Origin of the sequence: Aeromonas sp. s4 (genome assembly GCF_040907855.1) — a bacterium.
Taxonomy (GTDB): Bacteria; Pseudomonadota; Gammaproteobacteria; order Enterobacterales; family Aeromonadaceae; genus Aeromonas; species Aeromonas caviae.
In genome coordinates this window covers 1-56,467 of sequence record NZ_JBFOCP010000027.1, presented here as the reverse complement: position 1 = coordinate 56,467, position 56,467 = coordinate 1, and the positions used below count along the sequence as shown (strand labels likewise).

Sequence of the window (56,467 nt, the reverse complement as noted above, 5' to 3'; positions counted from 1 at the left end):
CAGCGTGACCGTCGGCGAGATGCTGGAGGCCCTCGCCCGGGCCGGTGGCCAGGCGGCCCGGGATCGGGTGCAGTTTGCCGCCGATCCGGCCATCGAGCGCATCGTGGCGAGCTGGCCGGGACGCATCGACAACCAGCGGGCCAGCGCCCTCGGCTTCGCGGCAGACAGGACGTTTGCCGACATCATCGACAGTTTCATCACCCATGACATGCAGGAGGCATCATGAGCGACATCCCAACCCCCATCATCGGTCTCATCATCGCGGTCTTCGTGCTGGTGTTCCTGGTCATCCGCACCCGGGTGCACGCCCTGATCGCCATGCTGGCGGCGGCCTGCATCGCCGGGATCACCGGCGGCATGAGCATCGACAAGACCCTCACCGTGATCACCCAGGGCTTTGGCTCCACCCTCGGCAGCATCGGCATCGTCATCGGCCTAGGGGTCATGATGGGTCGCCTGCTTGAGGTCTCCGGCGCCGCCGAACAGATCGCCTACAGCTTCATCAAGTGGCTCGGCAAGCGCCGCGAGGAGTGGGCCCTGGCCATCACGGGCTACATCGTCAGCATCCCCATCTTCGTGGATTCCGCCTTCGTCATCCTCTACCCGGTGGCCAAGGCGCTGGCGAAAAGCGGCAAGCGCTCCCTGCTCACCCTGGGGGTGGCGCTGGCGGGCGGCCTGGTGGTGACTCACCATACCGTGCCGCCCACCCCGGGCCCGCTGGGGGTTGCCGGCCTGTTTGGCGTGGACATCGGCGCCATGCTGCTGACCGGCATGGCCCTGGCCATCCCCTGCGTGCTCGGCATCGTCTTCTACGCCCAGTGGCTCGACAAGAAGTACCCCGAGTTCGGTGCCCAGGCCTCCCAGACCCCGGACGAGCTGCAAGCCACCTATGAGCAGTACCTCAAGGAGAAGGAGGGCAAGACCCTGCCGAGCCTGACCCTGTCGCTGCTGCCGATCCTGGTGCCCATAGTGCTCATCTTCGTCAAGGCCATCTTCACCACCCTGGCCACCCTGGAGGGCATGGACGGCCTGATAGCGAACCCCCTGGTGCAGGGCATCAACTTCATCGGCACCCCCATCATCGCGCTGGCCATCAGCGTGCTGCTGGCGGTCTATACCCTGGTCCCGCACATGGACAGGCACGCCACCGCCGCCCGCCTGGAAGAGGGGCTGCAGTCGGCCGGCATCATCCTGCTGGTGACCGGTGCCGGCGGGGCGCTGGGGGCCGTGCTGCGCGACAGTGGCGCGGGTCAGCAACTGGCCGAGCAGATCGCCCAATTGCCCATCTCCCCCATCCTGATCCCCTTCATCGTGGCGACCCTGGTGCGCCTCATCCAGGGGTCCGGCACCGTGGCCATGGTGACGGCGGCCTCCATCTCCGCCCCCATCCTGGCGCAGATCCCCGGGGTCAACATGCTGCTGGCCGCCCAGGCCGCCACCATGGGGTCGCTCTTCTTCGGTTACTTCAACGACAGCCTGTTCTGGGTGGTCAACCGCATGATGGGGATCTCCGACGTCAAGCAGCAGATGATCGTCTGGTCCATCCCGACCACCATCGCCTGGGCCATCGGCGGCACCGGCGTCGCCCTGCTGAACCTGCTGTTCGGCTCCGGCGGCACCTGGTTCGACCCCGTGCTGCCGCTGCTGGTGCTGGCCCTCATCGTCTGGTACGTCAAGGGGCAGTCCCTGGCCCCGGCGGCAGGGGCCGTCCCGAGCCGGGAGTCATAACCCGCACCGTCACGGCAACGCTGTGTGACGAGGGCCAGTCTGCTAGACTGGCCCTCTTTTTCGTTCATTCATCTTGCAAAGGAGTGTTGGATGCCTGCGTCTTCCTGGTGGGACAAGTCCACCGGTTTTGCCCTGCTCACCATCTTGTTGTGGGCCTCCCTCGCCGCGCTCACCTCCCGGATCACCAGCGTCTCGCCGCTCGTGCTGGTGGGGCTGGTGCTGCTGTTCTGCGGGGCGGGCACCCTGCCATTCTGGCGCCAGTGGCGCGCCAGCCCCCTCACCTGGCTGGTGACCATCACCGCCCTGCTGCTCTATCACCTGCTGCTGTTCACAAGCTTTCGCCACGCCCCCGTGCTGGAGGCAAACCTCATCAACTACCTCTGGCCGCTGTGCATCATCCTGTTCACCCCCTTGCTGCTACCGGGTCATCCCCTGAGCCTGCACCATCTGCTGGCCGGGGCCCTGGGTCTCGCGGGGTCGGTGCTGGTGATGGTCGATGGTCATCTGCAGTTGCAACAGGCCCATCTGCCCGGCTACCTGCTGGCCCTTGGCGCCGCCATCGTCTGGGGCGCCTATTCCGTGCTCTCCCGCCGCCTGCCTCCCGCTCCCGCCGTAGTCACGGCCGCCGCCTGCCTGCCCGCCGGGCTCCTGGCCCTGCTGCTGGCATGGATGCTGGAAGGCCCCTTGCCATTCGCCCGGATCCCCCAGGGGGACTGGCTGCTCATCGCCGGGCTTGCCCTCGGCCCCATGGGGGCGGCCTTCGTCACCTGGTATCTGGCGCTGCGGGACGGAGATCCGCGCCGCATCGGCGCGCTCGCCTACCTCACTCCCTTGCTGAGCACCCTGCTGCTGGTCTGGCTCAACGGCGAGGCGCTCACCCCGCGCCATCTGCTGGCGGGGGGGCTCATCATGGGCGGCGCCCTGCTCGGCCTGCTGGTGAAGAACCCAAGTCAACGGGAGCTGGCACGGCCACTGTCATAAAAACGCCATCAGACCTGATTAAGCTCGCGCCCATTGCGTGATTCAAGCAGGAATCTGATGTGAAAATTGCCCATTTTGCCTCCCTCTCTTCCCTCGTCTTGCTGCTGGTGGCCGGTGTTCAGGCCACCGCGCTCTATCATGGCTGGCAACAATTCAACCACTCGGCCCAGGACCAGCGTTTGCAGGAGCGCCTGCAACAGCAACTGAGCGGTCCGCTGCAGGGGGCGCTTCGCGACTATCTCGGCAGCGGGGATCCCCTGCTGCTGGCCCAGGCACAGGGGGTACGCCAGCAGGCGCTGGCGCTGCTGTCCCGCCTGGAGGATCCCCAGACCCAGCCGCTAAACGCCCGGCTTGAGCAGATGAAAACCCGCATTGACGGCGACTATCTGGCGGCGGGCAAGCTCTCTGGCAACAGCCAGTGGTTGCTGCAAAATGCCGAGAACGAGTTGACCACCCAGGCCAAAGCATTGCTCCGTTACGGCCAGCAGGGGGCAACCGCCGGGCGGGATCCTGCCCTTGCCGAGCAGTATCGCCAGGGGGCGGCCGACATCCTGACCGCCCTCCCCTCCCTCGCCCACCAGCGCCAGAACTACATGGAGCAGGCGAGTGCCAAGCGTTTCGAAGGGCTGCAATTCGAACTGGCTGCCCTGCAAAAGCAGGCCGACTTCCTGGCCGCCCTGCCGAGCATGGAGCTTTTCGAGGAGGCACCGGCCGACGAATTCACCCTGGGAGAGCCGATACGCAAGGAGCTCGGGGATCAGCCCAAAGCCGAGCTGACCTCCCTGCTCAAGCGCTATCCCCAGGAGCTGGAAAACAGCCGCAAGGCGCTGCAGCAGCAGCAGGCCGCTCGTCAGATGGTGCAGCAGGACATCACCCAGCTGCTGCAAGCGGGGGAGCAATTGGGTGAACAACTCGCCGCCGCCCGTCAGACCATGAACCGGGAGCTGGCCACCGTGCTCGGCGTGCTGGCGCTCTGCCTGGTCGTGGTGGCCCTGCTGTTCGCCCTGGTGCAGCGTCGCTGGCTGGTCAGGCCCCTGCTGCAACTGCGGGCAGCCTTCCTGCAGCTCGACGCCACGGGTCAGGCCCAGCTGCTGACCCCGGGGCGCGAGCGCAACGAGCTGGCGGACATCGTCGCGAGCTACAACCGCCTGATACAGCGCCTGCAACAGGATCAGCAGCAGAAAGAGGGCCAGCTATCGGCGGTGTCGCAAAGTCTGCAAGGGATGGTCAACCAGGTGCAGGAGATCCATCACAGCACCCGCACCACGGAGCAGGCGGTGGATGAGAGCGACACCATGATGCAGGAGCTCAACCAGCTCGCCAGCGAGGTGCACCAGGTCGCCGCCGAAATCGCCCAGCACGCCCAGCACAATGAACACTCCATGAGCCAGAGCGAGCGGCTGGTCGGGGGCATGCTGACGGCTACCGCCCAGACCGGGCTCGCCATCGACGAGAGCAGCGGCGCCCTGGCCCAGCTGACCCGCTCGGTGGAGGACGTGACCGCCATCGTCGACGTCATCGGCCACATCTCCCAGCAGACCAACCTGCTGGCCCTCAACGCCGCCATCGAGGCGGCCAGGGCCGGGGAGCAGGGACGCGGCTTCGCGGTGGTAGCCGACGAGGTGCGCCACCTCTCCGCCGACACCCAGCGCTCCCTCGGCCAGATCACCGAGATCCTGGCCAGCCTCACCCAGGCGGGGGATCAGCTCGCCACCGTGCTGGCCCGCATCACCGCAGAGGCCGCCGAGCAGCGCCAGCAGGCGGAGCAGCTGCGCAAGACCACTCTGACGGTGCGGGAGATGGCGCGCAGCACCGCCGTCATCGCCCTGCAAGGGGCCGACAATGCCAAGAGTCAGGAGCACAGGCTGGCGAGCTTCGCCGCCCTCATCGGTCGCATCAGCCAGCACGCCCGCCAGGGCAGCCGCCTCTCGGTACAGGTCTCGGAGCATATCCACCACCAGGCCCAGCAGATCCCCCGTATCCTGAGCCAGACCTGATAACCCCCGGGCCTGGTTCGCACCAGACCCGGGGCGCGCTCCCTGTCAATCTCCCCGCGGCCCGGCCTTGCCGCAACCCTTCTCTTGATGCTCCCGTCACGTCTTCACGGGCGATGACGGGTTGCCTCATCCATTCTGTCACAGACTCCCTCACCCCTTTCACATCTCTGGTCCCCCTGTCTGTCGGGGCGACGGCTCACGCTCACGACAGTGAGCATCCGGCCGGCTCCATCTTTTTTTGTGATACAAAATTATATGTTGCCACCGGGTTAACAAAGAAAGTTCTGCCTTGATGGCAAGATCTGCGCAGGAGAACGGTGAAATCACCATGAAAGCGCTGTCATTGCCGACATGAGTGGCCTGGGAGTGCCCACACCAAGAATCATGATTATTTGCACTCGGTCATATTTTTGAAACTTGCCGGGAACTTTACATTGATATTTCGCACCGCGAACGTACTCTTGGTGATGTCAGATCGCCAAGGATCGACAGCCAAAAAATAACGACTGTAACGATGCAGATAGCCCCGACCGATGCGCCAAGGCATCAGGCACAAGGGCACGACAGAGAACCATTTTTTTGCCCTTCGGGGTGTTGATTGCAATGCCAATACCGAGCGGCGGGTGCCTACCCGGCTGCCGGATAAAAAAGCTAAGTCCATAAAATCAGGAGCAATAACAAATGGAAAAAGTGATCTTCAAGCGCGCCGCGTTGAGTGCTGCCGTGGTCGCGGCACTGGTCGCACCCGGCATGGCGTTCGCCGCTCAAGACATGATGAGCCCGGAATACGGCAAGTCCTACAGCGCCTTCATCGACGAAGGCAAGCTCACCGGTGGCCTGTTCTACTTCCAGCGTGAGCGTGATCGCGTCCAGGCCGGTCCGGGTCAGGATGGCAAATACCACTCCAACCTGAGCCATGCCACTACCCAGGCAGCCCTGAACTTCAACTCCGGCTATGCATGGGGTGTGGTCGGCGTCGACGTGGGCGGCTTCGGTGCCTACGATCTGGCCGTTGACGAGAGCAATGGCGTCAACGAAGAGAACGAGTTCTCCTTCTGGGGCGACAAGTGGGGTTCAGGTGGTGACGGCGTTCCCGAGAACGGCTTCAGCCTCTCCAACGCCGCCCTGAAATTCAAGTTCGGTGACGCCGTCACCGCCAAGGGTGGTTACACCCAGCTCTATGTACCCGGCATCCTCGGCGTCAACTGGTCCTATCAACCCGGTACCTACCGTGGTGGCCAGATCGAAGGCACCTTCGGCGGCCTCTACCTGACCTACGCCATCGCCGACGAGTACAAAGCTCCCTGGTTCAAGAACACCACCGGCTTCTCCAAGAGCAGCCCCTATGCCAGCGATCCCTTCACCGATGCGAACAAGATCGACTACATCCACGGTCTGGCCGCTCGCTACACCTTCGAGAACGGCACTGCCGTCACCGCCGGCTTCGGTCAGTCCGAAGGCTACATGGACAGCTACCACTTCAAGCTGGCCCACAAGTTCGACGTACTGGGTGGCCTGAACACCAGCTACCAGTTCTACGGTTCCGACACCGAGAACAGCGACTATGACGGCCTGGCCTGGCAACAAGCCCTGACCGCCAGCTGGGCAGCCGGCCCCTATGGCTTCCGTCTGGAAGGACTGTGGACCAAGGCTGAAGGGGATCTGGGCAACTACCTGCCCCGTCTGACCCGCGGCTACGGCAACTCCCAGGGCGCGAACGAAATCTGGTGGGATTCCCGCTCCGACTGGAACCACAACGACGAGAAAGCCCTGTTCTTCGGCGTGACTCGTTCCCTGGATGATCTGGTGGGTGCACCGGGCTGGGGCGTGGGTGTCTCCGGTGCCTACGGCTGGGATGCCAACAACGGCGACAAGTCCCTGGAAGGCGGCAAAGAGTGGGCAGCCAACTTCGACGTCATGTACACAGTGCAGGACGGCAAGCTGAAGGGCACCCTGTTCAAGCTGCACTACACCGACTACAACAACGAACAGGACGACAAGGGCAGCTGGTACTACCCGAACATGTTCAGCTCCGAGCATGACGTCAAGTTCCACATCATCATGCCGTTCACCATCATGTAATCAGGCATCTGACGTGACCGAAAACCGGGCCTCTGGCCCGGTTTTGTTTTTGGTGGCACCACGCTACCATGCCAGCTTCGGGCCACCTGCCGGCCGTCAATCAGGACCATGCTCATGCCCCATCCCTTCGTGCTCGTCACCGGCTGCTCCAGCGGCATCGGCCTCGCCGCCGCAAGAAAGCTCGGCGCCCGGGGCTTCACCGTCATCGCTTCCGCCCGCAAGGCCGAGGATGTGGCCCTGCTGCAGCAGCAGGGTCTGTTGGCGGTGCAACTGGATCTGGCGGACAGCGCCAGCATAGAGCGAGGGGCGGCAGAGGCGCTGGCCCTGGCAGAAGGGCACCTCTACGGCCTCTTCAACAACGGCGCCTACGGCCAGCCCGGTGCGCTGGAAGATCTGCCCACCCAGGCGCTGCGCGAGCAGTTCGAGACCAACCTCTTTGGCTGGCATCACCTCATTCGCCAGGTATTGCCCCCCATGCTGGCGGCAGGCGAGGGGCGCATCGTGCAGAACAGCTCGGTGCTTGGCCTGGTGGCCATGAAGTATCGTGGCGCCTACAACGCCAGCAAGTTCGCGCTGGAAGGCTATACCGACACCCTGCGCCTGGAACTCGCGGGCAGCGGCGTGCACATCAGCCTGATCGAACCCGGCCCCATCGACACCCGGTTTCGCGCCAATGCCCGGGAGGCCTTCCTGCGCCACATAGACCCCGCCACCAGCCGCCACCAGGACGCCTATGCCCAGACACTGGCCAGGCTGGAGCGTGAAGGGGGTGCCCGGGGCTTTACCCTGCCAAGCGAGGCCTGCATCCCGCCGTTACTGCATGCGCTCACGAGCAAGCGTCCCAGGCACCGCTACCCGGTCACCTTCCCGACCAAATTGTTTACCGTGCTGCGCCGCCTGCTGCCAAGCCGCTGGCTTGACAAGCTGCTGATCAAATCAGCCTGATAAAGGGGCCCTCGGCGGGCTTCCTCTTGACATGCACCTGTCTTAGCAACGATGCCTGCTCAATAGTGCTGGCCGTTGCTGTAGTAGTGACTCTTGACGATGGGCAGCACCTGCACCACCACATAGGTCTGCTCCCCCAGCACCCCTTTCAGGTGGCGGGTGATGAGGGCGGCGGCGGCATCCTGCATCTCCTGCGGTCGCTCGAACCAGACCAGCTCCACGAAGGGGAAACCGGCTTCGGGCTGGCCATCTCGTACCCACTGGCTCGGCACGCACTCCAGGGTGACGAACTCCGGCTTGCCACCGGTCAGGGCGCAGAGATCCGTCATCAGGGGGGCGCTTATCCGCTGCAGGGTGTCGACAGAAACTGCCCGAAAACGAAGGTGGGGCATGGGAAACCTCTTGGCTGTGACAAATGAGGACTTATCATAGAGCACTCATCCCGCTCACATAAGGTGCCTCATGAGATTCCATCCCACGCTGCTCTCCTTCCTGCTCTGCCTGCTGCTGCCGCTCCATGCCATGGCCGATCCGGCCTTTTACCGCATCAACAAGGGCAACGAACAGCACTGGCTGCTGGGGTCCATCCACGCGGGCAAACCCTCTCTCTATCCCCTGCCGGACCTGGTGGAGCGCGCCTGGCAGCAGAGCCGCGCCCTGGTGATGGAGGTGGACATGACCCACATCAGCCAGGAGCAGTGGCAGGAGATGGGCGCCATCACCCGGCTCGTCGACGGCAAGACCCTCAAGGATCACCTGCCCATCGACCTCTACCGTCGCACCCTCATCGCTGCGGGCCAGAATGGTCTGAACGAGAGCATGCTGGCCCCGCTGCGTCCCTGGTTTGCGGCCATTACCCTGACCCAGGCGGCCCTGGAGCGCACCGGCTATCGCGGTGAATACGGTGTCGACCAGCACTTCGCCAAGCGGGCGAACGACGGCGGCAAGCCCATCGTCGGGCTGGAGACCCTGCTGGAGCAGCTCGGCTATCTCGCGAGCGTCGGCGACAACCAGACCCTGATGCTGGAGAGCACCCTGGACGAGCTGCCCGACATCCAGCAGGGGTTCGACGCCGTGATGACCGCCTGGCAGAACGGGGATCAGGACACCCTCATCAATCTGCTCAGGGAGGAGATGGCGCCGCCCAAGCTGCAAGCCTGGCTGGAACAGACCCTGCTGGCAGAGCGCAACCGCAACTGGGTCAAGAAGTGGCCCAGCCTGCCGAACGAGAGCTTTATCGTGGTAGGGGCCCTGCATCTTTACGGCGAGCATGGGCTGCTCGCCCTGCTGGAGCAGCAGGGCTGGCGCATCACGCCCCTCACCGAACCGACCCTAGAGAAAGCAAAATAGCGTCCAGTCCGGCGACCTGACGCGCCGGATGCGCGTCGGCTCACAGAATTTGCTGCCGATTAAATAACCAGAGAGGGAGTTGATCGAGATCATCCCCTCCCTCCTGAAGAGGTATCTATCATACCTGTCACCGCCCAGTGACAGGAGTGAACGAGATGGAATTCTGGATGAACCTGATGTTCGGCAACAGCGTGGGGCTGATGTCCATGCTGGTGATTTTCGGCACCTTCCTGCTCATCAGCGCCTATGCGGTCTATTTCATCTACAAGGTGATGCACGCAGAGCCGCCCAAAGAGGGGCAATAACCAGGCTCGCTCAGACCGCCCTCCCCGGCAGGGCCGGGGCCCGCGAGCGTTGCCATTCTAAGGCCCACCAAGGCCCGCTATACTGGCTCCCTCATTTTCATGCGGGGAGCCTGCCGTGTCTCATAACGACGAACTCTCACTGTTCCTGCAGGAAGTGGCCGACGTGCGGCCCCTTCGCAGCGACCATATCGCCCCCGTTGCGGGCAACAGCCAGCCCACCGAGGCGCAACTCGCGCGCCGGGAAGCCGCCACCGCCGAACAACTCACCCTGGATCACCTCGGCACGGAAGCAGTCGAGATGCTGGACCCCCACGCCATCGTCGGCTTCAAGCGTGACGGCGTGCAGGAGGGGGTCTACAAGAAGCTGCGCCTTGGCAAGTACGAGCTGCAAGGCTCCCTCGACCTGCACCACAAGACGCTCAACGAGGCCCGTATCGCCCTGGTGCAGTTCATTGCCGAATGCGAAGTGCGGGATATCCGCTGCCTGCTGATCCTGCACGGCAAGGGGGAGCGCAGCACCTCGCGTGCCCTGCTCAAGAGCCATGTCAGCGCCTGGCTGCCACAACTGCCTTCGGTGATGGCCATGCACAGCGCCGAGCGCCGCCACGGCGGCAGCGGTGCGCTCTACGTATTGCTGCGCAAGAGCGAGCGCAAGAAGGCGGAAAACCGCGAACGGCACCAGAAGCGCCTCGGCTGACTGCCTGAGGGTGGCACCAGGGTGGATGGCAGTGCTAGCATCGGGCGGCCCCGATCATGCCAGGTACGGGGTGCATACCATCAGGGACGATAACAAGGACAATCCCATGTCATACCAGAAACTCGAACAACATCAGCAACAACTGCACCGCCTCTCCCACCTCTCCGCCATCTGCGGCTGGGATCAGGCCGCCATGATGCCGGAGGGAGGCAACGAGGCCCGCGCCGAGGCGATGGCGGAGCTCGGCGTGCTGATCCACGGCAAGCGCACCGCCCCCGAGCTTGGGGAGTGGATAGCCAAGGCAGAGAGCGAACCGCTGGACGAGCACCAGCGTGCGAACCTGCGGGAGATCAAGCGCCAGTGGCAGGATGCAAGCCTGCTGCCGGGGGCGCTGGTGGAGGCGCTGTCGCTCGCCGGCAGCAAATGCGAGCACGCCTGGCGTCGCCAGCGCAAGGAGAACGACTGGGCAGGTTTTGCCCCGAACCTCGAGGAGGTGGTGCGCCTGTCGCGGGAGGTGGCTCGCCTGCGCGCCGACGCGCTCGGGGTGCGCCCCTATGATGCCATGCTGGCGCTGTACGAGCCCGGCATGACGAGCGCGAGGCTGGATCAGATCTTCGGCGATCTGACGAGCTGGCTGCCCGGCCTCATCCAGACCGTGAGCGAGCGGCAGAAAATCGAGACCATCCTCACCCCGCAAGGCCCCTTCCCGATCACAACGCAGCAGGCGCTCGGTCAGGAGGTGATGGGACTGCTCGGCTTTGATTTTGCGCACGGCAGGCTAGACGTGAGCAGCCACCCGTTCTGCGGCGGCGTGCCGACGGACGTGCGCATCACCACGCGCTACAACGAGCAGGAGTTCGTCTCCAGCCTGATGGGCATCGTCCACGAGACGGGCCACGCACGCTACGAGCAGGGGCTGCCGCGCGCACTGCTCGGCCAGCCGGTGGCCGAGGCGCGTTCCATGGGCATTCACGAGAGCCAGAGCCTGTTCTGCGAGATGCAGCTCGGCCATCACCCCGCGTTCCTTGCACAGATTGCACCGCGCATCCGCGCACACTTCGGCGAGCAGGCCGCGCTCGCACCGGCGAACCTCGAGAAGCTGTACAACAGGGTCGAGCCCGGCTTTATCCGCGTCGATGCGGACGAAGTCACCTACCCTGCCCACGTCATCCTGCGCTACGAGCTGGAGCGGGACCTGATGGAAGGGCGCATCGAGGTCGCGGACATCCCCGAGCTGTGGGACGCGAAGATGCAGCAGTGGCTCGGCTTGTCCACGAAGGGCAATTACCAGAACGGCTGCATGCAGGACATCCACTGGACGGACGGCTCGTTTGGCTACTTCCCGAGCTACACGCTCGGCGCCATGTACGCGGCGCAGCTGCGTTTTGCACTCGAGCGTGAGCTCGGCGACATGGGCACGCTCGTAGAGTCCGGCCGCCTGCCGGAGATCTTCGGCTGGCTCGGTCGCCATATCTGGTCCCAGGGCAGCCTGCACGGCACGGACGAGCTCATTCGCCGCGCGACCGGTGAGGCGCTCAATCCCCAGTGGCTGCGCAAACACCTCGAACAGCGCTATCTGAAATAAGCGAGGTTGAACCCCCTCCCAGCCTCCCCCTTCACAAGGGGGAGGAGCTAACCCCGCCCCCGTTCACAGAGGGGAGCTGTTTGTCCCCTCCCCTTACGAAGGGGAGGGTTAGGGTGGGGTCCTGCCCCCCTAACCTTACAAAGGGAGGACTGGGATTCCTCGGATCGCACTATTTTTGCTATTCCTGTCCGTTTTTGGCTAGTCACCCCTCTCGCCCCCGCTTAGTCTCTGGGACATGCCCACAGCAACCCGAGCCATGCCATGACCACAGCGCCCCCGCATTCATCCCAACGGGACGAGATCATCCCGGGTCTCACCCGGGAGCAGTGCCACGCCGCACGCCTCGCGCGAGACGCGCGTTTCGATGGCCGCTTCTTCACCGGGGTGCTCTCCACCGGCATCTATTGCCGCCCCGTGTGTCCGGCGCGGGCACCGCACGAGCACAATGTGCGCTATTTTCGCTTCGCGGCGGCGGCAGAGCAGCACGGGCTGCGCCCCTGCCTGCGCTGTCGCCCCGAGCTCGCACCGGCCCAGAGCGGCGATCTGCCACCGCTCGTCGCCCAGGTGCTGGCGCGCATCGAGCGCGGCGAGCTGGCGGAGCACAGCCTGGGCTCCCTTGCAACGCAGGCCGGGATCACGGAGCGCACCCTGAGGCGCCAGTTCGAGCAACACCTCGGCGCCTCGCCGAAACAGGTGGAGAAGACGCGCCGCCTGCTGCTTGCGAAACGGCTGCTGACGGAGACGCGCCTGCCCATCACGGACGTGGCGTTTGCCGCAGGCTTTGCAAGCATTCGCCGCTTCAACGACGCCTGGCTGCAGGCGTATGGCATGACACCGGGCGCCCTGCGCAAGCAGGAAGGGGGGACTGGCGAGGCGGCGCCGCAATCGAGCCTGCAACTGCACCTGCTGTATCGCCCGCCGTTCGACGTCCAGGCCATGCTCGCGTTCTACCGGTTGCGCGCCATTCCGGGGCTGGAGCGGGTGGATGAGCACGGTTACGAGCGCCGTCACCGGGTCGGCGAGCAGGAGGGGCTCATCCGCATCGAGCCCGTCGAGGGGGAGAGGCTCAGACTCACGGTGCGGGATCTGCCGCCGGGTGCGCTGCCGGACATCCTGTACCGCGTGCGCCGCATGTGGGATCTCGACGCCGACATGAGCCGCATCGGCGAACACCTGGGGCAGGATCCGCTGCTCGCCGGCATCCAGGGACGATGGCCCGGGGTGCGGCTGCCGGGGGGGTGGGATGAATACGAGGTGATGCTGCGCGCCATCGTCGGCCAGCAGGTGTCGGTCAAGGGTGCCATCACCATCATGGGGCGCCTGGTGGCGCGCACCCTGGCGCAGTTCGGCACCGCGCAGCTGCCCACCCCGACCCAGCTGTGCGAGCTGGATCTCGACGGCATCGGCATGCCGGGCAGCCGCATCCGCACCCTGCAAGGGCTCGCCTCGGCGCTAGCAAGCGGCGCACTCACCCTCGCCACGGCAAGCGACGAGCAACTGCTCGCGCTGCCGGGCATAGGTCCCTGGACGGTCGCTTACTGGCGGCTGCGCTGCGGGCTCGATACGGATGCCTTCCCCACCTCGGATCTCGTGCTGCAAAAGGCGCTGGGGGGCGGTGACAAGCTGCCGGTGAAAGAGGTGACAGCGCGCAGCGCCCCCTGGCAGCCGTGGCGCGCCTATGCCGCGAGCTGGCTGTGGCACGCCATGAGTGAACAACCGGCGCTGCTCACCCGGCCAACACAGACACAAGACGAGGAGAAGAGCCCATGATCCGCTATGACATGATGCCCACCGACCAGGGCGAACTGCTGGTCGCCATCGACGAACGCGGTCTGGTCCATGTGGACTTCCTGGCCGGACTGCGGCCGCTCCCCGACATGCAGGACTGGCTACAGGACGGCGAGGCGCTCGCCCCCTTCCTCGCCGAGTTTCGGGACTACTTCGCGGGCAGGTTGCAGCGCTTCACCCTGCCGCTCGCCCCCAGGGGCACGGCGTTTCAGCAAGCGGTGTGGCAGGCGCTGTGCGACATCCCCTACGGGGAGACCCGCAGCTACGGCGACATCGCCCGCGCCATCGGCAAGCCAAACGCGGTGCGGGCGGTGGGTGCCGCGAACGGTCGCAATCCGCTCTCCATCATCATCCCCTGCCACCGGGTGATTGGCCAGAATGGCAGCCTCACCGGCTATGCGGGAGGCCTGCCCATCAAGCAGGCACTGCTGACGCTGGAGAGGGCCTCTCGTTGATCCGGCGCAGCCCGGCCAGGGCTCACTGCCGCTGCGCCAGCCAGCCGTGAAACCCCAGCGCCTGAAAGAAGCGGTGCGCCGCCGCGAAACCGGCCCCTTGCAAGAGGCGGCGGGTCTGTCCCTCGTCCAGGGAGGTGAAATCCTCCCCGAGGCGGCGCACCATCTGCTCGCAGGCAGGAAGCGGCAAACCGGCGAGGGCGGCTTGCAACCCCATCGCCTTGCGCTCAAGCGGGTCCGTGGGCGCCATCAGATCCGCCAGCAGCAGGGGAGCGCCAGGATTGAGCTGGCGATAAATATCACCCAATAGCGCGGCTTTGGCATCTTGCGCCAGAAAATGCAGAACCAGCAGACAGAGTGCACCATCGCAAGGCTTATCCACCACAGGCAATGCGCCCAGGTGCCAGCACACCCTCTCCCCCATGCCCACCTGCTCGGCCCGCATCCTGGCATGGGCCAGCATGTCCGCCGAGATATCCTGGGCCACAAAGGTCCAGCGGGGGCAGAGACGGCCAAGCAGCAGCAGCTCGCTGCCCGTGCCCACCCCTACCAGCAGCACCCTAGCCTGCTGGCCCAACGCGGCCATCAGCCGGGAGGCACAAAGCTGGTGCAGCAGCTCGTAGCCTGGCACCAGCAGGGGGATGCGGCTGTCATAGGCCTTCGCCCCTTCTCCTTCGAATCGCTCCGTCATCTTTTGCTCCTTTGGTGTGAGCCCCCTTGATAGGGGCTGCCGCCGGGAGAAGGTCAAGAGCCACAGGGACGAGCCAGTTGCCAGCCCAGCCCTTCCCATGAAGGGAGGGCCCTAGCCCCCCTTGCCCAGCGCCGCTTTCAGAGCCGGATTGAAGACGCGCTGGAGGGAGGCGGGATTGTTCACCAGCTTGGCCGCCGGGCGGCGCGGGCGCCTGACCAGCTCGCCGCCACAGTTGGGGCAGGTCAGGTGCAGATACTGATCGTTGCACTCGGCGCAGAAGGTGCACTCGAAGGAGCAGATGTAGGCCGTCGCCGTGTCGGCGGGCAGATCCCGGTCACAGCACTCGCAGTTGGGTCTGAGTTCAAGCATGGCAAGTTCCTGATGTACAAGGGGAAGCGGGAAAGAGAGCGGCTCAGTCGACGATAAAGAGGCGAGCGCCCAGTTCGGTATAGGAGCGATGGGGTTCGGCGTTGTCCGCCACCTGGTAGCTCATGCCCGGCGTCAGGGTGAAGACGCGGCCATCCTGCAACTCGGTGTGCAGCTCCCCTTCGAGGCAGAGCAGCACATGGCCCTTGCTGCACCAGTGATCCGCCAGATACCCGGGGGAGTACTCCACCATTCGCACCCGCAGATCCCCGAACTGCCGGGTGTGCCAGCGGGCGACGCCGCGTTCTCCCTTGTGTTCGGTCGGCGGGACCTCGGCCCAGTTCGTGGTGCAAAACGGCAGTGCATGGATGTTCATGACGGATCCTTTGTCAGAAGAAGGCTGGGGGAAGGTGCCTCACCACGGGATATCCGTGACAAGGCCGCGCCCCATACTGCCATCAAATCCGCTCCAGCCCCATGCCCACACGGGTAATCATCCCCTCTTCAGGCTGCCCATCACCTGCATCTCGCAGCGATGGCAGTCAAAGCGCAGGCGGAAACTCTCCTTGCCCATCTTGAGCTCCAGGGGCTCGGCCTTGAGACCGGGCACCTCCTTGGGGCAGAGCTGCTGGCTGTATCGGATGCAGTGCTTCGTTGTCATCAGCACCACTTCCCGCTCCTCCTTGTTCGCCTCATACGCGGGGGCGATGCTCCCCACCCCGTGTTCGCGAAAGAACTGCTCCGCCGCGCTGTTCAGCACGTTGCCGAGGTAGGAGAGCCGATGCTGGGGATAAACGGCGCCTCGCAGGGGAATGCGCCGCTCGGGTCGCCGGTAGGCAGCCAGACGGGCCGCCTCCAGGGCGGCAATGCCGTCCCGGCGCAATCCGTTAAGCTGTGAAGCCGCAATAAACAGCGGGCGAGTGAATGCCAACTCAATCTGGCGAGCCACAAACAGGGTGTTGCCGAGTTTGCCGAGCTGATCCCTGGCCTGTTGCAGCGCCCGTTCCGGGTTGTCCGCCGGCTGCTGGTCGCAGGGGAGCGTAACGGCGGCGCCAATGCCCTGCTCGTCGGTAAGCGTGAGCCGCAGTCCCTCGTCGCACTCCGATAGCCGCATATCGACCCGGATGCGGCGATCCGCGCTCCCCTTTTCGAGCTGCTTGCTGAAGGCCTGATCGTGGTTGCGAAAGATCTCGGTGCCCACCTTGAGACCGGGCATGGGTTCCGACAGGAGTAACCGCTTGCTCTGTGCCTTCTCTTCCACTTTATTGAGGCGCATCCCCACCAGCTCGCCCCCCGGCTTGAAGAAGCCGAGGCCATCGCCGTTGTTGAGGGCAACGGCCTGGCCGTCGATCTCTATGCCATCGCGGGTCACGCTGGTGACGCGCCCGAGCGGCTCCCCGACGTATTTCGGGCTGCGCGGCGAGTCGATGCCTGGCTGTCGGCCATGGAGGAAGTAGTCGGTGCTGCCCCGGTTGAAACTCTTCTTGGGATCCGGCGTAAAGGTGTAGCTGCAACGACCGGCGGAAGCGGCCACCAGGTCGGGGCGGCGCTCCAGGATGGTGTCCAGCTTCTGGCGATACCAGGCGGTGACGTTCTTGACGTAGTCGAGCCCCTTGAGGCGCCCTTCAATCTTGAAGGAGCGGATCCCTGCGGCGATCAGCGCCTCCAGGTTGTCGGTCTGATCCATGTCTTTCAAGGAGAGCAGGTGGCTGTTTTCCACCAGCACCTCCCCCGCCGGCGTTTGCAGGGAACAGGGCAGTCGACAGAGCTGGGCGCACTCGCCGCGGTTCGCGCTGCGCCCGGTGCGGGCGTGGCTGATGTTGCACTGGCCGCTGTAGGAGACGCACAGGGCACCGTGGATGAAGAACTCCAGCTGCACGCTCGTAGCGGCGCTTATCTCGCGGATCTGCGCAAGGGAGAGCTCGCGGGCCAGCACCACCTGGGAGAAGCCCACGTCCTGCAGAAACGTCACCTTTTCCGGGGTGCGGTTGTCGGTCTGGGTGCTGGCGTGCAGCGCGATGGGGGGTAAATCGAGCGCCAGCAGCCCCATGTCCTGCACGATCAGCGCATCGGCGCCCGCCTGGTAGATCTGGTGGGTCAGGCGCCGGGCCTGCTCCAGCTCGTGGTCGTGCAGCAGGGTATTGAAGGCGACGAAGACCTGGGCGCCGAAGCGGTGGGCATGGCGCGCCAGCGCCTCGATGTCCTCGAGGCTGTTGCCCGCTGCGCTGCGGGCACCGAAGGCGGGGCCCCCCATGTAGACGGCATCGGCGCCGTGGTTGATGGCCTCGATGCCATAGGCGAGGTTCTTGGCCGGGGCCAGCAACTCCAGGCGGTTGTGATGGTTCTGATCGCGCATAACGTCCGGTTCGAAGGGCTGCAAATGGCCGCCACTCTAGCCAGACTCCCCGCCCCCCGCCTTGATCCCGCTTAAGATCACCGCAGAATGCAGGATTGACCCGGTACAAGGACATCTGGCGGCCCCCTCATCCCCCGGCCCTGAGAGAGTGCCGACTACGCTGGCACCCGACGCGGAGCTAGATCACGACCTTGAGGGCCAGCCCCAGCAGCACCAGGCCGCTCACCTTGTCGATCACGGTGGATTTGGCCTTGAGCCAGGCGAGTACGGGCCCGCGAGAGAGCACCAGGGCCACCAGCACATACCAGAGCGCATCGATGCCGCCTGCGGTCAGCATCATGATGCCCCCCTCACGCCAGCCGGTGTCGGCATGCACGAACTGGCTGAACAGGGCGATAAAGAAGATGGCGAGCTGGGGGTTCAAGAAGGCCACCATAAAGCCCTCGAACGCCCCTTGACGTCCCCGTGGCGGGTGCCCCTCTTCCTTGCCTGCCTCCCCCCCAGCGGGCCTGGCCAGCAACGCCTTGATCCCGAGCCAGGCGAGAAACGCCGCGCCGCCGTAGCGGATGAGATCGAACAGCAGCGGGGTCTGGGTGATCAGGATGGCGAGGCCGAGGGCCGTGATCAGCGCATAGATGCCAACTCCCAGGCCGTGTCCCAGCGCCGTGGCAACCCCGTGGCCCTGCCCTCCCTGTACCGTATTGCGGATGATCAGTGCCAGGCTCGGCCCCGGGCTGATGGCCCCCATCACGCAAATGGCGGCCAGCGCCAGCCAACTCGTCAGCTCCATACCTTCTCTTCCTTCGTGTCGATTGTTGTCACCCGGGATCAGGGTAGGGGGTGGCTCGCTATGCCAGAAGTGAAAGTTATGAATAGAGTCCATAGCCAGTGGCTATAGAGTGGCACAACCCGCTGCCATCAGCGGCTCACCTGCGGCCCTCGGGCCAACTGCTTGCGACTCTCCCCCAGGGTGAATTGCAGGTGATCCCGCAGGAAGGGATAGGCCAGCTCGCGAAACCAGCGGTGAGCCGGATCCAGGTGGTGGCGCTGGTGCCACAGCAGATGATACTGCTGGACCCGGGTGGCGAAGGGGAGATCGCAAAAACTCAGGGCATGTTCCCGGGAGAGCTGCCAGGCGATATGGGCCGGGGTGGTCATCAGACAGTCTGTGCGCAGCAGCACCTCCACCGCCGCCTGGAAGAAGGGCACCCGGGCAAACCAGCGGCGGGAGAGCCCGCGGGGGGCCAGCACCTGCTCCACCGGGCTGTCCTTGTCCCCGCCCCCGCTCACCTGCAGGTGAGGCCAGGCAAGGTAATCCTCCAGACTGGGCGCCATGCCAGAGAGCGGGTGATGGCGCCCCATCAGCACCACCAGCCTGTCCTCCCCCTGATGCAGGCCGCGGATCTGGTCCGGCACCAGCTCCGTGATGGTGGAGACCATGTCCAGCTCCGATTGCCAGAGCTGGGGCAACTGGCGCTTGTCCCACAGGCTGTACTCCAGCGCCGCCCGGGGGGCGGCCCTCGCCAGGGCCGCACAGATGTCCGGCAGGATGTGCTGGGCCACGTAGTCGGAGGAGGCGAGCCGAAACACCCGCTCGCAGCGCTCGGGTGCAAATTCCGGCGCCTCGTAGAGCCGCTCCAGGGCACCGAGGGAATCGGCAAGCTGGGCCGCCAGGGCCTCGGCCCGCGGGGTCAGCAGCCAGCGCTGCCCTTCCCGCACCAGCAGCTCGTCACCAAACTCGCTGCGAAGCTGGCCGAGCTGCTTGCTGATGGAGGGCTGGCTCAGGTTCAGCAGCTCCGCCGCCCGGCTGATGTTGCGGGTCTCCAGCAGCACCTTGAGGGTGGGCAAGAGATTGAGATTCGCTTTGTGCACAGGAGTCACCTCGGGAAGGGGTCGCCGGGATCGGGCCTTCATCTTACGGCAAGGAGAAGCGGAAATTTAAGCAAAATCACGGTCTTGCTCCCGCCACTCCCCTTACACTGGGGGGACCGCAGGATGACAGTGAACGCCCCGTGCGGCATAATTTCGCCACTTTCCGCCCCAGGGCGGCCATCACGACAAGCGACGACAAGATGACATACGCCACTATCACCGGGTGGGGAAAATGCCTGCCCCCCGCCTCGCTGACCAACGATGACCTCGGCACCATCATGGATACCTCGGACGAGTGGATCTACCCGCGCACCGGCATCAAGGCCCGCCGGGTCTCCCATGTCAGCACCCAGGCGCTCGCCACCCTGGCCGCCCGTCGCGCCCTGGCGTGCGCAGGTCTGGACGCCGCCGCCCTCGATGGCATCATCCTGGCGACCGCCACACCGGGCACGCTGGTCCCCAATGGCGCCTCCGCCGTGCAGCAGGCCCTCGGCGCCCACAAGGCGGCGGTGTTCGACCTCAACGCCGCCTGCACCGGCTTCGTCTATGCCCTCTCGGTCGCCACCTCCCTGGTGCAGACCGGCATGATGCAAAGGGTGCTGGTGATCGGTGCCGAGCGGCTGACCCAGTTGCTGGACTGGGCCAAGCGCGACACCGCCGTGCTGTTCGGGGATGGCGCAGGCGCCGTCATCATCGAGGCGAGCGAGCAGGAGAGCGGCCTGATTGCCAGCAAGCTCGGTTGTGACAGCGAAGCGCGGGAGATACTGCACGTGCCGAACTTCGGTACGGATCGGGTGCGTTTCGCCGACATTGACGGCCTCTTCACCTTCAACTTCGAGGGGCAGGAGATCTTCAAGCGCGCCGTACGCGGCATGGGCGAAGCCACCGGCACCGTACTGGCCCAGGCCGGCATCGCCCCCGAGCAGATCGACCTCATCGTGCCGCACCAGGCGAACGTGCGCATCATCGAGACCCTGGCCAAGCGGATGAACGCCCCCATGGAGAAGGTGATGGTCAACATAGAGCAGTACGGCAACACCTCCGCCGCCACCGTGCCCATCGCCCTGTGCGAGGCGCTGGAGCAGGGTCGGGTCAAGCCGAACAGCTACCTGCTGACCGCCGCCTTCGGGGCCGGGCTGACCTGGGGCGCCGCCCTCATCAAGTGGGGGGATCGCGTCACCCCGATCGCGAGTTGCGACGAGGTGCTGCCCCCCTGCGAGCAGAGCGCCCTCGAACTCATCGCCCATGCGGTGCAGGGTTGCCAGCAGGCCCGCCCCGCCGACGCCTGAGCGAGCGCCAGCGCCAGCGCCAGCGCCCCATGATCCGCCAGGAGCCCCATGGCTCCTGGCTGCCAGCCCCCCTACGCCCCCTCGCCGTTTCGGCAGCGACATAAAAGTCATTGAAAAGTGTGAATTTTGAGCGAAACATATCAAAAAATGACCACTTGACACTTTTTTGTCGTCAGAATGCGGCCAAGGGGTTCACAACCTTGCCGGATCTGGTAGTATGCGGCCTCGCACTTGGGGAGGGGTTCCCGAGCGGCCAAAGGGATCAGACTGTAAATCTGACGGCTCTGCCTTCGAAGGTTCGAATCCTTCTCCCTCCACCATTCAAGTGCGTCAAGTAAGTAAAAATCAGGAAAATACCCCGTGGAGGGGTTCCCGAGCGGCCAAAGGGATCAGACTGTAAATCTGACGGCTCTGCCTTCGAAGGTTCGAATCCTTCTCCCTCCACCATCTTCCTGAACACAATATGCAATGCCCCTGTGGAGGGGTTCCCGAGCGGCCAAAGGGATCAGACTGTAAATCTGACGGCTCTGCCTTCGAAGGTTCGAATCCTTCTCCCTCCACCATTCTTCAGACAACCCGGCCTCGCGCCGGGTTTTCGCTTTTCTGGATAGAATCCATATGGCGCTGTCAGATCTGACAATTGCCCTCCCCGCACTTTTTAGAAACAGTGGAGCCTCATGTCGCAAGGAGTGCACACAGATGTTTGAAATCTGGGATGAAACGGGTCGCGAGCACGGGCTGACACTGCCCGAGCTGCAACTGCGGCTGCGGGATTACCAGGGAGACGTGATGGTGCGCTACCTCAACCGCCTCGGCCTGCCGAGCACCCTCTTCCTGACCATCCGTCAGGGATGCGCCTATCAGCGCTTCAAGGCGGGCTCCCCCATGCTCGACTGGTCCTGGCTTGCCCAGGCCATGCACGCAGCCCCCCTGGCTGGCGCCGCACCTGCACAGGGCCATGCCCTTCCCTGACCCCCTCCTTCCTGCCCACGCCCATTATCAGACTCTTCCTACAGCCTCCCTTTAGACCCTCCCTGTATGATGCGCAGCCATGTTCCCGTCAGGTGAGAGCCATGTTTGCGTTCAAAGAAGAGTATCCCGTGAGTGCCATGGTCAGCATGGCGGATATCGTCGTCCCCTTTTACCAGCCCATCATCGGCCAGGATCGTCAGGTCAAGGGGTATGAGGTGCTGGCCAGGCGCTGGGATGCCGGCAACCAGGGTTATCAGAGCATCGATTTTGCCGCCCTCGGCGAGGATGATGCTCTGCACCTCGATATCGTCATGCTCAGGGCCATCATGCGCGATCTGCCCGTGCTCGCCCAAAAAGGCCCCTATGCGCTCTCCATCAACCTCAATCCGGCGCTCTCCAGCCCCACCTACCGCAATCTGCTGTTGCTGGTGCTGCTCCAGGCCCGCAAGCTGGGGATCGCCATCTGGTTCGAGGTGCTGGAACACGTCAGGATCAAGCACCAGCACAGGGAGATGATCGAGGTGTTGCGAGCCCATGGCGCCCACATCGCCTGTGACGACTTCGGCTCCCTGGCATGCAACTTCCAGCGCCTGATGATGCTCCCCTACGAGATCGTGAAACTGGATCGTTCCCTGCTGCTCCAGGCTGTACGCAGCACCCATGCCCTCAACATGCTGACGGGGCTGGTGAAATACCTGCAACGACTCGGCATGGCCGTGGTGTGCGAGGGAGTGGAGACCCAGGCCCATATCGAGGTGGCGAACCAGCTGGGCTGCGACTACCAGCAGGGCTACGCCTACGCCATTCCCTCCCCTCTCTCCCGCTGGGCCTGAGCCGAGCGCTTGCGTGTCACGGGGGAAACCCGGGCACCTTTCCCATGAAATCCGGCAGGGTGCTGCCATTTTCCTGCCAAAGATGGCAGGCTGTCCCGGCCACACTGACGCCGAGGCCCGCCATGGTTCGCTTTGCCACCTTCAATCTCGCCTTCGATCGCACTGCACCCGGCATGCTGGGGGAAGAGCTCGCCCTGACCCGCACCGAGCAGGATGCCCTGCAGGCCCGCCTCGCCGACGGCACCTTGAGCGGCGCCGAGAAGACCAAGGCCCTCGACGTGCAGCAGATCCGCAACATCGCCGAAATCATCCAGCGCACCCGGCCGGACGTGTTGCTGCTAAGCGAATTCGACAATGACGGCAAGGGCAGCGACACCACGGACCTCAACGCCTTCAACGACAACTACCTGGCCCATGCCCAGCACGACGAGGTGACCGCCATCAGCTATCCGGTGCTGCAGAACTTCGCCACCAACACCGGTTTGATGAGCGGCCATGACCTCAACCTGGACGGCAAGGTCAACAACGGGCCAGACGACGCCTGGGGCTTTGGCAACTATCACGGCCAGTACGCCTTCGCCGTGATGTCCCGGTATCCCATCGATACCAAACAGATCCGCACCTTCCAGACCTTCAAATGGAAGGAGATGCCGGGCGAAGCGAACCCCGTCATCGACGACTGCCACAACCCCAGGGCACCGATCCCGAGCGGCCGCCAGTGTGGCGATGCCTGGTATGACGACGCAGCCTGGCAGGCACTCCCCCTCTCCTCCAAGAACCACGCCGACGTGCCGGTGCGCATCAAGCGCGGCAGCAAGGAGGAGGTGATCCACTTCCTTATCTCCCACCCGACCCCGCCCATCTTCGGCAACGCGGCGCGCCACAACGTCAAGCGCAACCGTGCGGAGATCGCCTTCTGGCAGGACTATGTGGCAGGGGCAGGCTACATGGTGGATGACGCCGGCAAGGCCGGTGGCCTGCCCGCGGGTGCCAGGTTCGTCATCGCCGGCGATCTCAACGCCGACCCCCAGATTGGCGATGGGGATCTCACCGCCATTCAGGATCTGCACAACCATGTGCTGGTCAATCAGGCCGTCACCAACGGCGCCCTGATCCCGGTCAGCCAGGGTGGCCCCGAGTGCCTCGCCAGCCATCCGGATCAGTGCAAGCGCAACAACAACCGCCCCACCCCGGAGCGCATCACCAGCAGCAGCGGCCTGCAGCTCGACCACGTGCTGCCCTCCGCCAACCTGAACGCGGTCGCCTCCGGCGTGTTCTGGCCGGCCAGCTTCGAGCCGGGCTACCACCTGGTGTATGACCCCAAGCTCGGCATCGCCAAGGGCGTCAGTTCGGATCACCGCCTGGTGTGGGTCGACGTCACACTGTGACAGTGACGCAGAGCAGACAAGCAACGGGGCCCGCAGGCCCCGTTTTCATTGGTTTGTCATACCAGCTTCTCCACCCGGGCCGGCAGCCCCTGGCGGGCCGACGAGCCGATGGCCCAGTCCACCAGGGGATAGCGGCCATGGCGGCTGGGATCCAGCACCGCCAAGTCATTCAGATTGACCCCGGCTCCGCGCAGGGGATTGGCGACCACTTTCTGGCCGTCTATCCAATGTTCCCGCGCCCCCAGCTCCTTGTGGCCGAAACCGTGTTCGATGGCGATGGCATCGGCCTGCACCCCGGCCACACACTCGGCCACCCCGATCACGCTGCCATCCGGGGTGCTGACCCGCACCCTGTCCCCGCTCTCGATCCCCAGCTGCGCCGCCGTCTGTTCATTGAGCCGCACCCGGTTGCTGGGGTTCACCTGGCGCAGGCGATCCGAGCCGATGCTCATGGAGCTCATGGTGTGGGACTTGTAGCTGGTGAGCAGCAGCGGCCACTGGGCCGGCTTGAACGCCTCATTGAGCGGCGTGCCGTCCGCCAGCTGGGGGCGGAAGAAGCGCGGGGTACCGCTCAAGTATTGCCCACTCTGGCTGTGGCGGCGGCTGCCCACCTCGGGGTTCCATACCATCAACGGCTTGGGCCAGCGCTTGCTCGGCTGACCCGCATCGTCGCGCCCCTTGGCCGCCGGCTCGAAGCGCCCGCCGCGAGCGAAGAGATAGGCGGCGCGGCCCGCCTCCTCCGGGCTCAGGGTGGCATTCAGCACCGGCATGATCCGCTCCACTCCGGACCAAGCGAGATCCTCAGGCCCAATAGGAGGCACCGGCTCGCCGAGATAGGCGACGTTGGCCGCCCCGTAGAGGGAGAAGTCCGCCGCCCGGTTCAAGCCGTGCACCTTGCCATCCGCCCCTTTGAGCGCCCCCTCGCCAAAGCCCGGCAACCCCAGCCGTTTGGCCACCGCGATGAAGAAGGACTCCATGCAGACTGGATCTCCCTCGGCGGTCTTGGCGACACGGGGCTCCACGATGGGCCAGCGACCGGTGGAGACCTTGGTCATGACCCCGTGCCAGGCGGTGGCCCAGCCCCAGGACTCATAGGTGAGGGTGTCCGGCACTAGGTAGTCCGACAGCGCCGACGACTCGTTGATGAAGCTGTCGATGCTGACCACAAGGGGCAGCACGGCAGGGTCTTTGAGCTCTTCGCCGATGGCCTTGCTGAGCCCGGCCTGACCGTAGAGGGGGTTGCCCATGTGGTTGATCCAGGCCTTGAGCCGGTAGGGATAGCCGTTCACCGCAGCGGTCAGGTGTTCGCCGAGCAAGGGGCCCGAGATCGGGAACCAGGGCTCTTGCGCCGGATAGGGGTTCTGGCCCGCCTCGCGCTTGCGCCGATATTCGGAGGTCTTCTCGTAGGGGAACTTGGAGCGCGACAGGAAGACCCCGGCGGGCTTGACCATGCCGGGGAAGCTCGCCAGATCGTAGCGCGGCCCCGCCCCGAAGGGATCGAACTTGCCGCCGCTCGCCACGGCGCCGCCCCTTGCGTTCAAGTTCCCTACCATGACGTTGAGCATCATGATGGCCCAGGCCGAGTAGAAGCCGTTGGCGCTCATGGTGCCGCCGTGGGAGACCACCGCCGCCCGGGTGCCGTGGCTGGTGAACTCCCGCGCCAGCGCCTCGATATCACTCACCGGCACGGCGCACTCGGCGCTGTATTGCGCGAGGGAGTGTTCCCGGCACGCCTCGGCCAGCAGCTGGAAGCTGCTCTTGACCATCAGCTCCCCCTTGGGGCCCGGAATGGTGCGATCCACCCAGAGGTTGGCCCGCTCACACTGACCGGCAGGTCTCGGCTCGCCGCTGCTCGCCTCCTCTACCAGCATGGCGTCCCCCTCCCCATAGGCTTCCCCCTCAAAGGGCAAGCCGAGATCGCTGGCCCGCAGCATCTGGCCGAAGCGCGGATGCCCCTCGTCGCAGACAACCAGATGGCTGGCGTTGCAAAAACCGCGATAGCCGGCCCGCTCGGCGGCAGCGGCATGGGGGGCCGTCAGGAAAGGCTCGGCGTAGCGTTGGTTGTCGATGATCCAGCGCAACATGGCCATGGCCAGCGCCGAGTCGGTGGCAGGGCGGATGGGCAGCCAGCGGTTGGCAGGGGCGGACGGCATGTTCACCGTGTTCGGCAGGCTGGGGGCCACCACCACGTAGGAGAAGGGCTTGCCCTGCCGCGCCCGGTTCGCCGCCAGCTGACGGGACTGGCGCTTGAAGGGGTTGCCCGATTGCTGGGGCGAGGTGCCCATGAACAGCAGGAAGTCGCTCTCGTCCCAGTCCGGCTTGAGGTGGGAGTTCTTCTCCAGATCGTCCAGCAGGGCGCCGGCCCCGACCCGGAACGACAGGCCGCAATAAGCGCCGTGGTTGGCGAAGTTGCGGGTGCCGAAGCTGTTGAAGGTGAAGCGCTTGATGAAGTGATCTCGCCCCTCGTCCGAGGCGTTGCTCACCAGCAGCTGGTTGGCCCTGGGGCCGTATTCCGGGTTGGCCGGGTCGAGCGGCTCGGCGAGGTTGCGAATGGCCCGCAGCCCCTCAACCTGGCCCTCGCCAAACAGATCCCCCCCCTCCACCACCTCGGCCACCAGCTGCTCGAAGGGGATGCTCTGCCAGCGGCCGCTGCCACGGGGCCCCACCCGCTTGAGGCAGCGGGTGACCCGCTGCGGGCTGTCGAGCTGCTCGAGCATGGCGTTGCCACGGGCGCAGGCGGTGGAGCGCCCGTCCAGCCCCCCTTCCTGGTAGCCACTGGTGGCGAGCAGCGCCTGTTTGACCGGGGTCTTGAAGTCGATGTGGTGGCGGGCGGAGAGGGGGTGATAGGGGTTGCCCAGGATCCGCACTATCTGGTCGCGCTCGTTGTCGATGCGGGCCCGCACTCCGCACAGGGTCCAGCAGCCAAGACACATGGTGTTGGCAACCCGCTGGGCCGGGTTGGGGTGCAGTTCCCCCTGCTCATCGACCCTGTACTCCACGGCCAGCGAGTTGCCATGGATGGGATCCCGGGTCGGCTGGCCCGAGCTGCCGGTGGCGAGGCCAGTCGCCACCTGCTTGAGGGTGTCGCTGTAACCGGCAACGAACAATCCGGTGCCACCGGCGATGGCGGCGCCCTTGAGAAACTTGCGTTTGCTGTGATCCATCAGAGAGCCTCGCGTGCAAAAGTTGTGGATGCCTTGATGGCAGAGGAAACAGAGGGGCGCACCAGCTCCGAGAGGGCCACCAGCAGGGCCAGCAGCAGACCGAAGGTGCCGAGAATGCCGAGCACACCGGCCGGGCCCCAGGCGATTTCATAGAGGTACACGCCGGCCCCGTATTTGGGTGCGAGCTGCCCCTGAATGAGCACCAGCCAGCGCAGGCCCCACACCAGGTGCAGCCCCAGCAGCGCCAGCCCCCAGAGTGCCAGGCAGGCAGAGATCCTTCGCCGCAACAGCATCAGCAGGCTGGCCAGCCCCAGGGTCAGCAACAACCAGTGGGCCGCCAGCCGCCAGCTCGGGTCGAGCCGATAGAGGGCTGCAGCCTCTGCCGCCGAGGCGCCGCCAAACAGGGCCCAGCCCAGCAGGGAGAGCGCCAGCAGGCCTAACGTCCAGCCGCTCTGGCGCAGCAGGGTCGACTCGGTCTGGGCACCCCAGCCCGCCAGCAAGCGGTTGAGCAGCAGCAGGGCACTCTGGGCCCCCAGCACGGCGCTCAGGGTCAGCAGCCAGGGCAACCAGGGGGTATGCCAGAGCGGGCGCGCCGCCACCGCCATGGTCTCGAGCCCGGTGTAGAGGGCGATGCTGAGCCCGCTCAGGGCCGCCAGCAGGGAGAGGGGCCGCAGCCAAACGTGCCCCGACCAGCTTCCCAGGCAGAGCAGCCGGGCAAGGCGGGCGATCTTGTCCCCTTCTGCGCCACGCCGGGCCAGGGCTGGCCTTAGCAGCAGCCAGCCGAGCAGCATGGAGAGCAGGCTGAACAGCGGCAGCAGATAGGCGCCATACCACATGACGGAGCCAACGCGCGTCTGGGCATAGAAGTGCCAGGCCCGGGCCGGCTGGTGCAGATCCGCGGTCAGGGCAATGGGAGCCACCAGACCGGCCGCCACCATCAGCACCGCCGCCAGGGTCTGCAGCCGCGGGTCCGGCGCCTTGCGCCACAGCTCAAACGCGCCGAGCCAGAGGGCCCCGTAAGCAAGGCCGATGAGGAAGAAATATTGCACCGCCCAGGGCAGCCAGGTGATGGGCTGAGCCGGGGCCAACAGTTCGTTAATGACCATGGGCTATCTCCTTGCCATCGTCGGTGAGCAGGGTGCGCAGGGCCGGGTTGCCGTCGACCTTGCTGACGAAGGCCTCGTCCATGCCGAGATAAAAGACCCGCGGCTGGGTATGGGCCTCGGGCTTGAGCACCTTGAGCGCCGGCTCGTGTTCGCGCAGCAAGCGGCTGATCCGGCTCTTGGGGTCGTTCAAATCGCCGATGATGCGCGCCTCGCCGACACAGCTCTCCACGCAGGCGGGCAAGAGCCCCGCCTCCAGCCGATGGGCGCAGAAGGTGCACTTGTCGGCGGTGTTGGTCTCGTGGTTGATGAAGCGGGCGTCATAGGGGCAGGCCTGCACGCAGTAGCCGCAGCCGACGCACCAGTCGTTGTTGACCACGACGATGCCATCGTCGCGCTGGAAGGTGGCGCCGGTGGGGCAGACATCGAGGCAGGCGGGCTCGGCGCAGTGGTTGCAGAGCCTTGGCAGCATCAAGAGGGAGGCGGGAGCCTCGAGGGCGGCCACGTCGCTCACCTCGTACTGGCTCACCGTGGTGCGAAACTGACCGAGGGGGGGCTGGTTTTCAATGGTGCAGGCCACGGTGCAGGCCTGACAACCGACGCAGCGGCGCAGGTCGATCAGCATGCCGTAACGCTTGCGCCCATCTCCCCGGCTGATGGCCGCCCGCCCGTTGCGGGGAGCGGGAACGGACTGCGCCTGAACCTGGGTGACGGGGATCAGGGCCGCCCCTGCGGTGAGGGCGGCGATCCCGGATAACAATCGGCGCTTGCTGGGCTCCATGGCATCTTTCCTTCTGCTGAGCTGGCTTGAAAGGGGTTGGGCCGATTGTCCTCAACGCAGGAAGTCGCCTCTATTGTGGTTTTCCACATACCGGGAGCCGGGTTGATCCAGCGCAATAAAAAATGCCCCAGCCCTGCTGAACTGTGACCGGGGCGGCGTTTGCCGCTCCTCCCGGCCCCGTTCGCGTGCAAGCGCACGTCCCGGTGATAGACTGCCCCCTTTGCACCGAGAGGAGAGCCCCCTGCACGCCCCAGTCCCCTTGCCCCTGCTCAGCCTGCTGCTCTGGCTCGCCCTGTCAGCCCTGCCGCTGCGGGTGCAGGCCGCCCCAACCCCCTCTGTGCCAGCGCCGGCCCGACAGGAATCCGCACCATCCCAGGCCACACCGGTGCAGACCTTGGCCGAGCCGATACGCATCGGCGTGCTGGCGACCCGCGGCCCGGCCCTGGCCAGAGCCCAGTGGCAACCGCTGCTGCGCTGGCTGGCACAGCGCGTGCCCGGCCATCGCTTCGTGCTGCATCCGCTGGGGCTCGATGAACTGGCCGAGGCCGTCGCCCGCGAGCACCTCGATTTCGTCATCACCAACCCGGGCCAGTCGGTGAGCCTGGCGCGCCAGTATCCGCTGGCCTGGCTCGCCACCCTCAAGAGTCCGGCCGGGGGGGACAACCTCGCCATCGGCGCCGCCCTGGTGGTGCCTGCCCAGGCCCCCTACCGACACTGGCGTGACCTCGAGGGGCAAGCGGTCGCCGCCGTCTCGGAGAACGCCTTCGGCGGCTACCTCGCCTATCGCTTCGAGGCAGGCGAACAGGGGGTCAGGCTGGAGCACTTCTTCTCCACCGTGCAGTTCACCGGCTTTCCGCTGGACCGGCTCATCGAGCGGCTGACGGCAGGGGAGGTGGTCGCCGCCATCGTGCCGGTGTGTCAGCTGGAGCGCATGGAGCGGGAGGGCAAGGTCGCCAGGGGAGCGTTTCGGGTGCTGGACGATCAGGCGCCGGCCGACTTTGGTTGCCAGAGCTCGACCCGGCTCTACCCCAACTGGTCCTTCGCCAAGACAGAGCGGGCCTCCCCCGCGCTGGCGCTGGCGGTGACCCGCGCGCTGTACGATCTGCCCGCTGATAGCGAGGCGGCCATCGCCGCCGATTCGGCGGGCTGGACCGTGCCCACCAGCGAGCTTGCCATCGACCGCCTGCTCAAGGCGCTGGATCGCCACCCGCTGCAGGGCCCCTGGTGGCAAGCGGCCTGGCACTGGCTGCGCCAGCATCAGCAGTGGGGCTGGGGTGCCCTGGTGCTGGTGCTGCTGCTGGGGGGCCACCACCTGCTGCTGCAATACCTGTTCAACCGCAGCCAGCGCCGGCTGCTCAAAGCCCGCCACCAGCTCGAGCAGAAGGGACGCCAGCTGGCACAGGCCAGACGGCTCGCCGAACTGGGCGAGCTGGGCGCCAACGTGGCCCACGAGATCAATCAGCCCCTCAGCGCCATCGCCAACTACAGCCAGGGGGCCTTGTTGCGACTGGACAAACTCGCACAAGATCCGGCCCAGTCTGCCGCCCAGGCCTCCCTGCGTCAGGCCCTGGAGCAGATAGGGCTCCAGGTCCAGCGCATCACCCAGACCGTCAACCGGCTCAGGGCCAGGCTGCAAAAGCGCCCTCCCCGCGTCGCGCCTTGCGACCTGCCCCCCCTGGTGGCGGAGTTGCGCCCCCTGCTGGAGCAGATGCTGGCGCCGCTCGACGTCGCCTTCACCCTGCACTGGCGGGGCCAGCCACGCCCGTTACCTCTGGACGGCACCGGGATGGAGCAGCTGCTGGTCAACCTCATCAAGAATGGCGCCGAGAGTGCAGCGAAGAGAGCGGCGCAGAGGGCAGCTAAGAGTGCAGCGAAGAGTGCGCGCGCCGCTGTTCACTCCCCTGCTCACCCCACTACGCAAGCACCGGCACAGGCGCCTGCCCGGGTCGAGCTGCTGATCGCCTTCGAGGCACAGAGCCTGCAGCTGGAGATCCGCGACAACGGCGCCGGCCTGAGGGAACCTGCGGCCCTGCTGCAGCAGGCGTTTTACAGCGACAAGGCGGATGGCATGGGGCTGGGGCTGGCCATCTGCCGGGAGGTGGTCGAGAGCCATCGCGGCCAGTTCACCCTGGAGAACCTGAGCCCCCACGGCTGTCTGGCCCGGGTCATTCTGCCCGTGCCGCCACCCGAAACCCTCCCTTCATCCACCGACATGCCGAGGAACTGAGATGCCGACCCCTGCCCACCCCCCGCTCTATCTGGTCGATGACGACGAGGCCGTGCTCGACTCCCTGCGCTTCATGCTGGAGAGTTGCGACGAGCGGCAGCTGCTCAGCTTTTCCGATGGCGAGCGCTTCCTGGCAGAGGTCGACCTGCACCAGCCCGCCTGCCTCATCCTCGACTGCCGCATGCCGGGGCTCTCTGGCCCCGAGGTCCAGCAGCGGCTGAAGGCGGCCCAGAGCCCCATCGCCATCCTGTTTCTCACCGGCCACGGCGAGGTGCCACTGGCGGTGGAGTCCCTCAAGCTGGGGGCGGTGGATTTCTTGCAAAAGCCGGTGCAGCTGGCCCCCCTGCTCGCCGCCATCGAGCGGGCCGAGCAGGCGACGCAGGCGGCGGCCACCCGCCTCGCCCAGCTGGCCGCCTTTGAACGCCTCACCCCGCGCGAACGCCAGTTGTTGCAGCTCATCGCCCGGGGCCACAAGAACCAGCAGATAGCGCAGGATCTCTGCATTTCGGTGCGCACCGTCGAGGTGTGCCGCGCCAGCCTGATGAAACGCCTGGCGGTGAACTCCCTCGCCGAGATGCTGTTGCGCTACGCGCAGGTGAACGAACAACCCTGAGTGGCCTGCAACCGTACAAAACGGGCAGGGATCACACATTTGGCGCTTCGATGGCGGTAGAGTGCCCTCTTCTCTTCACCAGGACCGCCCGGGTCCTGCGCCTTGTTTCGAGGACACATCATGGAACTGCTTCTGCTCAGCAACGGTAAAACCACAGAACACCCCGGCCTGCTCGGCTGGGCCCGCGACCGGGTGCAAGCCCTGCTCGCTCGCAACCAGGTCAAGCGCATCCTGCTCATCCCCTACGCGGTGATCCGCAGCGACTGGGATGCCCGTGCCCGGGAGCTCACCGAGAGTCTGGGGGTGGACGCCATCAGCATCCACCACTTCGACGATCCGGTGGATGCCATCAACCGGGCCGACGCCATCTTCATCAGCGGCGGCAATACCTGGCTCCTGAACCAGCGGCTGCACGAGTATGGTCTGGTGGTCCCCATCCAGCGTGCGGTGCGCGAGCGGGGCGTGCCCTATGTGGGCTGGAGCGCCGGCTGCAACGTGGCCACCCCCAGCATCCGCACCACCAACGACATGCCGGTGTGCAGCGCCGTCGTGCTGCCTGCGCTGGGGCTCTTCCCCGTGCAGATCAACCCTCACTATCTGGACGCCAGCATCAGCGGCCACATGGGGGAGACCCGGGACGAGCGTCTGGCCGAGTTCTGCGCCATCAACCCGAGCGAATCCGTGGTGGCCCTGCGCGAGGCGAGCCTGTTGCAGATCGGCGGCAATCACATCGAGTACTGGAGTGCCCGGGGCGAGACCTTCAAGATCTTCAAGCACGGCGAACCCATCCGGGAATACGGGGACGCTGCGCCTCTGGCAGCGCTCACCCCCTTCACGCCGGCACGCTGATCCTGCCAAACGACAGAGGGATGGCCTGCGCCATCCCTCTTGCTTTGTTGCTCGCCCCTTCGTGATTCACTCCAGAATGGCCATCTCCTCCCGAGAGCCGCTGCGCCCGGGAGCCCTCAGCAACACCACCAGCGGCACGGCGCACAGGCTGACCCACATCATCAGGCGAAAATCCTGCAGGTAGGCGAGCAGGCTGGCCTGCCGGGTCACCTCGCCGTTGATCATGGCCAGCCCCTTCGGCGTCATCAGCTCCGCCATGCCCCCGCCCTGATGCAGGTTGACATTGAACGGGGTGATGTAGGCGGCGAACGCCTCGTGGTTCATCTGGGATCGCTGGGCCAGATAGGTGATCACCACCGAGATGCCGATGCTGCTGCCGATGTTGCGCACCAGGCTGAACAGCGCCGTCCCCTCGTTGCGATAGCGCGGCGCCAGGGTCGCAAAGGTGATGGTGGAGAGGGGCACGAAGATGAAGCCGAGCCCCAGCCCCTGGATGATGCCGGTGCGCACTATGTCCCAGCTGCCGATGTCCGTGTTGAACAGGGTCATCTCCCACATGGAGAAGCTGGTGAGCAGCAGCCCTGACAGGATGAGGTAACGGGCGTCCACCCGGCCCGACAGCCTGCCCACCAGCATCATGGCAACCATGGTGCCCACCCCGCGCGGGGCGAGCAGGTAACCCACGTCGATCACCGGGTAACCCATCAGCCCCTGCATGAAGGGAGGCAGCAGCGTCATGGTCGCCAGCAAGATGATGCCGACGATGAAGATGAAGAGCAGACCGACGCTGAAGTTGCGATCCCGGAACAGGGCCGGTTCTATGTAGGGGTGCGGGTGGGTGAAGATATGCACCACGAAGAGGTAGAACGCCATCACCATCAGGGCGGTCTCGATGACGATCTCCCGGCTGGCGAACCAGTTCTGGGACTCTCCCCTGTCCAGCGCCATCTGCAACGCCCCGATGCCGAGACTCAGCAGGGCGAACCCCAGCAGATCGAAGCGGCGGCTGGCATCGATCTTCGTCTCCTCGATGAAGGCGGCAAGTCCGAACCAGGCCAGCAGGCCGAACGGCAGGTTGATGTAGAAGACCCAGCGCCAGTTGTAGTACTCGGTGAGCCAGCCCCCCAGCGACGGCCCCAGAATGGGGCCCACCATGACCCCTATCCCCCAGAGCGCCATGGCAGAGCCGTGCTTCTCAGGCGGATAGGTGTCCAGCAGCACCGCCTGTGAGAGGGGCACCAGGCTGGCCCCGAAGATCCCCTGAAGCAGGCGGAACAGCACGATCTGCTCCAGGCTCTGGGCCGCGCCGCACAGCATGGAGGCGACGGTAAAGCCCGCCACCGACCACATGAACAGCCTTTTTCGGCCAATTCTTGCTGAGATGAAACCGGTCAGCGGCATGAAGATGGCGGCCGCCACTATGTAGGAGGTGAGCACCCAGGAGATCTGATCCTGGGTCGCCCCCATGGCTCCCTGCATGTGGGGGAGGGCGACGTTGGCGATGGTGGTGTCCAGCGCCTGCATGATGGTCGCCACCATCACCGACAGGGTGATGAAGGTGCGACGGGAAGCCTGGTCTGCCTGCCCTGTGGCTGCGCTCGTCATATCAACCTCGACCTGACAGGCCAGGCAGGGTGCGCTGATGGCCGGTGTCTATCTCGGCGGTGGCACTCAGACCCGCCCTCAGGATGGGCAGATCCGCTCCCGAATCCAGCTTGATCCGCACTGCCACCCGCTGGGCGATCTTGACCCAGTTGCCGGTGGCGTTCTGGGCCGGGATCACCGAAAACTCGGAGCCTGTGGCCGGGCTCAGGCTCTCCACCACCCCGGTCCAGTGCGCATCGGGGTAGGTATCCACACTGATGTCCACCTTCTGGCCAGGTTGCACATGGGTCAGCTCCGTCTCGGTGAAGTTCGCCTCCACCCAGGGGGTGTCGGTCTCCACCAGCATCATGGCGGTCATGCCCACCAGATTGTACTGGCCGGGCTTGGGCAACTGGCTGACGATGCCGTTGGCGGGGGCATAGATGGTGGTGCGAGCCAGATCCAGCCTGGCCTTGGCCAACTCGGCCGCGGCCTCCTGATAGGCGGGCTGCTGCTCCACCGGCAGGTTCACGTCCCCGCTGAGGGAGGCTTCAATCTTCTTGAGCCCCTCCTCCAGCGCCACCTGTTGCTGGGCGGTCTGTATGGTGAGCTGGCGGGCATCGTCGTAATTGGCGGTGGAGGTGAAGTGTTTGGCCACCAGATCCGCCTGACGGTGCTCCTCTTTCAGGGCATAGGCATGGCGGGTGCGGGCCACGGCGATCTCCGCCTGCTGGCCGCGATAACTGGTCTGCAGCGCCACCAGATCGGTGCGCACCTTGGCAAGTTCCGCCTCGGCCTTGGCCACAGCGACCCGGAAGGACTCCTGATCCAGCTCGAACAGCGGCTGGCCGGCCCGGACCTGCTGGTTTTCCTCGACGAACACCTTGGCCACCCGGCCCAGCACCTCGGTGCTGATGGGGACCTTGTCCGCCTTCACATAGGCGTTGTCCGTCTCCACATAGCGCCCGCCCTGCAGGTAGATAACGCCCGCGCCGATCAAGGCCAGTGCCGGCACCACCACCAGCAACAGCAGGCGGGTGCGGCGCCGGTTGGCGGCGGGACGGGAGGAAGAGGGGGAATCAGTGGTCATGATATGGCTCCACGTTGGTTGGCATCACAGGAAAGCATCAGAGGTGGCCGAGGTTGGCACGCAGGATCTTGAGGGAGCGGCACAGCGCCTCGGTCGCCTCCTCCCCCAGCTCGCCGATGGCCCTCTGATGCACCAGATCGGACGCCTGTTTGATCATCGCCAGATAGGGGGCGGCCCCTTCGGTCAGATGGAGCTGATAGGCCCGCCTGTCATGGGGGTCGCTGCGCCGCTCCACCAGGCCGCTCTCCGCCAGCTGATCGAGCTGACGGGCCAGGGTGATGGGCTGGATGTCGAGCCGCTCCGCCAGATCCACCTGGCGGATCCCTTCGCTGCGTGCAATGTGCACCAGAGCCCTGGCCTGGGCCAGGGTGAGGCAGCTTCCCTCCAGCTGCTGCTGGAACTGGCGGCGCATCAGGCGCTGGACGTCGCCGATGAGAAAGCCAAGGGTGTCCGGTTGTTTGTTCATGATATGCAACCTATATAGTAAGCTTTACTTATTATATGCAAAGCGTATCCATGTGCAAGCTGGCCCCGGCCGCCGTTTGGGTTCATGCTGGGTGCCACCACCTCAACGGCAGGAGACACGTCATGGATATCAGGATGGAGCGGGACAGCCTGGGGGAGATAGCCGTCCCGGCGGACAGGCTCTGGGGGGCCCAGACCCAGCGCTCCCTGCATCACTTCAACATCTCGGGGGAGCGCCAGCCCATGGAGATCATCCATGCCCTGGCCCTCATCAAGTCCGCCTGCGCCCGGGTCAACCACGCCCTGGGGCTGCTCCCCGCCCGCAAGGCCCAGGCCATCATGGCCGCCGCCGACGAAATCCTGCGCGGCCTGCACGACGCCGAGTTTCCCCTGATGGTGTGGCAGACCGGCTCCGGCACCCAGACCAACATGAACCTCAACGAGGTGCTGGCAAACCGGGCCAGCGAACTGCTCGGCGGCCCCCGGGGGGAAGCGCGGCTGGTGCATCCCAACGACGAGGTAAACAAGAGCCAGTCCAGCAACGATGTCTTTCCGAGCGCCATGAACCTGGCGGCAGTCACCGCCATCACGCAGCGGTTGCTGCCGGCCCTCGCGGCCCTGAAGCAGACCCTGTCAGGCAAGGCCGCCGCCTTCGACCACATCGTCAAGATTGGCCGCACCCATTTGCAGGATGCCACTCCCCTCACCCTGGGCCAGGAGATCTCCGGCTGGGTCGCCCAGCTTGAACAGGGGGAGCGCCATCTACGGGCCGCCCTGCCCCATTTGTGCGAGCTGGCGCTCGGCGGCACCGCCGTGGGCACCGGCCTCAACTGCCCTCCCGGCTTTGCCGAGGCGGTGGCCAGAACCCTGGCCGAGCAGACCGGCCTGCCGCTCATCAGCGCCCCCAACAAGTTCGAGGCCCTGGCGGCGAGTGACGCCCAGGTTCACGCCCACGGTGCCCTCAAGACGCTGGCAGCCTCCCTCATGAAGATCGCCAACGACGTGCGCTGGCTGGCGAGCGGCCCCCGCAGCGGGCTGGGGGAGCTGCTCATCCCCGAGAACGAGCCCGGATCCTCCATCATGCCCGGCAAGGTCAACCCGACCCAGAGCGAGGCGCTCACCATGCTCTGCGCCCAGGTGATGGGCAACGATGTGGCCATCAACATCGGCGGCTCCAGCGGCAACTTCGAGCTCAACGTGTTCAGGCCGATGATCGCCTACAACGTCCTGCAGAGCGTGCGGCTGCTGGCGGACGGCATGCAGAGCTTCCACGACCACTGCGCCGTCGGCATCACCCCGAACCAGGCCAGGATCGACGATCTGCTCTCCCGCTCCCTGATGCTGGTGACGGCCCTCAACCCCCATATCGGCTATGACAAGGCGGCCGAGATCGCCAAGCGGGCGCACCATCAGGGGCTCAGCCTGCGGGAGGCGGCCATTGCCTCGGGCCACCTCAGCGCGGAGCAATTCGATGCCTGGGTGATCCCCGCTGACATGGTGGGTCGCACGCCATAAGGCAGCTCAGCGCACTGCAATCCCATGCCCGGGGCATACCAGCGCAGGTGGCAGGCGCAGCAAATAGGGACTGTGATGGGCAATAAAGATGAAAAGGGCGCCATGGCGCCCTTTTCATTGCAGATCTGCCGTCAGGTCTTGCTCTGGCAGTTGAACATCCAGTGGGTGCCGAACTTGTCCACCAGGGATCCGAAATAGTCACCCCAGAACATCTCCGCCAGCGGCATCTCCACCTGGCCTCCCTCAGCCAGGGCTGCGAACAGGCGATCGGTCTCGCCCCGGCTGTCCGGCTCCAGGTTGAGGTAGCTGTTATTGCCCTGTACCAGGGTGAACCCCATGCTGGCCGGAGCATCCGTGCCCATCAGCACGTGACCCCCAAGGATGGGCAAGGCCACATGCATCACCAGCTCCCCGTCTTCCTCCGACAAAGGGGGCTGGCCCGGGCAACCCGGGGACTCCTTGAACCTGTGGATGGGGCCGCTGAAGTCTCCGCCGAACACTTCGCGATAGAAGAGGAAGGCAGCCTCCGTCTCCCGGGCAAAATTGAGATAGGTACTGACACGCGCCATGGGTTTCTCCTTGTCACCGATAGCTGGCCCCTGTGGCCAGCTAACAGCATAGGAGAGCACGGGGCTCTGTCAGGTGGCGCTCCGCCCCCTTCTGCGCACGGGGGAGCCGCGCTCACAGCCCGGGCTCGGTCGAACACGCAAAAGCGCAACCCGATTCGCAGTGGGTTGCACCTCATGTAGGCATTCATAAGATGCATTGCCAACCCATTAATAATGCTGTGAAAAGCGGACAAGCGGCGGGCTTGAAAGGAGCCTGATGGAGACCGGATTCATGGAAGAACTCAACAATGTAACCAATACATTAAAATTTCTTGCTTGAAGGTTGCACCTGGTTGCACCATCATCGGCGAAATTTAACCGTCCGGTAATATTGTTACCTTCTAGACACAGGAAGTCCCATGGCCACTACCACCCTCGGCGTCAAACTCGATGAAGCGACCCGCGACCGCCTCAAACAGGCTGCGCAGACCCTGGATCGCACTCCCCACTGGCTGATCAAGCAAGCCATCTTCACCTATCTGGAGCAACTGGATCGCGGTCTGACCCCGCCCGAGCACTCCGGGCTGGCTGCCGCCGCCGGGGAAGAGGCCGTCGAGACCCTGACCGAGCAGGGCATCCAGGTCTTCCTCGAGTTTGCCGAGAGCATTCTGCCCCAGTCCGTGCTGCGGGCCGCCATCACGGGGGCTTATCGCCGCCCCGAGACCGAAGCCGTCCCCATGCTGCTGGAGCAGGCCCGTCTGCCCAAGGAGAAGGCTGACGCGACCCAGAAGCTGGCCATGGGCATCGCCGAGAAGCTGCGCAACCAGAAGAGCGCCAGCGGCCGTCAGGGCCTGGTGCAGGGGCTGCTTCAGGAGTTCTCCCTCTCCTCCCAGGAAGGGGTGGCCCTGATGTGCCTGGCGGAGGCGCTGCTGCGCATCCCCGACAAGGCGACCCGGGATGCCCTCATCCGCGACAAGATAAGCGGCGGCAACTGGAGCCAGCACCTGGGCCAGAGCACCTCATTGTTCGTCAATGCGGCCTCCTGGGGTCTGCTCATCACCGGCAAGCTGGTGGCCACCCACAACGAGGCGGGCATGAACAGCTCCCTCAAAGGACTCATCGGCAAGGGGGGTGAGCCGCTCATCCGCAAGGGCGTCGACATGGCGATGCGCCTGATGGGTGAGCAGTTCGTCACCGGCGAGACCATCGCCGAGGCGCTGGCGAACGCAGGCGGCATGGAGAGCAAAGGGTTCCGCTACTCCTACGACATGCTGGGGGAAGCGGCCCTGACCGAGGAGGACGCCAAACGCTATCTGGCCTCCTACGAGCAGGCCATCCACGCCATCGGCAAGGCCTCCCACGGTCGCGGCATCTACGAGGGGCCGGGTATCTCCATCAAACTCTCCGCCCTGCATCCGCGCTACAGCCGCGCCCAGTACGATCGCGTCATGGAGGAGCTCTACCCCACCTTGCTGGGCCTGACCCAGCTCGCCAGGCAGTATGACATCGGCATCAACATCGACGCCGAAGAGGCCGATCGCCTGGAGATCTCCCTCGATCTGCTGGAAAAGCTCTGCTTCGATCCGTCCCTCGCCGACTGGAACGGCATCGGCTTCGTCATCCAGGCCTACCAGAAGCGCTGCCCCTATGTGATCGACTACGTCATCGATCTCGCCAAGCGCAGCCGTCACCGCCTGATGATCCGTCTGGTGAAGGGCGCCTACTGGGACAGCGAGATCAAGCGCGCCCAGCAGGAAGGGCTGGAAGGCTACCCGGTCTATACCCGCAAGCCCTACACGGACGTCTCCTACCTAGCCTGCGCCCGCAAGCTGCTGGCGGTGCCCGAGGCCATCTATCCCCAGTTCGCCACCCACAACGCCCACTCCCTGTCTGCCATCTATCAGCTGGCGGGTCAGAACTACTACCCGGGCCAGTACGAGTTCCAGTGTCTGCACGGCATGGGTGAACCGCTCTACGAACAGGTGGTCGGCAAGGTGGCCGACGGCAAGCTGGGTCGCCCCTGCCGCATCTATGCTCCGGTGGGCAGCCACGAGACCCTGCTCGCCTACCTGGTGCGCCGCCTGCTGGAGAACGGGGCCAACACCTCCTTCGTCAACCGCATCGCGGACAACAACATCTCCCTCTCGGATCTGGTGCAGGATCCGGTGCAGCAGATCGAGCAGATGGCCGCCCGTGAAGGGACCCTGGGTCTGCCCCATCCGCGCATCCCCCTGCCCCGGGATCTCTACGGCGAGGCGCGCCCGAACTCCGCAGGTCTGGATCTCGCGAACGAGCACCGCCTGGGGTCACTCTCCGCCGCCCTGCTCGCCAGCACCAACACCGCCTATCAAGCCGTGCCCATGCTGGGTTGCGACACCGAGGCGCCGACCCAGTTCCAGCCCGTGCTCAACCCGGCGGATCACCGCGATGTCGTCGGTCAGGTGAGCGAAGCCACGGTAGCGCTGGTGGACAAGGCGCTCGCCTGCTCCCTCACGAGCGGCCAGATCTGGCAGTCCACCCCGCCAGCCGAGCGGGCCGCCGTGCTGGACAGGGCCGCCGACCTGATGGAATCCGAACTGCAACCCCTGATGGGCCTGCTGGTTCGCGAATCCGGCAAGACCTTCGCCAACGCCATCGCCGAGGTGCGCGAAGCGGTGGACTTCCTGCGCTACTACGCCGCCCAGGCGCGCAACCACTTCGCCAACGACACCCACAGACCGCTCGGCCCCGTGGTCTGCATCAGCCCCTGGAACTTCCCGCTGGCCATCTTCAGCGGCCAGGTGTGCGCGGCCCTGGCCGCCGGCAATACGGTGCTGGCCAAGCCTGCCGAGCAGACCCCCCTCATCGCGGCACAAGCGGTGCGCATCCTGCTGGAAGCGGGGGTTCCCGCCGGTGCGGTGCAACTGCTGCCGGGCCGTGGTGAGACCGTGGGTGCGGCGCTCATCGCGGACGAACGGGTGCGCGGCGTCATGTTCACCGGCTCCACCGAGGTGGCGGGCATCATCTCCCGCAACCTGGCCGGTCGCCTCGACGCCCAGGGTCGCACCATTCCCCTCATCGCCGAGACCGGCGGCCAGAACGCCATGATCGTCGACTCTTCCGCCTTGACCGAACAGGTGGTGATGGATGTCATCTCCTCGGCGTTCGACAGCGCCGGTCAGCGCTGCTCCGCCCTGCGAGTGTTGTGCGTGCAGGATGACGTGGCGGATCGGGTGATCAGGATGCTCAAGGGCGCCATGGCCGAGTACAAGGTAGGCAGCCCCGAGCACCTCTCCACCGACATCGGTCCCGTCATCGACGCCGAGGCCAAGGCCAACATCGAGCGCCACATCAAGGCCATGGGCGACAAGGGGCGCAAGGTGCACCAGATCGCCCGCACCCAGGGGGATGCCTGCAGCCGCGGCACCTTCGTGCTGCCGACCCTGATCGAGCTCGACAGCCTGGACGAACTGGGACGCGAAGTGTTCGGCCCTGTGCTGCACCTGGTCCGCTACCCGCGCACCCGGCTCGGGGAGCTGCTCGAGCAGATCAACGCCAGCGGCTACGGCCTGACCCTGGGTGTTCATACCCGCATCGACGAGACCATCGCCCAGGTGGTGAACGTGGCCAAGGTGGGCAACCTCTACGTCAACCGCAACATCGTGGGCGCCGTGGTCGGGGTGCAACCCTTCGGTGGGGAAGGGCTTTCCGGCACCGGTCCCAAGGCCGGCGGCCCGCTCTACATGTATCGCCTGCTCGGCGCCCGTCCCCAGGAGGCGGTGGCCAACCAGCTGCACCAGGAGTCCGGTGCCCTGCATGCCGAGGCGAAAGCCCCCCTCGTGGCCCTGCGCGACTGGGCGAGCAAGCAGGATCCGGCCCTCGCCGCCCTGTGCGATCACTACGCCGCGCTCTCCCAGAGCGGCCGTACCCAGCTGCTGACCGGCCCCACCGGCGAGCGCAACAGCTACAGCCTGCTGCCCCGGGAACGGGTGCTCTGTCTTGCCCAGGAGAAGGCCGACCTGCTGGCCCAGCTGGCCGCCTGTCTGGCGGTCGGCAGCCAGGTGCTGCTGCCGGACGATGCGCAGACACGCTCCCTGCTCTCTTCCCTGCCGACCGAGGTGCGGGATCCCATCGCGCTGGTGGCGGACTGGGCCACGGGGGAGACGGACTTCGATGCCCTGCTGCACCACGGCGACTCGGATCAGTTGCGAGAGGTGAGCAAGCTCGCCGCCGCGCGCCAGGCAGCCCGTAACGGCGCCATCATCGGTGTGCACGGCCTGCATCGCGGCGAGACCGACATCCCGCTGGAGCGCCTGCTCATCGAGCACGCCCTCTCGGTCAACACCGCCGCCGCCGGTGGCAATGCCAGCCTGATGACCATAGGCTAAGCGCCACATAGTGACGGAGACTCAAGCCCCGCAGATGCGGGGCTTGTTCTTTCGTCTCTGGGACACGCCCATGAAAAAGGCCGCCCTTGTCGGGGCGGCCTTTTTGTTCTCCCCTCGCGGGAGAAGGATGGGGGATGAGGGGCGACTCGCCTACACGTACTCCATAAAGACGCGGGAGGTGAGCTTGGTGATGAGCTCATAGGGAATGGTGCCGATCTGGTCGGCCACCCGCTCCACCGGCAGCCCTTCCCCCCAGAGCACCGCCTCGTCACCGGCCTTGTCGGTGGCGCCGGGGCCGAGATCCACCGTGGTCATGTCCATGGAGACGCGCCCCACCAGCGGCACGATGCGGCCATTGACCAGCACTGGCGTACCATTGGGGGCCATGCGCGGATAACCGTCGCCATAGCCGATGGCAATCACCCCGAGCCGGGTATCGCGATCCGACACCCAGTTGGCGCCATAGCCTACCGGCTCGCCCGCCTTGTGATCGCGCACCGCGATGAGCTGGGTCTTGAGGGTCATCACTGGCTGCAGGTCATAATCCGCCGCCACCGTATTGGGGAACGGCGACACGCCGTAGAGGATGACGCCGGGGCGCACCCAGTCGCAGTGGGAATCCGGCCACGCCAGGATGCCTGCCGAGTTGGCCATGGCGCGCTCGCCCGACAGCGGCGCAGTCAGCTGGCTGAACAAGTCGATCTGCTCGCGGGTGGTGGGTTGCTCCAGCTCATCGGAGCGGCTGAAGTGGGTCATGACGTTGAACGGCTGCACCACGTTCTTGCACTTGCCGAGGCGCTCGATAAAGGCGGGCATCTCCTCGGCCCGTACCCCGAGGCGGTGCATGCCGGTGTCGAGCTTGAGCCAGGCCACCACGGGGGCAGGCAGCTCGGCCTGCTCCAGCGCCTCGAGCTGCTCCCAGGTGTGCACCGCGGTCTGCAGGTTGTTGGCCGCCAGCACCGGCAGGTCGGCGGCGCTGAAGAAGCCCTCCAGCAGCACGATGGGCTTGACCACGGCGCAGGAGCGCAGCATCAGCGCCTCTTCGATGCGGGCCACCGCGTAGGCGTCCGCATCCACCAGGGTGCGGGCGACCGGCAGCAGGCCGTGGCCATAGGCGTTGGCCTTGACCACGGCAATGATCTTGCATTGGGGGGCGTGGCGTTTGACCACAGCGAGGTTGTGGCGCAGTGCCGCGGTATTGATTTGGGCGATAGCCGCTTTCATCTGTTTTCCCTTACGAGGGCATGATAATCAGGCACCGGGTGGTGTCAGCCCTCAAATCTCATCGTCTAAGGCCGGACCGGCAGAATTGTCGAACCGGGAAAACTGTTTATGGATGCCGGGAGCAGGCTCCCGGCTTACTTAGTAGTCATCATCAAACGCCGGGCCCGCGTAGTTGTCAAAGCGCGAGAACTGACCCTGGAAGGTGAGCCGCACTCGTCCTATGGGGCCGTTACGCTGCTTGCCGATGATGATCTCGGCGATCCCCTTGTCGGGGCTGTCGTCGTGATAGACCTCGTCGCGGTAGATGAACATGATCAAGTCCGCATCCTGCTCGATGGAGCCGGATTCCCGCAGATCCGAGTTGACCGGGCGCTTGTCGGCACGCTGTTCCAGGCTTCGGTTCAGCTGGGAGAGCGCCACCACGGGGCACTGCAACTCTTTCGCCAGCGCCTTGAGGGAGCGGGAGATTTCACCGATTTCCAGAGTACGGTTGTCAGACAGCGCCGGCACCCGCATCAGTTGCAGGTAGTCCACCATGATCATGCTGATGCCGCCGTTGTCCCGCGCCACCCGGCGGGCACGGGAGCGCACTTCGGTCGGGGTCAGGCCGGAGGAATCGTCGATGTACATCTTCCCCTTCTCCAGCAGCAGCCCCATGGTGGAGGAGAGCCGCGCCCAATCCTCGTCGTCGAGCTGGCCGGTCCGCACCTTGGTCTGGTCGATGCGCCCCACGGAGGCGAGCATACGCATGATGATCTGCTCGGAGGGCATCTCGAGGGAGAAGATCAGCACCGGCTTGTCGGCGGTGAGGGCCGCGTGCTCGCACAGGTTCATGGCAAAGGTGGTCTTGCCCATGGAGGGACGAGCGGCGACGATGACCAGATCCGAACGCTGCAGGCCGGCGGTCATCTTGTCCAGATCGTTGTAGCCGGACGACACGCCGGTCACCCCGTTGTGGGGGGTCTTGAACAGCTCTTCAATCTTGTCGACGGTTTGCTCGAGGATGAGCTTGAGGGGCTGGGGGCCCTCGTTGGCGCTGGTGCGTTGCTCGGCGATCTGGAATACCTTGCTCTCGGCCAGGTCCAGCAGATCGTTGGAGGTACGCCCCTGGGGCTCGTAGCCCGCTTCGACTATCTCGTTGGCGACCGAGATCATCTCCCGCACCACCGCCCGCTCACGCACGATCTCGGCGTAGGCACTGATGTTGGCGGCACTCGGGGTGTTCTTGGCGATCTCCACCAGATAGGCGAAGCCACCGGCCTCTTCCAGTTGCTCGGAGCGCTCGAGCTCCTCCTGCAGAGTGATAAGGTCGATGGGGTTGCCCGCATTGGAGAGGCGGGTCATGGCCTGGAAGATCAGGCGGTGCGGACGGCTGTAGAAATCCTTGTCGATCACCCGTTCGGCGACCCGATCCCAGGCCTCGTTGTCCAGCATCAGGCCACCCAGTACGGACTGTTCGGCCTCAAAAGAGTGGGGAGGTACTTTCAGCTGTTGTGTCTTGGCGTCTTTTTTCGCCGTCACTTGCTCTGCCATACACATAAAAACCGCAGCGGGAAGGGGACGGGAATTTTACAAAAGAAACCCCGCCATCGCGAGTGCTAATACGTCCCGTCATCGCATCCGGCGACAAGACGGGACCCTGGCCTCGTCAGCGTCATCCACTTCTGCGCCGCAGACCTGCCTCATAGTACGAGAAAGGGCCAGACCAGGGTCTGATCCTTCGTTCTTGCTCTTTGCTTGTTGCGCAACCTGCGCACCGAGCGACTCGGCCGTCTGTGTCTCATGGGCGCCTCCCCTGTCGGACGACTCAATCTGTTCATGAATAATTCATGCCATCCGTGATAATCATACCCGCAAGCTGCAACACAAAAAGGGACTGGCAGCCTGCCATGCGCCTCGCTGAGCTTGCACAAGCAGAGCATGCCCCCACCTACATGAGAGTGAAAGAGTCAAAATGAAAAAGATGCTGACCCTGTTTGCCCTGATCCTGGCCATTGGCCTTGGGGCACCCATCGCCGAGGCCAAGAAACTTGGTGGCGGCAAATCCTTTGGCAAGAGCTACAAGACGGCTCCGGCCCAACCTGCAGCCAAGCCGGTCGACACCAAGAACCCGACCGTGGGCGCTCAGGCACCCAAGAAAGGCGGCATGATGGGCGGCCTGCTGGGTGGTCTGCTGGCCGGCGGTCTGTTTGCCTACCTGCTGGGCAGCGGTGCCTTCGAAGGTCTGCAAGGGATGGACTTCCTGCTGATCGCCCTGCTGGCACTGGGTGGTGTCTTCCTGTTCCGAGCCCTGCGCAGGAACAAGGCGACAGCGGCCCAGCCACAGACGGCCTATGCGGGCTATCAACCGCCCCAGAGCGCGGCCCCCCAGCAGTTCGAGCAAAGCCACAACGCCCCGCAGGCCACCGGTTTTGCCGACAGCGACGTGCCCTTCCGTCTGCCCCCGGGCTTTGACATGAACGGCTTCCTGGCCGGTGCCCGCGATCACTACCGCACCCTGCAAGAGGCCTGGAACAAGAACGACCTGGAGAAGATCCGCGAGTACGTGAGCCCCGAGCTGTTCGAGCACCTCAAGGCTGAACGCGCCGAGCTCTCCGGTGAGCAGCACACCGAGGTGATGTACGTGGACACCCAGCTGGTCCGTGCCGACTACGGCAGCGACTGGGCCCAGGTGAGCGTGCGCTTCAGCGGCCGCTACATGGACCGTCAGGAGCAGGTCGAGGAGGACATCAAGGAGGTGTGGCACCTCGAGCGTGATCTCGCCAAGGACAATGCCCCCTGGCATATCGTCGGCATCGAGCAGCTCTAAGCACGCTCCTCCGGCAAGCATGATAAAGGCGACTTCAGGGTCGCCTTTTTATTGCCATCAGATCGTGTCATGCCCTATTTCGGGGCAGCTTCCCGTAGCAGGATATATTTCCCGAGAGACACTGCTGATGATATTGAAAATAAAAAGAGAGGCAGCCATGGCTGCCTCTCTTTTTTATTGGCTCGGGGTGCAGGGATTATTTGCAACCCTCTACCGAGGTGGAGTTGATATAGCTGACCTCGCCGGCCGGCTGATAATCGGCGACCTGAATGGTCTTCTTCGCCGCGATATAATCCTTCAGCACACCGGCATCCACCAGACCGGCATTGATGGTGTCGATCTTCGGATAACCGTCACCACCGGCCGCGCTGAAGCTCGGGATGGAGAAGCTGTAGGTTGCTGCCGGATCGAAGGCCTTCCCGCCGATGGTGGCGATGTCCACGCTCTTGGCCTGGCAATCCACCGTCATCTTGATGCCGCCGAACTGGGCATAGCCACCGGTATTGGCGGTCTTGGTCGCAACCTGACCCAGGTAGGTCAGCAGCTCGTTGCCGCTCATGGTCGCCTTGTTGACGGTGTTGCCGAACGGATGCACGGTCAGCACGTCACGGTAGCTGATGTCCCCTGCCGCGATGGAGGCACGCACCCCGCCGGAGTTGACGATGCCAAAGTCGGTGCTCAGCTTCTCGGCAGTCGCGGTGGTGATGAGACGACCCAGGTTGGTCTGCTTGTTGCGCACGTTGGCGCGCTCACCGTCCAGTACGCCATCGGTGGCACCGATGACCACACCCAGCTCCTGCTGTCCCTTCTCCTGATAGGTGAGCAGGGTGTTGTAGAGCTCGGGATCCTTGACGATCTCTTCCTGGATGAAATCACCGTCCGCATTCTTCAGGTTGACCGGGATCAGATCGTACTGGGTCAGGGTCAGCTTGCCATTCTGATAGTCAAACTGGGCACGACCCACATACTTGCCCCACTCGTGAGCCTGCATGATCCAGGTGCCGTTCTGCTGATCCGGCTGGCAGTCGTCGCCCGGCTTGAAGTCGGCGTACTTGTCCGGGGTGCCCGGCTCCATGCAGACCGGGTTCTGGGAGTGACCACCGATGATGGCGTCCAGAGTACCTGCCGGCAGCGCACGGGCCATCTCCACGTCACCCGGTGCGTTGCTGCCGTGCTGACCATTCTCGTAATGGCCCATGTGGGTGATGGCAAGAACCAGGTTCGCCTCTTTGTTGTCGCGGATTTGCTTGCCGAGATTGGCGGCTTCCGTGGTCGGATCGCGGAACTCGAGGGTCTGGACGTTGTTGGGATCCACCAGCTGGGCGGTGTCCTCTGTGGTCAGACCCAGCACGGCGACCTTGAGGCCGCTCTCCAGCTTGAACACCTTGTAGGGATCGAAGTAGCGCTTGCCGCTCGTCTTGTCATAGATGTTGGCGGAGATCATCGGGAACTGGGCCCACTGACGCTGTTTCTCGAGGATGGTCAGGGGGTTGTCGAACTCGTGGTTGCCCACCGCCATGGCATCGTAACGGATGCTGTTCATGGCCATGAAGTCCGGCTCTGCATCCTGCAGATCCGACTCTGGCACCCCGGTGTTGACGTCACCGCCGGAGAGCACCAGCACTTCGCTGCCCGCCGCTTTCGCCTCGGCACGCAGCCGCTCGACCAGGGTCTTCTGGGCCGCCATGCCATATTCGCCCTTGTCGTTGTGCCAGAAACGACCGTGGGTATCATTGGTATGCAAAATGGTCAGCTTGCAGACATTTTCGGTGCAGGGGGCGACGCTGTCGTTGCTTGAGGTATTGCAGCCGCTCAATGCGGCAAGCACTGCCAGTGCGATACTTCCTTTGACAAATTTATAATTCATTTCCATATCACCTTGTTATTTTGTTATTGGACGACCCTATCCAGGATCGGGCGGTAATATAACAAACAACATGTGACGGTTTTTCATCGGCGACTCACAAATTCCGCCAAATGTGATCATCCACGCAACCTGTTTCCCCTATTTGGAACAGAGGCACCCCACTCGCAGAGCAATTTCCCCCATGATGGCAGCCCGCCGGTAACGGTTATGGCATACTGCCCGCCAATCAATGCCAAGGAGTGCCTGGAATGGCCAAGTACGACAAAATTTCCCCCGAAACCCAGCAGGAGGCGATGAAGATCGCCCGTGCCAACCAGAAGCCGGGGCAGACCAAGGAGCAAACCCAGCTCATCGCCCAGGGGATCCAGAAGGGCATAGACGAATACAAGAAACAGATGAAGGCGAAGGCCCGCGAGGCCAGCCGCCAGAAGAAACTGCAAGCCAAAGCCAGGCACTCTTCCCAAGAGACGCCGGAAGAGGAGAGCGAAGCCGAGGTCATCGAGCTCACCCGCCAGCACCCGCTGCCCTGGATCCTGCTGGTGCTGAGCTGGCTGGTATTTGCCGTGCTCTGGTTCTGGTTCCGCTGATCCTGCCCAGGCAAACATTTGCCATGCGATCCGCTTCACAGCCCGGGCGCGGGGGACTGGTCATTCCCCACCCGGACTGCCTACACTCTGCCCCCCTTGTCAGGAGACTCTCATCATGAACCCGGCCCCGCTCTATCTGCTGGCTCCCCTCGCCCTCTTCCTCGTGACCCTGGTGCTCTATCGCATCTCGCCACTGCGGGCGGTCGCCACCGGCCATGCCCGCTGGTTTATCCTGCCCGCCTTCACCCTCTTTATCCTGCTCATCGTCATCAATGGCGCTGCGGATCCCGCCCTGAGAAGCCCTGCTTTCCACTGGCTGATGCCGGGGTTCGGCTTTGCCCTGAGCCTGTTCCCTGCCCTGCCCAAGGCGCTGGTACCGCGCCTGGCTATCAAGGAGGGAGCCTTTGCTGCCCTGGGTCTGATGCTGATGAGCCTTGCCATGGTCTACTGATCGGCAAGCGCTGGCGTCACGATGGCGCCAGCCCCCTTCTTGTACAAAGAATGGCCTTCAGGCATCTTGATGGGCGGATAACCGGCATGGAGGCCAGATGAACAATCCGCCCGATTTCATGGCGCTGTGGGATTATCAGGATCCCGTTGCCAGCGCCCAGCGTTTTCAAGCACTGCTGCCCGAGGCGCGTGCCGCCAACCTGCAATGGGAGCTGGAGCTCCTCACCCAGATAGCCCGCACCCATTCGCTGCAACGCCAGTTTGCACAGGCGCACCAGCTGCTCGACGAGATAGAACCCCGCCTCACCGAGGCGACTCCACGGGCCCGCCTGCGCGCCTTGCTGGAGCGTGGCCGCACCTTCAACTCCGCCGGTGACAAGGCCAGCGCCAGAGCCCTGTTTGAACAGGCCTGGCAACTGGGAGAGCAGTACGAAGAGCACTATCTGGCCATCGATGCGGCCCACATGGTGGCCATCGCCGCCCCCCTGGAGGAGCAGAGCCACTGGCACCAGCTGGCGATGACCCTGGCCGAGCGCAGTCACGACAAGCGGGCACGAGGCTGGCTCGCCACCCTCTATAACAATCAGGGCTGGACCCTGTTCGAGCTGGGTCGCCTCGACGAGGCCATCGCCTGTCAGCAAAAGTGCCTGGCCTGGCACGAGCAGCACAACAACCAGGGCAAAGCCTTTATCGCCCGCTGGAGTCTGGCGCGCCTGAGCCGGGCCCAGGATCGCCATGAACAGGCCATGGCCGAACTGGCGCAGTTGCGCGACGACATGACCGCCGCTGGCACCCCCGAGGATGGCTATGTGTTCGAGGAGCTGGGGGAGAATGCGCTCGTGCTCAATGATCCCGCGGCGCCCGAATACTTTGCCCGCGCCTGGTTTCTGCTGTCACAGGATGGCTGGTTCACCGCCAACGAGGCAGAACGACTGGCCAGGCTCAAGCAGCTCGCCAAACTCTGATAAGCGTGCGGGGCGACCAATTGGCCGCCCCGCACATCAGCATGTCTGCCCGGGAGCAGAGGTGACGGCTCAGGCCGGACTCGCCTCTTCCCAGCTCTGCTTCTTGCGATAAATCGTGGAAGGGCTTATTTCCAGCAGGGCCGCCGCCTTGGGGATGTTGCCGTCACAACTGGCGATGGCCTGCTCGATGGCCTCCTTCTCCACCTGCCAGAGCGGACGGACCTGCCTGCGAACGACCACGGGATCTGACTGGGGATCCGCGATCCCGACCACAGGCTCCGGGGCCAGGGTACGCCCCCCGTTGAGGGGAGGTGGCAGGATATCCGGGCTCACCAGCTCGCCATCATTGAGCACCACTATGTTGCGTACCACGTTTTGCAGCTCGCGCACGTTGCCGGGCCAGGGGTAGTCGAGCAGCACCTGCACTGCGTCCGCATCAAAATCCCTGAACCGCTTGTTCTCCTCACCGGCATAACGCAGCAGCAACTCCCGGGCCAGCAGCAGGATGTCCTCTCCCCGCTCCCTCAGGGGGGGCAGCGCCAGCGGGATCACGTGCAGGCGGTAGTAAAGGTCTTCACGAAACCGTCCGGCCTTGACCTCCACCAGGGGATCCCGGTTGGTGGCGCAGACAAAGCGCACATCCACCGTCTCCAGCTTGCCGCTACCGACCCGCTGCAGGGTGCCGGTCTGAATGAAACGCAGCAGCTTGCTCTGCAGGTCGAGATCCATCTCGCAGATCTCGTCGAGGAAGAGGGTACCGCCGTCCGCCAGACTGGCCGCCCCCTTGCGATCCCCCTGGGCACCGGTAAACGACCCCTTCACGTGGCCGAAGATCTCGCTCTCCATCAGGTCATGGGGAATGGCAGCGCAGTTGAGGGCGATGAAGGGCTGATCTCGACGCGGGCTGCACTGGTGGATGGCCTCGGCGCACACCTCCTTGCCGGTGCCGCTCTCGCCAGTGATGAAGACGGTAGCCTTGCTCGGCGCCGCGCTCTCGATGATGCGATAGACCGCCTGCATCGCCATGGAGGCGCCGATGAAACCGGCAAAGGAGCTGCGCTCGAAGTTTTCCCGATACTGGGCCACCAGCGAGCTGAGTTGCTGGTGCTTCAGGGCATTGCGCGCCGTGGCGCACAGGCGCTTGCCATCGAACGGCTTGGTGAGAAAATCGAAGGCCCCGAACCGCATCGCCTCCACCGCCACATCCACCGAGCCGTGAGCGGTGATCACCACCACGGAACAGGGCAGTTGCCGCTCCGTGATCTGCTGCAAGATGTCCATGCCGGACATGTCGGGCAACTCCAGGTCGAGCAGCACCACGGGGGGCGGGCTTGCCAGCAATTGTGCCAAAGCCTGCTGGCCACAATCTGCCAGCTGCACCTCGTAGCCATCCTGGGCCAGATACTGCTCATAGACGACCGCCAGACTGCGGGTATCTTCCACCAACAGGACACGGGGTTTGCTTTCAGCCACGAGATCCATCCTTGCGCTTGATTTTGTTGTCTATTCTGGGGGCTAGCCGCCACACACTCAAGACGGCCTCATCGCTTTATCCGGGGGATTGCGACAATACACAAGCAAAAACGGCTCCCTGGGGAGCCGTTTTTATGGTGCTTTGAGCTTATTTCTTGGCGTTGTCGCCATCGGCAGCCGGTTTTTCGATGGCCAGCAGCTCTACGTCAAATACCAGCACGGCGTTGGCCGGGATGGAACCTGCACCGTGCTCGCCATAGGCCAGCTTGGACGGCAGGAAGAACTTGAACTTGGAGCCGACCGGCATCAGTTGCACCCCTTCGGTCCAGCCCGGGATCACCTGGTTGAGCGGGAAGGTAGCCGGCTCGCCGCGATCGACGGAGCTGTCAAACTTGGTGCCATCGGTCAGGGTACCGGTGTAGTGCACCTTGACGATGTCGGTGGCCTTCGGCTTGGCGCCGTCACCCATCTTCTCGACCTGATATTGCAGGCCGGACTCAGTGCTCTTCACGCCCTCTTTCTTGGCGTTGGCAGCCAGGAACTCTTCACCCTTCTTCAGGTTTTCCACGGCATCCTTGTCGGCCTTCGCCTTGGTCAGCTCGTTGATCTTGGCGTCGTATTCCTGCAGAACCTTCTGGATCTCCTCGTCGGTCATCTTGGCTTCTTTGCCCAGACCGTCGGTGACACCCTTCAGGATCACGGTGTTGTCCAGCTTGATGCCGAGCTCCTGCTGGCGCTCCAGGGTATTGGCGATATAACGACCCATGGAGAGGCCGATCGCATAGCCGGATTGCTCTTCAAAGCTCTTGGCCTCAGCCTTGGGGGCCTCTGCCGGCTTGCTGGCTTCTGCCTTGACCTCTGCGGTGTTGGTCGCAGCAGGTTTCTCATCTTTTTGGCAAGCAGTCAGACCGACGGCAACCGCCGCAGCCAACAGGGACACCTTCAGAAAATTGTTCATCAGTTTCTCCAAAACTCTAAATACCGCTCTCGGTTCCTTCGTGAAATGAGAGGTTTATCGTGATAAGCGCCTTATACTAACGCCGTGATCGCAGGTAACGAAAGCATGAGACAGGAAAAATGATCAAAAGTGCCATTTATCTCATCGGTATTTGCCTGATGCTGACGGGGTGCGAACAACGCTCACTTCCCAGCCAGCAGATCCGCCTCGCCAACCAGGGTCTGCTGAGCGCGGATCTCGCCAGTTCCGGCAAGCTCGCGCTCGTCTCCAGCCTGGGTCAGGGCACTGTGGTGTGGGATCTGGAACAGGGCAAAGAGCGCTGGCGCTGGCGCCAGAGCGATGACCAGGAGGAGTTCGTCACCCTGACCCGCTTCTCCCCCGATGACAGCCATGCCATCACCGCCACCCAACACACCTTCGCCATCTGGCGCTTGCAGGATGGCCGCTCCCAGGGCTACTACTCCCTGCCAGAATCCCGCCTGCGCGATGCGGCGATCTCGGCGGATGGCCGCCAGGTGCTCATCGGCCGTGAAGACGGCAAGGCGGAAGTGGTCGACACCCAGACCGGACGCCGGCTGCAATTCCTCGGCCACACCGAACAGGTCAACACGGTGGATCTCTCCCCCAATGGTCGCTATGCCCTCACCGGCGGCAACGATTACAGCGCCTATCTGTGGGATACCCGCACGGGCCAGGTGGTGTGGCGCTTCAACCACGCCGGGCGAGTCGTGATGGCGAGACTGGATCCGTCCGGACGCTTCGCCTTCACCGCAGACAGTCGCCAGGCCAGCATCTGGGATCTCAAAACCGGCAAGGAGCACAGCCGGTTGCAATATGATCACCGCTTCGAGGTCTACACCAGCGCCCGCTTTGCCAACGGCGGCAACTGGCTCATCACCGGTGCCCCCTCCCGCCAGCTCACTCTGTGGCAGGTGAGTGACGGCCAGCCGTTGCAGAGCTGGCGCGTCTCGCCCCATCCCAAGGTGAAACCGCCTAGCGCTGTGGTCTATGGCGTGGCTTTGCGCGACAATGACCACCTCGTCAGTGCCAGCTCCAGTGGCCTGGCTGAAATCTGGACTATCAAGTAAGGACCAAAAGGCCCATGAGTCAGCAACTAAACGAACGCCTCGAAACCCTGGAAAGCCGCCTCGCCTTTGCCGAATATACGGTGGAGCAGCTCAACGACGAGGTCACCACCCAGGGTCGCGAGCTGGACCGGCTCAAACACCAGATCCATCTACTGGTGGATAAATTGCAGAGCGTACAGCCGAGCCAGATCGCCAGCATGGCCGAAGAGACGCCGCCACCGCACTACTGATGAGTGCCAGCCATAAAAAAACCCGCGCCATGCGCGGGTTTTTTTATCATCGGCCAGGCCGTGATCAGTGCTGATGGCCCTTGCCACCACAACCGCCACCACCGCAGCAACCACCGTGACCGTGATCGTCGCCGTGATCGTGTGCATGGTTGTGACCATGGCCGCCACAGCAGCCACCGTGGTCATGATCGTGATCATGGCCGTGATCATGGTCATGACCATGATCGTGACCGCAGCCACCGGCGCCGTGCACATGGCCATGGGCCAGCTCTTCGGCGGTCGCGGCACGTACGTCCTTGATCTCGACCTTGAAGCCCAGGGTCACGCCAGCCAGGGGATGATTGCCGTCCACCTTGATGAACTCCTCGGACACCTCGATGACGGTCACCGGGCGGTGGCCGTCGTCGGTCTCGGCCACAAAAGTATCCCCTTCAGACACTTCCATACCGTCGAACAGCTCGCCGGGCACTTCCTGCACCAGATTCTCGTCGTACTCGCCATAGGCCTGGTTCGGCGTCAGGGTGACGTCGAACGCCTCGCCCACGCTGCGACCTTCCAGCTCGGCTTCGAGGCCGGAGACCAGGTAACGGGTACCGTGCAGATACACCAGCGGCTCTTTACCGACAGTGGTGTCGATGACTTCACCGTGTTCGTCGGTGACCGTGTATTCCAGCGTAACCACGCTCAGGGGAGCTACTTTCATGTCAGGGATCCTGCGGATAGAAAAAAACGGGCTCAGAATACCTCAAAAAGGCAGACAAGCATATGGTCGGCCCGGCTTCAGTGTGATGAAAAAGTCATCAACAGCGACCAGCCTGACCGACGTACCATCACCTTGAGGCATGGCACTCACTCGGGACGAAACACCCCTATCACCTGCTCCGCCTCGCGCGTCGCCTTGTCCACCTGCTCCTGGGTCTGCACCTGGGTATCCCCGCACTCGACACAGGTCACCTTCTCGACTCCATGCTCCATATACAGCATCATGGTGTCCATCTTGCCGCACGCCGGGCAAACCGCCCCGGCAATGAAGCGTTTTTTACGTCTGGTTTCCATTTTTGTTACCTCCAGGCAGCATCATATCAGGGTTTTTACATGCATCACGCCATCGAATATCAGCATTTTTCCACTTCCACCCTTCAGGTCGGCCCCCGCAAACGCTCCCCCATGGGCCAATTGCTGCGCGTCACCCAGGGGGCGGCGCTGCTGAAATTGGGTGCCCATGAGCTGCTGCTGACACCTGGCAGCCACTTCTGGCTCTGTGCAGATGCCCTCGCCGCCTTCACCCCTCTGGCTGACTGCCAGCATGATCTGCTGGCCTGCTCCGTGCGGGTGCCCCAGCCCGCCCAGGCTGGCTGGTTGCAGGCAAGCCCGTTGATGGACGCACTGCTGGACAGCCTGGCGGCCTGGTCACGCCCCCGCGACTGGCAAGGCCCCTATGGGCAGCGGCTGCAGGTGGTGGGGGATGAGTTGCACGGCTGCACCATCTCGTCCCTGGGGGATCAGGCACTGCAAGACGCCTGGCAAGCCCTGGCCAGAGCACAGCCGGATAGCGTGGCAGCCTGGCAGACCCTGCTGGGCACTCGCGGTCTCGAGGGCCCGGACGCCCGGGCACTGCAGGATCAGTGGCAACTGTTGCAGGGGATTCGCCTGCTGCGAAGCGGCAGCGCACCGTCACAGGTGGTGAGCAGGCTGGGTTATCGGGATGAAAGCGCGCTGGCCGAGGCTCATCTGCAATGGCTCGGGGCGCCCCTCTCCCCTCAGCCGTCCGCGACCCGATAAGAGAGGCATAAAAGGATGGCAAAAGAAATCCAGTTTTGCGGCTCACCGCCGCTAACAACAAAGGAGTCATTCATGTCACCATCCTTTATGCTGAACACCCGATTGACCGTCACCGACTAGATCAACAGGACATCCGCCATGACGAGCAAGGCCAACCAATCCCAGGGCATGTTGCTGTTCCACCTCTCTGCCAGACAATCCTTCGCCATCGGTACCCTCAAGGTGAAGGAGATCGTGCCCTACACCCAGCTCACCGCCCTGCCACAATCCCATCCCACCGTGCTCGGGGCCGCCAGCATGCGCGGCACCACCATCCCGGTGATCGACATGGCAATGGCCGTGGGCTATCGCCCCATCAGCCGGGAGGAGATGCCCCACTGCTTCATCATCATCACCGATTGCCGCCGCACCCTGGTGGGCTTTCTGGTGCGGGGCATCGACAAGATCACCGAGTGCAACTGGCGTGACATCGAGCCGCCCCCTCCCTCCTTGGGACAGAACGTCTTCGTCACCGGCGTGACCCGGGTGGGAGAACAGTTGATCCAGTTGCTGGATGTGGAACTCATCCTGTCGCGGGTCTATCCGGACGATCCCAGCCATCTCTACCCCGTGCTGACCGACGTGCAGCGCGAGCGGCTCAAGCCGATGCGGATCCTGCTGGTGGACGACTCCTCCGTCGCCCGTCGCCAGCTCATGGCGGCGCTCGATTACATCAACATCCCCTACGAGGTCTGCACCAACGGACGCGACGCCCTCACCCTGATGCAGACCCGGGTCTCCCAGGACACGCGGATCGACATTCTGGTGAGCGATATCGAGATGCCGGGGCTGGATGGTTACGAGCTGGCCTTCGAGGTGCAGAGCGATGCCAAGCTGGCGGGAGCCTACATCATCCTGCACACCTCCCTCTCCAGCGAGATCAGCGTGGAGCGGGCCCATCAGGTCGGCGCCCACGAGGCGCTCACCAAGTTTGAAGCCAACGAACTGATCCAGGCCATGCTGCGCGGCGCCGAGCACCACGATCGTCTGATGGCCTGATGTCGCGGCGAGC

General features: G+C 64.5%; 49 protein-coding genes, 3 tRNA genes and 1 pseudogene (1 of these 53 cut by a window edge). 32 read left to right on the top strand and 21 right to left on the bottom strand.

Annotation, left to right across the window (positions count from 1 at the left end):
• The 6 genes from denD to AB5Y89_RS08090 all read left to right on the top strand — a co-directional run.
• Nucleotides 1–226, top strand: partial view of a D-erythronate dehydrogenase gene (gene denD / locus AB5Y89_RS08115; RefSeq protein WP_234839574.1) — the final stretch only. Its footprint begins 749 nt before the window's first position; only the last 226 of its 975 coding nucleotides appear in the window; its start codon lies off the left edge, out of view; its stop codon occupies nt 224–226.
• Entirely contained in the window at nt 223–1,728 is a 1,506-nt protein-coding gene (locus tag AB5Y89_RS08110) for a GntP family permease (protein WP_368223433.1), read from the top strand. Before denD ends, AB5Y89_RS08110 begins: the two co-directional genes overlap by 4 nt.
• A gap of 90 nt (nt 1,729–1,818) precedes the next feature.
• The gene (locus AB5Y89_RS08105) at nt 1,819–2,709 is read left to right on the top strand and encodes a DMT family transporter (RefSeq protein ID WP_368223430.1); all 891 of its coding nucleotides are present in this window, start codon (nt 1,819–1,821) and stop codon (nt 2,707–2,709) included.
• Nucleotides 2,710–2,768: 59 nt separating this feature from the next.
• Nucleotides 2,769–4,706 (top strand): methyl-accepting chemotaxis protein, encoded by a 1,938-nt coding sequence (locus tag AB5Y89_RS08100; RefSeq protein ID WP_368223427.1) that lies wholly within the window; start codon nt 2,769–2,771, stop codon nt 4,704–4,706.
• A gap of 681 nt (nt 4,707–5,387) precedes the next feature.
• Complete coding sequence (locus AB5Y89_RS08095; protein WP_010673291.1) at nt 5,388–6,788, top strand: OprD family outer membrane porin; 1,401 nt, start codon at nt 5,388–5,390, stop codon at nt 6,786–6,788.
• A gap of 114 nt (nt 6,789–6,902) precedes the next feature.
• Nucleotides 6,903–7,733 carry an SDR family oxidoreductase gene (locus AB5Y89_RS08090; protein ID WP_368223424.1) on the top strand — a complete coding sequence of 277 codons (831 nt, stop codon included), beginning with the start codon at nt 6,903–6,905 and terminating at the stop codon, nt 7,731–7,733.
• 59 nt (nt 7,734–7,792) lie between these two features.
• Here AB5Y89_RS08090 and AB5Y89_RS08085 read toward each other — a convergent pair whose 3' ends face one another.
• Complete coding sequence (locus AB5Y89_RS08085; protein WP_010673289.1) at nt 7,793–8,125, bottom strand: DUF1904 family protein; 333 nt, start codon at nt 8,123–8,125, stop codon at nt 7,793–7,795.
• A gap of 70 nt (nt 8,126–8,195) precedes the next feature.
• Here AB5Y89_RS08085 and AB5Y89_RS08080 point away from each other — a divergent pair, with 70 nt between their 5' ends.
• The 6 genes from AB5Y89_RS08080 to AB5Y89_RS08055 all read left to right on the top strand — a co-directional run bounded on the left by AB5Y89_RS08080 (nt 8,196) and on the right by AB5Y89_RS08055 (nt 13,913).
• Nucleotides 8,196–9,083: a TraB/GumN family protein gene (locus AB5Y89_RS08080; RefSeq protein ID WP_368223422.1), complete on the top strand. Its 888-nt coding sequence runs from the start codon at nt 8,196–8,198 to the stop codon at nt 9,081–9,083.
• A 155-nt stretch (nt 9,084–9,238) separates the two neighbouring features.
• Nucleotides 9,239–9,388, top strand: a complete 150-nt coding sequence (locus tag AB5Y89_RS08075) for a DUF3149 domain-containing protein (RefSeq protein WP_010673287.1) — start codon at nt 9,239–9,241, stop codon at nt 9,386–9,388.
• 115 nt (nt 9,389–9,503) lie between these two features.
• Entirely contained in the window at nt 9,504–10,085 is a 582-nt protein-coding gene (gene smrA / locus AB5Y89_RS08070) for a DNA endonuclease SmrA (RefSeq protein WP_368223419.1), read from the top strand.
• Nucleotides 10,086–10,191: 106 nt separating this feature from the next.
• On the top strand, nt 10,192–11,670 hold the full coding sequence (locus AB5Y89_RS08065; protein WP_368223417.1) for a carboxypeptidase M32: 1,479 nt from the start codon (nt 10,192–10,194) through the stop codon (nt 11,668–11,670).
• Nucleotides 11,671–11,931: 261 nt separating this feature from the next.
• Complete coding sequence (locus tag AB5Y89_RS08060) at nt 11,932–13,440, top strand: AlkA N-terminal domain-containing protein (RefSeq protein ID WP_368223415.1); 1,509 nt, start codon at nt 11,932–11,934, stop codon at nt 13,438–13,440.
• Entirely contained in the window at nt 13,437–13,913 is a 477-nt protein-coding gene (locus AB5Y89_RS08055) for a methylated-DNA--[protein]-cysteine S-methyltransferase (RefSeq protein ID WP_202042100.1), read from the top strand. The genes AB5Y89_RS08060 and AB5Y89_RS08055 overlap by 4 nt, the downstream gene beginning before the upstream one ends.
• 22 nt (nt 13,914–13,935) lie before the next feature.
• On the opposite strand, the gene AB5Y89_RS08050 is transcribed toward AB5Y89_RS08055, so the two are convergent.
• The 6 genes from AB5Y89_RS08050 to AB5Y89_RS08025 all read right to left on the bottom strand — a co-directional run bounded on the left by AB5Y89_RS08050 (nt 13,936) and on the right by AB5Y89_RS08025 (nt 19,195).
• Nucleotides 13,936–14,601 carry a class I SAM-dependent methyltransferase gene (locus tag AB5Y89_RS08050; RefSeq protein ID WP_368223413.1) on the bottom strand — a complete coding sequence of 222 codons (666 nt, stop codon included), beginning with the start codon at nt 14,599–14,601 and terminating at the stop codon, nt 13,936–13,938.
• Between the two features lie 111 nt (nt 14,602–14,712).
• On the bottom strand, nt 14,713–14,970 hold the full coding sequence (locus tag AB5Y89_RS08045; protein ID WP_010673281.1) for a DUF1272 domain-containing protein: 258 nt from the start codon (nt 14,968–14,970) through the stop codon (nt 14,713–14,715).
• 43 nt (nt 14,971–15,013) lie between these two features.
• On the bottom strand, nt 15,014–15,343 hold the full coding sequence (locus AB5Y89_RS08040; RefSeq protein WP_039041054.1) for a DHCW motif cupin fold protein: 330 nt from the start codon (nt 15,341–15,343) through the stop codon (nt 15,014–15,016).
• A 117-nt stretch (nt 15,344–15,460) separates the two neighbouring features.
• On the bottom strand, nt 15,461–17,323 hold the full coding sequence (locus tag AB5Y89_RS08035; protein WP_368223410.1) for a U32 family peptidase: 1,863 nt from the start codon (nt 17,321–17,323) through the stop codon (nt 15,461–15,463).
• Nucleotides 17,324–17,501: 178 nt separating this feature from the next.
• Nucleotides 17,502–18,113, bottom strand: coding sequence for a LysE family translocator (locus AB5Y89_RS08030; RefSeq protein WP_039041052.1), 612 nt, complete (start codon nt 18,111–18,113; stop codon nt 17,502–17,504).
• 128 nt (nt 18,114–18,241) lie between these two features.
• The gene (locus AB5Y89_RS08025; RefSeq protein ID WP_109112806.1) at nt 18,242–19,195 is read right to left on the bottom strand and encodes a LysR family transcriptional regulator; all 954 of its coding nucleotides are present in this window, start codon (nt 19,193–19,195) and stop codon (nt 18,242–18,244) included.
• Nucleotides 19,196–19,395: 200 nt separating this feature from the next.
• Here AB5Y89_RS08025 and AB5Y89_RS08020 point away from each other — a divergent pair, with 200 nt between their 5' ends.
• The 7 genes and pseudogenes from AB5Y89_RS08020 (at nt 19,396) to AB5Y89_RS07990 (ending at nt 23,677) form a co-directional block, all read left to right on the top strand.
• Nucleotides 19,396–20,484: a ketoacyl-ACP synthase III gene (locus tag AB5Y89_RS08020; RefSeq protein ID WP_042880524.1), complete on the top strand. Its 1,089-nt coding sequence runs from the start codon at nt 19,396–19,398 to the stop codon at nt 20,482–20,484.
• A 235-nt stretch (nt 20,485–20,719) separates the two neighbouring features.
• A tRNA-Tyr gene (locus tag AB5Y89_RS08015) sits at nt 20,720–20,804 on the top strand.
• A gap of 42 nt (nt 20,805–20,846) precedes the next feature.
• Nucleotides 20,847–20,931: transfer RNA gene (locus AB5Y89_RS08010), tRNA-Tyr, on the top strand.
• A gap of 31 nt (nt 20,932–20,962) precedes the next feature.
• Nucleotides 20,963–21,047 (top strand) — tRNA-Tyr (locus tag AB5Y89_RS08005).
• A 136-nt stretch (nt 21,048–21,183) separates the two neighbouring features.
• Entirely contained in the window at nt 21,184–21,456 is a 273-nt protein-coding gene (locus AB5Y89_RS08000; RefSeq protein WP_010673275.1) for a hypothetical protein, read from the top strand.
• A gap of 101 nt (nt 21,457–21,557) precedes the next feature.
• Nucleotides 21,558–22,289, top strand: a complete 732-nt coding sequence (locus AB5Y89_RS07995; RefSeq protein WP_368223408.1) for an EAL domain-containing protein — start codon at nt 21,558–21,560, stop codon at nt 22,287–22,289.
• A gap of 82 nt (nt 22,290–22,371) precedes the next feature.
• A pseudogene (locus tag AB5Y89_RS07990) lies at nt 22,372–23,677 on the top strand (endonuclease/exonuclease/phosphatase family protein).
• Nucleotides 23,678–23,733: 56 nt separating this feature from the next.
• Here AB5Y89_RS07990 and AB5Y89_RS07985 read toward each other — a convergent pair.
• From AB5Y89_RS07985 to dsrO, 3 genes are read right to left on the bottom strand one after another with little or no spacing between them, the layout of a single operon-like run.
• Nucleotides 23,734–26,841 (bottom strand): tetrathionate reductase subunit A, encoded by a 3,108-nt coding sequence (locus tag AB5Y89_RS07985; protein WP_368223405.1) that lies wholly within the window; start codon nt 26,839–26,841, stop codon nt 23,734–23,736.
• A complete protein-coding gene (gene nrfD / locus AB5Y89_RS07980) occupies nt 26,841–27,947 on the bottom strand; it encodes an NrfD/PsrC family molybdoenzyme membrane anchor subunit (protein WP_323950998.1) in 1,107 nt (368 codons plus the stop codon). Before nrfD ends, AB5Y89_RS07985 begins: the two co-directional genes overlap by 1 nt.
• Nucleotides 27,937–28,725, bottom strand: coding sequence for a sulfate reduction electron transfer complex DsrMKJOP subunit DsrO (dsrO, locus tag AB5Y89_RS07975; RefSeq protein WP_103260727.1), 789 nt, complete (start codon nt 28,723–28,725; stop codon nt 27,937–27,939). Before dsrO ends, nrfD begins: the two co-directional genes overlap by 11 nt.
• A 259-nt stretch (nt 28,726–28,984) precedes the next feature.
• On the opposite strand from dsrO, the gene AB5Y89_RS07970 reads away from it, so the two are divergent.
• The 3 genes from AB5Y89_RS07970 (at nt 28,985) to pepE (ending at nt 32,414) form a co-directional block, all read left to right on the top strand.
• Nucleotides 28,985–30,952: a PhnD/SsuA/transferrin family substrate-binding protein gene (locus AB5Y89_RS07970; protein ID WP_368223447.1), complete on the top strand. Its 1,968-nt coding sequence runs from the start codon at nt 28,985–28,987 to the stop codon at nt 30,950–30,952.
• A gap of 1 nt (nt 30,953) precedes the next feature.
• Nucleotides 30,954–31,565: a response regulator transcription factor gene (locus tag AB5Y89_RS07965; protein ID WP_368223403.1), complete on the top strand. Its 612-nt coding sequence runs from the start codon at nt 30,954–30,956 to the stop codon at nt 31,563–31,565.
• Nucleotides 31,566–31,685: 120 nt separating this feature from the next.
• Entirely contained in the window at nt 31,686–32,414 is a 729-nt protein-coding gene (gene pepE / locus AB5Y89_RS07960) for a dipeptidase PepE (protein WP_221436014.1), read from the top strand.
• Between the two features lie 66 nt (nt 32,415–32,480).
• Here pepE and AB5Y89_RS07955 read toward each other — a convergent pair whose 3' ends face one another.
• From AB5Y89_RS07955 to AB5Y89_RS07945, 3 genes are read right to left on the bottom strand one after another with little or no spacing between them, the layout of a single operon-like run.
• Nucleotides 32,481–34,019 (bottom strand): DHA2 family efflux MFS transporter permease subunit, encoded by a 1,539-nt coding sequence (locus AB5Y89_RS07955; protein ID WP_103244377.1) that lies wholly within the window; start codon nt 34,017–34,019, stop codon nt 32,481–32,483.
• Between the two features lies 1 nt (nt 34,020).
• Nucleotides 34,021–35,088, bottom strand: a complete 1,068-nt coding sequence (locus AB5Y89_RS07950) for an efflux RND transporter periplasmic adaptor subunit (protein WP_368223401.1) — start codon at nt 35,086–35,088, stop codon at nt 34,021–34,023.
• 37 nt (nt 35,089–35,125) lie between these two features.
• On the bottom strand, nt 35,126–35,554 hold the full coding sequence (locus AB5Y89_RS07945; protein ID WP_045523708.1) for a MarR family winged helix-turn-helix transcriptional regulator: 429 nt from the start codon (nt 35,552–35,554) through the stop codon (nt 35,126–35,128).
• 122 nt (nt 35,555–35,676) lie between these two features.
• On the opposite strand from AB5Y89_RS07945, the gene fumC reads away from it, so the two are divergent.
• Complete coding sequence (gene fumC / locus AB5Y89_RS07940) at nt 35,677–37,068, top strand: class II fumarate hydratase (protein WP_368223399.1); 1,392 nt, start codon at nt 35,677–35,679, stop codon at nt 37,066–37,068.
• 131 nt (nt 37,069–37,199) lie between these two features.
• Here the strand turns inward: fumC and AB5Y89_RS07935 are convergent, their stop codons facing one another.
• The gene (locus tag AB5Y89_RS07935) at nt 37,200–37,637 is read right to left on the bottom strand and encodes a VOC family protein (RefSeq protein ID WP_010673262.1); all 438 of its coding nucleotides are present in this window, start codon (nt 37,635–37,637) and stop codon (nt 37,200–37,202) included.
• Nucleotides 37,638–38,035: 398 nt separating this feature from the next.
• Here AB5Y89_RS07935 and putA point away from each other — a divergent pair, with 398 nt between their 5' ends.
• Nucleotides 38,036–41,983: a trifunctional transcriptional regulator/proline dehydrogenase/L-glutamate gamma-semialdehyde dehydrogenase gene (gene putA / locus AB5Y89_RS07930; RefSeq protein ID WP_182976035.1), complete on the top strand. Its 3,948-nt coding sequence runs from the start codon at nt 38,036–38,038 to the stop codon at nt 41,981–41,983.
• Between the two features lie 150 nt (nt 41,984–42,133).
• Here putA and alr read toward each other — a convergent pair whose 3' ends face one another.
• Together alr and dnaB are read right to left on the bottom strand one after the other, a co-directional pair.
• Nucleotides 42,134–43,207, bottom strand: coding sequence for an alanine racemase (alr, locus tag AB5Y89_RS07925; RefSeq protein WP_045523714.1), 1,074 nt, complete (start codon nt 43,205–43,207; stop codon nt 42,134–42,136).
• 138 nt (nt 43,208–43,345) lie between these two features.
• Entirely contained in the window at nt 43,346–44,740 is a 1,395-nt protein-coding gene (gene dnaB, locus AB5Y89_RS07920; protein ID WP_039040054.1) for a replicative DNA helicase, read from the bottom strand.
• A 421-nt stretch (nt 44,741–45,161) separates the two neighbouring features.
• On the opposite strand from dnaB, the gene AB5Y89_RS07915 reads away from it, so the two are divergent.
• Entirely contained in the window at nt 45,162–46,016 is an 855-nt protein-coding gene (locus tag AB5Y89_RS07915; RefSeq protein WP_368223397.1) for a Tim44 domain-containing protein, read from the top strand.
• 196 nt (nt 46,017–46,212) lie between these two features.
• Here the strand turns inward: AB5Y89_RS07915 and ushA are convergent, their stop codons facing one another.
• On the bottom strand, nt 46,213–47,883 hold the full coding sequence (gene ushA, locus AB5Y89_RS07910) for a bifunctional UDP-sugar hydrolase/5'-nucleotidase UshA (RefSeq protein ID WP_041211202.1): 1,671 nt from the start codon (nt 47,881–47,883) through the stop codon (nt 46,213–46,215).
• 248 nt (nt 47,884–48,131) lie between these two features.
• On the opposite strand from ushA, the gene AB5Y89_RS07905 reads away from it, so the two are divergent.
• From AB5Y89_RS07905 to AB5Y89_RS07895, 3 genes are all read left to right on the top strand, one after another.
• Nucleotides 48,132–48,470 (top strand): DUF2956 domain-containing protein, encoded by a 339-nt coding sequence (locus AB5Y89_RS07905; RefSeq protein WP_010673255.1) that lies wholly within the window; start codon nt 48,132–48,134, stop codon nt 48,468–48,470.
• A gap of 115 nt (nt 48,471–48,585) precedes the next feature.
• Nucleotides 48,586–48,921, top strand: a complete 336-nt coding sequence (locus AB5Y89_RS07900; protein WP_368223395.1) for a hypothetical protein — start codon at nt 48,586–48,588, stop codon at nt 48,919–48,921.
• A 97-nt stretch (nt 48,922–49,018) separates the two neighbouring features.
• A complete protein-coding gene (locus tag AB5Y89_RS07895) occupies nt 49,019–49,885 on the top strand; it encodes a tetratricopeptide repeat protein (protein WP_368223392.1) in 867 nt (288 codons plus the stop codon).
• Nucleotides 49,886–49,954: 69 nt separating this feature from the next.
• On the opposite strand, the gene AB5Y89_RS07890 is transcribed toward AB5Y89_RS07895, so the two are convergent.
• Together AB5Y89_RS07890 and fkpA are read right to left on the bottom strand one after the other, a co-directional pair.
• Entirely contained in the window at nt 49,955–51,358 is a 1,404-nt protein-coding gene (locus AB5Y89_RS07890) for a sigma-54-dependent transcriptional regulator (protein WP_368223389.1), read from the bottom strand.
• A 148-nt stretch (nt 51,359–51,506) separates the two neighbouring features.
• On the bottom strand, nt 51,507–52,316 hold the full coding sequence (gene fkpA, locus AB5Y89_RS07885) for an FKBP-type peptidyl-prolyl cis-trans isomerase (protein ID WP_029313875.1): 810 nt from the start codon (nt 52,314–52,316) through the stop codon (nt 51,507–51,509).
• 119 nt (nt 52,317–52,435) lie between these two features.
• Here fkpA and AB5Y89_RS07880 point away from each other — a divergent pair, with 119 nt between their 5' ends.
• Entirely contained in the window at nt 52,436–53,404 is a 969-nt protein-coding gene (locus AB5Y89_RS07880; RefSeq protein ID WP_041211198.1) for a WD40 repeat domain-containing protein, read from the top strand.
• Between the two features lie 14 nt (nt 53,405–53,418).
• Entirely contained in the window at nt 53,419–53,634 is a 216-nt protein-coding gene (locus AB5Y89_RS07875; RefSeq protein WP_010673249.1) for a SlyX family protein, read from the top strand.
• A 64-nt stretch (nt 53,635–53,698) separates the two neighbouring features.
• On the opposite strand, the gene AB5Y89_RS07870 is transcribed toward AB5Y89_RS07875, so the two are convergent.
• On the bottom strand, nt 53,699–54,337 hold the full coding sequence (locus AB5Y89_RS07870) for a peptidylprolyl isomerase (protein WP_010673248.1): 639 nt from the start codon (nt 54,335–54,337) through the stop codon (nt 53,699–53,701).
• 146 nt (nt 54,338–54,483) lie between these two features.
• On the bottom strand, nt 54,484–54,690 hold the full coding sequence (locus AB5Y89_RS07865; RefSeq protein WP_010673247.1) for a YheV family putative zinc ribbon protein: 207 nt from the start codon (nt 54,688–54,690) through the stop codon (nt 54,484–54,486).
• A gap of 39 nt (nt 54,691–54,729) precedes the next feature.
• Between AB5Y89_RS07865 and AB5Y89_RS07860 the strand changes: the two genes are divergently transcribed.
• On the top strand, nt 54,730–55,416 hold the full coding sequence (locus tag AB5Y89_RS07860) for a hypothetical protein (protein WP_368223388.1): 687 nt from the start codon (nt 54,730–54,732) through the stop codon (nt 55,414–55,416).
• 138 nt (nt 55,417–55,554) lie between these two features.
• The gene (locus AB5Y89_RS07855) at nt 55,555–56,454 is read left to right on the top strand and encodes a chemotaxis protein (RefSeq protein ID WP_368223386.1); all 900 of its coding nucleotides are present in this window, start codon (nt 55,555–55,557) and stop codon (nt 56,452–56,454) included.
• The last annotated feature ends 13 nt before the right edge of the window (nt 56,455–56,467 follow it).

Bases quoted from the DNA above. Each gene is read 5' to 3' on its own strand.
- AB5Y89_RS08110 (WP_368223433.1), top strand. From the start codon at position 223: ATGAGCGACATCCCAACCCCCATCATCGGTCTCATCATCGCGGTCTTC.
- AB5Y89_RS08105 (WP_368223430.1), top strand. From the start codon at position 1,819: ATGCCTGCGTCTTCCTGGTGGGACAAGTCCACCGGTTTTGCCCTGCTC.
- AB5Y89_RS08095 (WP_010673291.1), top strand. From the start codon at position 5,388: ATGGAAAAAGTGATCTTCAAGCGCGCCGCGTTGAGTGCTGCCGTGGTC.
- AB5Y89_RS08090 (WP_368223424.1), top strand. From the start codon at position 6,903: ATGCCCCATCCCTTCGTGCTCGTCACCGGCTGCTCCAGCGGCATCGGC.
- AB5Y89_RS08085 (WP_010673289.1), bottom strand. From the start codon at position 8,125: ATGCCCCACCTTCGTTTTCGGGCAGTTTCTGTCGACACCCTGCAGCGG.
- AB5Y89_RS08080 (WP_368223422.1), top strand. From the start codon at position 8,196: ATGAGATTCCATCCCACGCTGCTCTCCTTCCTGCTCTGCCTGCTGCTG.
- AB5Y89_RS08075 (WP_010673287.1), top strand. From the start codon at position 9,239: ATGGAATTCTGGATGAACCTGATGTTCGGCAACAGCGTGGGGCTGATG.
- AB5Y89_RS08065 (WP_368223417.1), top strand. From the start codon at position 10,192: ATGTCATACCAGAAACTCGAACAACATCAGCAACAACTGCACCGCCTC.
- AB5Y89_RS08060 (WP_368223415.1), top strand. From the start codon at position 11,932: ATGACCACAGCGCCCCCGCATTCATCCCAACGGGACGAGATCATCCCG.
- AB5Y89_RS08055 (WP_202042100.1), top strand. From the start codon at position 13,437: ATGATCCGCTATGACATGATGCCCACCGACCAGGGCGAACTGCTGGTC.
- AB5Y89_RS08050 (WP_368223413.1), bottom strand. From the start codon at position 14,601: ATGACGGAGCGATTCGAAGGAGAAGGGGCGAAGGCCTATGACAGCCGC.
- AB5Y89_RS08045 (WP_010673281.1), bottom strand. From the start codon at position 14,970: ATGCTTGAACTCAGACCCAACTGCGAGTGCTGTGACCGGGATCTGCCC.
- AB5Y89_RS08040 (WP_039041054.1), bottom strand. From the start codon at position 15,343: ATGAACATCCATGCACTGCCGTTTTGCACCACGAACTGGGCCGAGGTC.
- AB5Y89_RS08035 (WP_368223410.1), bottom strand. From the start codon at position 17,323: ATGCGCGATCAGAACCATCACAACCGCCTGGAGTTGCTGGCCCCGGCC.
- AB5Y89_RS08030 (WP_039041052.1), bottom strand. From the start codon at position 18,113: ATGGAGCTGACGAGTTGGCTGGCGCTGGCCGCCATTTGCGTGATGGGG.
- AB5Y89_RS08020 (WP_042880524.1), top strand. From the start codon at position 19,396: ATGACATACGCCACTATCACCGGGTGGGGAAAATGCCTGCCCCCCGCC.
- AB5Y89_RS08000 (WP_010673275.1), top strand. From the start codon at position 21,184: ATGTTTGAAATCTGGGATGAAACGGGTCGCGAGCACGGGCTGACACTG.
- AB5Y89_RS07995 (WP_368223408.1), top strand. From the start codon at position 21,558: ATGTTTGCGTTCAAAGAAGAGTATCCCGTGAGTGCCATGGTCAGCATG.
- AB5Y89_RS07985 (WP_368223405.1), bottom strand. From the start codon at position 26,841: ATGGATCACAGCAAACGCAAGTTTCTCAAGGGCGCCGCCATCGCCGGT.
- nrfD (WP_323950998.1), bottom strand. From the start codon at position 27,947: ATGGTCATTAACGAACTGTTGGCCCCGGCTCAGCCCATCACCTGGCTG.
- dsrO (WP_103260727.1), bottom strand. From the start codon at position 28,725: ATGGAGCCCAGCAAGCGCCGATTGTTATCCGGGATCGCCGCCCTCACC.
- AB5Y89_RS07965 (WP_368223403.1), top strand. From the start codon at position 30,954: ATGCCGACCCCTGCCCACCCCCCGCTCTATCTGGTCGATGACGACGAG.
- pepE (WP_221436014.1), top strand. From the start codon at position 31,686: ATGGAACTGCTTCTGCTCAGCAACGGTAAAACCACAGAACACCCCGGC.
- AB5Y89_RS07955 (WP_103244377.1), bottom strand. From the start codon at position 34,019: ATGACGAGCGCAGCCACAGGGCAGGCAGACCAGGCTTCCCGTCGCACC.
- AB5Y89_RS07950 (WP_368223401.1), bottom strand. From the start codon at position 35,088: ATGACCACTGATTCCCCCTCTTCCTCCCGTCCCGCCGCCAACCGGCGC.
- AB5Y89_RS07945 (WP_045523708.1), bottom strand. From the start codon at position 35,554: ATGAACAAACAACCGGACACCCTTGGCTTTCTCATCGGCGACGTCCAG.
- fumC (WP_368223399.1), top strand. From the start codon at position 35,677: ATGGATATCAGGATGGAGCGGGACAGCCTGGGGGAGATAGCCGTCCCG.
- AB5Y89_RS07935 (WP_010673262.1), bottom strand. From the start codon at position 37,637: ATGGCGCGTGTCAGTACCTATCTCAATTTTGCCCGGGAGACGGAGGCT.
- putA (WP_182976035.1), top strand. From the start codon at position 38,036: ATGGCCACTACCACCCTCGGCGTCAAACTCGATGAAGCGACCCGCGAC.
- alr (WP_045523714.1), bottom strand. From the start codon at position 43,207: ATGAAAGCGGCTATCGCCCAAATCAATACCGCGGCACTGCGCCACAAC.
- dnaB (WP_039040054.1), bottom strand. From the start codon at position 44,740: ATGGCAGAGCAAGTGACGGCGAAAAAAGACGCCAAGACACAACAGCTG.
- AB5Y89_RS07915 (WP_368223397.1), top strand. From the start codon at position 45,162: ATGAAAAAGATGCTGACCCTGTTTGCCCTGATCCTGGCCATTGGCCTT.
- ushA (WP_041211202.1), bottom strand. From the start codon at position 47,883: ATGAATTATAAATTTGTCAAAGGAAGTATCGCACTGGCAGTGCTTGCC.
- AB5Y89_RS07905 (WP_010673255.1), top strand. From the start codon at position 48,132: ATGGCCAAGTACGACAAAATTTCCCCCGAAACCCAGCAGGAGGCGATG.
- AB5Y89_RS07900 (WP_368223395.1), top strand. From the start codon at position 48,586: ATGAACCCGGCCCCGCTCTATCTGCTGGCTCCCCTCGCCCTCTTCCTC.
- AB5Y89_RS07895 (WP_368223392.1), top strand. From the start codon at position 49,019: ATGAACAATCCGCCCGATTTCATGGCGCTGTGGGATTATCAGGATCCC.
- fkpA (WP_029313875.1), bottom strand. From the start codon at position 52,316: ATGAACAATTTTCTGAAGGTGTCCCTGTTGGCTGCGGCGGTTGCCGTC.
- AB5Y89_RS07880 (WP_041211198.1), top strand. From the start codon at position 52,436: ATGATCAAAAGTGCCATTTATCTCATCGGTATTTGCCTGATGCTGACG.
- AB5Y89_RS07875 (WP_010673249.1), top strand. From the start codon at position 53,419: ATGAGTCAGCAACTAAACGAACGCCTCGAAACCCTGGAAAGCCGCCTC.
- AB5Y89_RS07870 (WP_010673248.1), bottom strand. From the start codon at position 54,337: ATGAAAGTAGCTCCCCTGAGCGTGGTTACGCTGGAATACACGGTCACC.
- AB5Y89_RS07865 (WP_010673247.1), bottom strand. From the start codon at position 54,690: ATGGAAACCAGACGTAAAAAACGCTTCATTGCCGGGGCGGTTTGCCCG.
- AB5Y89_RS07860 (WP_368223388.1), top strand. From the start codon at position 54,730: ATGCATCACGCCATCGAATATCAGCATTTTTCCACTTCCACCCTTCAG.
- AB5Y89_RS07855 (WP_368223386.1), top strand. From the start codon at position 55,555: ATGACGAGCAAGGCCAACCAATCCCAGGGCATGTTGCTGTTCCACCTC.